At 67.0% G+C, this 55,565-nt stretch carries 53 protein-coding genes, 1 tRNA gene and 2 pseudogenes (2 of these 56 only partly in view); 22 read left to right on the forward strand and 34 right to left on the reverse strand.

What is annotated here, in order from left to right:
* The 5 genes from ACFPOB_RS07095 to ACFPOB_RS07115 form a co-directional block, all read right to left on the reverse strand.
* Positions 1-736: the beginning of a mechanosensitive ion channel family protein gene (locus ACFPOB_RS07095; RefSeq protein ID WP_377797037.1), read on the reverse strand. It extends 1,526 nt beyond the left edge of the window; only the first 736 of its 2,262 coding nucleotides appear in the window; the start codon lies at positions 734-736; the stop codon falls past the left edge of the window.
* A 59-nt stretch (positions 737-795) separates the two neighbouring features.
* Positions 796-1,986 carry a pyridoxal phosphate-dependent aminotransferase gene (locus ACFPOB_RS07100; protein WP_377797038.1) on the reverse strand — a complete coding sequence of 397 codons (1,191 nt, stop codon included), beginning with the start codon at positions 1,984-1,986 and terminating at the stop codon, positions 796-798.
* A 64-nt stretch (positions 1,987-2,050) separates the two neighbouring features.
* A complete protein-coding gene (locus tag ACFPOB_RS07105) occupies positions 2,051-2,617 on the reverse strand; it encodes an ImmA/IrrE family metallo-endopeptidase (RefSeq protein WP_377797039.1) in 567 nt (188 codons plus the stop codon).
* A gap of 62 nt (positions 2,618-2,679) precedes the next feature.
* Entirely contained in the window at positions 2,680-3,648 is a 969-nt protein-coding gene (locus ACFPOB_RS07110) for a Gfo/Idh/MocA family protein (RefSeq protein ID WP_377797040.1), read from the reverse strand.
* 57 nt (positions 3,649-3,705) lie between these two features.
* Positions 3,706-4,932 carry a GGDEF domain-containing protein gene (locus ACFPOB_RS07115; protein ID WP_377797041.1) on the reverse strand — a complete coding sequence of 409 codons (1,227 nt, stop codon included), beginning with the start codon at positions 4,930-4,932 and terminating at the stop codon, positions 3,706-3,708.
* A 175-nt stretch (positions 4,933-5,107) separates the two neighbouring features.
* Here ACFPOB_RS07115 and ACFPOB_RS07120 point away from each other — a divergent pair.
* A pseudogene (locus ACFPOB_RS07120) lies at positions 5,108-5,317 on the forward strand (MerR family transcriptional regulator); the annotation flags it as partial.
* 130 nt (positions 5,318-5,447) lie between these two features.
* Here ACFPOB_RS07120 and ACFPOB_RS07125 read toward each other — a convergent pair.
* Both ACFPOB_RS07125 and ACFPOB_RS07130 read right to left on the reverse strand, forming a co-directional pair.
* On the reverse strand, positions 5,448-5,915 hold the full coding sequence (locus ACFPOB_RS07125) for a DUF2214 domain-containing protein (protein ID WP_377797042.1): 468 nt from the start codon (positions 5,913-5,915) through the stop codon (positions 5,448-5,450).
* A 6-nt stretch (positions 5,916-5,921) separates the two neighbouring features.
* A complete protein-coding gene (locus ACFPOB_RS07130; RefSeq protein WP_377797043.1) occupies positions 5,922-6,311 on the reverse strand; it encodes a DUF6152 family protein in 390 nt (129 codons plus the stop codon).
* 161 nt (positions 6,312-6,472) lie between these two features.
* Between ACFPOB_RS07130 and ACFPOB_RS07135 the strand changes: the two genes are divergently transcribed.
* From ACFPOB_RS07135 to selD, 6 genes are all read left to right on the forward strand, one after another.
* Positions 6,473-7,147: a TenA family protein gene (locus ACFPOB_RS07135; RefSeq protein ID WP_377797044.1), complete on the forward strand. Its 675-nt coding sequence runs from the start codon at positions 6,473-6,475 to the stop codon at positions 7,145-7,147.
* 108 nt (positions 7,148-7,255) lie between these two features.
* Positions 7,256-7,522, forward strand: a complete 267-nt coding sequence (locus ACFPOB_RS07140) for a heavy-metal-associated domain-containing protein (protein ID WP_377797045.1) — start codon at positions 7,256-7,258, stop codon at positions 7,520-7,522.
* A 490-nt stretch (positions 7,523-8,012) separates the two neighbouring features.
* Complete coding sequence (locus tag ACFPOB_RS07145; RefSeq protein WP_377797046.1) at positions 8,013-8,516, forward strand: TlpA disulfide reductase family protein; 504 nt, start codon at positions 8,013-8,015, stop codon at positions 8,514-8,516.
* A complete protein-coding gene (locus ACFPOB_RS07150; RefSeq protein WP_377797047.1) occupies positions 8,513-9,610 on the forward strand; it encodes a transglutaminase-like domain-containing protein in 1,098 nt (365 codons plus the stop codon). The genes ACFPOB_RS07145 and ACFPOB_RS07150 overlap by 4 nt, the downstream gene beginning before the upstream one ends.
* A gap of 53 nt (positions 9,611-9,663) precedes the next feature.
* Positions 9,664-10,809 carry a cysteine desulfurase family protein gene (locus ACFPOB_RS07155; protein ID WP_377797049.1) on the forward strand — a complete coding sequence of 382 codons (1,146 nt, stop codon included), beginning with the start codon at positions 9,664-9,666 and terminating at the stop codon, positions 10,807-10,809.
* A gap of 16 nt (positions 10,810-10,825) precedes the next feature.
* Positions 10,826-11,902 carry a selenide, water dikinase SelD gene (selD, locus tag ACFPOB_RS07160; RefSeq protein WP_377797050.1) on the forward strand — a complete coding sequence of 359 codons (1,077 nt, stop codon included), beginning with the start codon at positions 10,826-10,828 and terminating at the stop codon, positions 11,900-11,902.
* A gap of 9 nt (positions 11,903-11,911) precedes the next feature.
* Here selD and ACFPOB_RS07165 read toward each other — a convergent pair whose 3' ends face one another.
* The 10 genes and pseudogenes from ACFPOB_RS07165 to ACFPOB_RS07210 all read right to left on the reverse strand — a co-directional run bounded on the left by ACFPOB_RS07165 (position 11,912) and on the right by ACFPOB_RS07210 (position 26,607).
* Positions 11,912-12,289 (reverse strand): hypothetical protein, encoded by a 378-nt coding sequence (locus tag ACFPOB_RS07165; protein WP_377797051.1) that lies wholly within the window; start codon positions 12,287-12,289, stop codon positions 11,912-11,914.
* Positions 12,290-12,365: 76 nt separating this feature from the next.
* Positions 12,366-12,461, reverse strand: a tRNA-Sec gene (locus ACFPOB_RS07170).
* A gap of 63 nt (positions 12,462-12,524) precedes the next feature.
* Positions 12,525-14,384, reverse strand: a pseudogene (gene selB / locus ACFPOB_RS07175) (selenocysteine-specific translation elongation factor); the annotation flags it as partial.
* Positions 14,385-14,387: 3 nt separating this feature from the next.
* Positions 14,388-15,131, reverse strand: a complete 744-nt coding sequence (locus tag ACFPOB_RS07180) for a tetratricopeptide repeat protein (RefSeq protein ID WP_377797052.1) — start codon at positions 15,129-15,131, stop codon at positions 14,388-14,390.
* The gene (gene selA, locus ACFPOB_RS07185; RefSeq protein WP_377797053.1) at positions 15,118-16,524 is read right to left on the reverse strand and encodes an L-seryl-tRNA(Sec) selenium transferase; all 1,407 of its coding nucleotides are present in this window, start codon (positions 16,522-16,524) and stop codon (positions 15,118-15,120) included. Before selA ends, ACFPOB_RS07180 begins: the two co-directional genes overlap by 14 nt.
* Positions 16,525-16,549: 25 nt before the next feature.
* Entirely contained in the window at positions 16,550-17,470 is a 921-nt protein-coding gene (gene fdhE, locus ACFPOB_RS07190) for a formate dehydrogenase accessory protein FdhE (protein WP_377797054.1), read from the reverse strand.
* A gap of 72 nt (positions 17,471-17,542) precedes the next feature.
* Entirely contained in the window at positions 17,543-18,238 is a 696-nt protein-coding gene (locus ACFPOB_RS07195; protein WP_377797056.1) for a formate dehydrogenase subunit gamma, read from the reverse strand.
* Positions 18,222-19,142, reverse strand: a complete 921-nt coding sequence (gene fdxH, locus ACFPOB_RS07200; RefSeq protein WP_377797057.1) for a formate dehydrogenase subunit beta — start codon at positions 19,140-19,142, stop codon at positions 18,222-18,224. The genes ACFPOB_RS07195 and fdxH overlap by 17 nt, the downstream gene beginning before the upstream one ends.
* Before the next feature lie 10 nt (positions 19,143-19,152).
* Positions 19,153-22,236, reverse strand: coding sequence for a formate dehydrogenase-N subunit alpha (gene fdnG, locus ACFPOB_RS07205; RefSeq protein ID WP_377797059.1), 3,084 nt, complete (start codon positions 22,234-22,236; stop codon positions 19,153-19,155).
* A 645-nt stretch (positions 22,237-22,881) separates the two neighbouring features.
* Positions 22,882-26,607 carry a vitamin B12-dependent ribonucleotide reductase gene (locus tag ACFPOB_RS07210; RefSeq protein WP_377797061.1) on the reverse strand — a complete coding sequence of 1,242 codons (3,726 nt, stop codon included), beginning with the start codon at positions 26,605-26,607 and terminating at the stop codon, positions 22,882-22,884.
* A 705-nt stretch (positions 26,608-27,312) separates the two neighbouring features.
* Between ACFPOB_RS07210 and ACFPOB_RS07215 the strand changes: the two genes are divergently transcribed.
* The 3 genes from ACFPOB_RS07215 to ACFPOB_RS07225 all read left to right on the forward strand — a co-directional run bounded on the left by ACFPOB_RS07215 (position 27,313) and on the right by ACFPOB_RS07225 (position 29,855).
* The gene (locus tag ACFPOB_RS07215; RefSeq protein WP_377797063.1) at positions 27,313-28,008 is read left to right on the forward strand and encodes an NIPSNAP family protein; all 696 of its coding nucleotides are present in this window, start codon (positions 27,313-27,315) and stop codon (positions 28,006-28,008) included.
* Between the two features lie 73 nt (positions 28,009-28,081).
* The gene (locus tag ACFPOB_RS07220; RefSeq protein WP_377797064.1) at positions 28,082-28,492 is read left to right on the forward strand and encodes an NADH:ubiquinone oxidoreductase subunit NDUFA12; all 411 of its coding nucleotides are present in this window, start codon (positions 28,082-28,084) and stop codon (positions 28,490-28,492) included.
* Between the two features lie 127 nt (positions 28,493-28,619).
* On the forward strand, positions 28,620-29,855 hold the full coding sequence (locus ACFPOB_RS07225) for an MFS transporter (RefSeq protein WP_377797066.1): 1,236 nt from the start codon (positions 28,620-28,622) through the stop codon (positions 29,853-29,855).
* Here the strand turns inward: ACFPOB_RS07225 and ACFPOB_RS07230 are convergent.
* Positions 29,830-30,723 (reverse strand): alpha/beta fold hydrolase, encoded by an 894-nt coding sequence (locus ACFPOB_RS07230; RefSeq protein ID WP_377797068.1) that lies wholly within the window; start codon positions 30,721-30,723, stop codon positions 29,830-29,832. The genes ACFPOB_RS07225 and ACFPOB_RS07230 overlap by 26 nt on opposite strands.
* Before the next feature lie 166 nt (positions 30,724-30,889).
* Here ACFPOB_RS07230 and ACFPOB_RS07235 point away from each other — a divergent pair, with 166 nt between their 5' ends.
* Positions 30,890-31,474: a CGNR zinc finger domain-containing protein gene (locus ACFPOB_RS07235; protein ID WP_377797070.1), complete on the forward strand. Its 585-nt coding sequence runs from the start codon at positions 30,890-30,892 to the stop codon at positions 31,472-31,474.
* 34 nt (positions 31,475-31,508) lie between these two features.
* Here ACFPOB_RS07235 and ACFPOB_RS07240 read toward each other — a convergent pair whose 3' ends face one another.
* Entirely contained in the window at positions 31,509-32,855 is a 1,347-nt protein-coding gene (locus ACFPOB_RS07240) for an Nramp family divalent metal transporter (protein ID WP_377797071.1), read from the reverse strand.
* A 229-nt stretch (positions 32,856-33,084) separates the two neighbouring features.
* Here ACFPOB_RS07240 and ACFPOB_RS07245 point away from each other — a divergent pair, with 229 nt between their 5' ends.
* Both ACFPOB_RS07245 and ACFPOB_RS07250 read left to right on the forward strand, forming a co-directional pair.
* Positions 33,085-33,690 carry a DUF2155 domain-containing protein gene (locus tag ACFPOB_RS07245; RefSeq protein ID WP_377797072.1) on the forward strand — a complete coding sequence of 202 codons (606 nt, stop codon included), beginning with the start codon at positions 33,085-33,087 and terminating at the stop codon, positions 33,688-33,690.
* A gap of 2 nt (positions 33,691-33,692) precedes the next feature.
* The gene (locus tag ACFPOB_RS07250; protein ID WP_377797073.1) at positions 33,693-34,073 is read left to right on the forward strand and encodes a VOC family protein; all 381 of its coding nucleotides are present in this window, start codon (positions 33,693-33,695) and stop codon (positions 34,071-34,073) included.
* Positions 34,074-34,078: 5 nt separating this feature from the next.
* Here ACFPOB_RS07250 and aat read toward each other — a convergent pair whose 3' ends face one another.
* The 5 genes from aat to ACFPOB_RS07275 form a co-directional block, all read right to left on the reverse strand.
* Positions 34,079-34,756, reverse strand: coding sequence for a leucyl/phenylalanyl-tRNA--protein transferase (gene aat / locus ACFPOB_RS07255; protein ID WP_377797074.1), 678 nt, complete (start codon positions 34,754-34,756; stop codon positions 34,079-34,081).
* A 158-nt stretch (positions 34,757-34,914) separates the two neighbouring features.
* The gene (gene accC / locus ACFPOB_RS07260) at positions 34,915-36,279 is read right to left on the reverse strand and encodes an acetyl-CoA carboxylase biotin carboxylase subunit (protein ID WP_377797076.1); all 1,365 of its coding nucleotides are present in this window, start codon (positions 36,277-36,279) and stop codon (positions 34,915-34,917) included.
* A gap of 29 nt (positions 36,280-36,308) precedes the next feature.
* Positions 36,309-36,779 (reverse strand): acetyl-CoA carboxylase biotin carboxyl carrier protein, encoded by a 471-nt coding sequence (gene accB / locus ACFPOB_RS07265; protein WP_377797077.1) that lies wholly within the window; start codon positions 36,777-36,779, stop codon positions 36,309-36,311.
* Between the two features lie 270 nt (positions 36,780-37,049).
* The gene (locus ACFPOB_RS07270) at positions 37,050-37,832 is read right to left on the reverse strand and encodes a DsbA family protein (protein WP_377797079.1); all 783 of its coding nucleotides are present in this window, start codon (positions 37,830-37,832) and stop codon (positions 37,050-37,052) included.
* Positions 37,833-37,988: 156 nt separating this feature from the next.
* The gene (locus ACFPOB_RS07275) at positions 37,989-39,398 is read right to left on the reverse strand and encodes a M48 family metalloprotease (protein ID WP_377797081.1); all 1,410 of its coding nucleotides are present in this window, start codon (positions 39,396-39,398) and stop codon (positions 37,989-37,991) included.
* Positions 39,399-39,571: 173 nt separating this feature from the next.
* Here ACFPOB_RS07275 and ACFPOB_RS07280 point away from each other — a divergent pair, with 173 nt between their 5' ends.
* The 3 genes from ACFPOB_RS07280 (at position 39,572) to ACFPOB_RS07290 (ending at position 40,781) form a co-directional block, all read left to right on the forward strand.
* On the forward strand, positions 39,572-39,853 hold the full coding sequence (locus tag ACFPOB_RS07280; RefSeq protein WP_377797082.1) for a YARHG domain-containing protein: 282 nt from the start codon (positions 39,572-39,574) through the stop codon (positions 39,851-39,853).
* 188 nt (positions 39,854-40,041) lie between these two features.
* A complete protein-coding gene (locus ACFPOB_RS07285; protein WP_377797084.1) occupies positions 40,042-40,593 on the forward strand; it encodes a bestrophin-like domain in 552 nt (183 codons plus the stop codon).
* A 53-nt stretch (positions 40,594-40,646) separates the two neighbouring features.
* Entirely contained in the window at positions 40,647-40,781 is a 135-nt protein-coding gene (locus tag ACFPOB_RS07290; RefSeq protein ID WP_377797085.1) for a hypothetical protein, read from the forward strand.
* A gap of 16 nt (positions 40,782-40,797) precedes the next feature.
* On the opposite strand, the gene ppx is transcribed toward ACFPOB_RS07290, so the two are convergent.
* The 3 genes from ppx to ACFPOB_RS07305 all read right to left on the reverse strand — a co-directional run bounded on the left by ppx (position 40,798) and on the right by ACFPOB_RS07305 (position 45,344).
* Positions 40,798-42,360, reverse strand: a complete 1,563-nt coding sequence (ppx, locus tag ACFPOB_RS07295) for an exopolyphosphatase (protein ID WP_377797087.1) — start codon at positions 42,358-42,360, stop codon at positions 40,798-40,800.
* Positions 42,296-44,512 (reverse strand): RNA degradosome polyphosphate kinase, encoded by a 2,217-nt coding sequence (locus ACFPOB_RS07300; protein ID WP_377797089.1) that lies wholly within the window; start codon positions 44,510-44,512, stop codon positions 42,296-42,298. Before ACFPOB_RS07300 ends, ppx begins: the two co-directional genes overlap by 65 nt.
* Positions 44,513-44,657: 145 nt before the next feature.
* On the reverse strand, positions 44,658-45,344 hold the full coding sequence (locus ACFPOB_RS07305; protein ID WP_377797091.1) for a TetR/AcrR family transcriptional regulator: 687 nt from the start codon (positions 45,342-45,344) through the stop codon (positions 44,658-44,660).
* A gap of 156 nt (positions 45,345-45,500) precedes the next feature.
* On the opposite strand from ACFPOB_RS07305, the gene ACFPOB_RS07310 reads away from it, so the two are divergent.
* Positions 45,501-46,130, forward strand: coding sequence for a hypothetical protein (locus tag ACFPOB_RS07310; protein ID WP_377797093.1), 630 nt, complete (start codon positions 45,501-45,503; stop codon positions 46,128-46,130).
* Between the two features lie 82 nt (positions 46,131-46,212).
* Positions 46,213-47,442 (forward strand): acyl-CoA desaturase, encoded by a 1,230-nt coding sequence (locus ACFPOB_RS07315; protein ID WP_377797095.1) that lies wholly within the window; start codon positions 46,213-46,215, stop codon positions 47,440-47,442.
* A 194-nt stretch (positions 47,443-47,636) separates the two neighbouring features.
* Here ACFPOB_RS07315 and ACFPOB_RS07320 read toward each other — a convergent pair whose 3' ends face one another.
* The 3 genes from ACFPOB_RS07320 to ACFPOB_RS07330 form a co-directional block, all read right to left on the reverse strand.
* Positions 47,637-48,335, reverse strand: a complete 699-nt coding sequence (locus ACFPOB_RS07320) for a P-loop NTPase family protein (protein ID WP_377797096.1) — start codon at positions 48,333-48,335, stop codon at positions 47,637-47,639.
* Positions 48,322-49,416: an AI-2E family transporter gene (locus ACFPOB_RS07325; RefSeq protein WP_377797098.1), complete on the reverse strand. Its 1,095-nt coding sequence runs from the start codon at positions 49,414-49,416 to the stop codon at positions 48,322-48,324. The genes ACFPOB_RS07320 and ACFPOB_RS07325 overlap by 14 nt, the downstream gene beginning before the upstream one ends.
* 69 nt (positions 49,417-49,485) lie before the next feature.
* Entirely contained in the window at positions 49,486-50,016 is a 531-nt protein-coding gene (locus tag ACFPOB_RS07330) for a CDP-alcohol phosphatidyltransferase family protein (protein ID WP_377797100.1), read from the reverse strand.
* Positions 50,017-50,151: 135 nt separating this feature from the next.
* On the opposite strand from ACFPOB_RS07330, the gene purM reads away from it, so the two are divergent.
* A complete protein-coding gene (gene purM / locus ACFPOB_RS07335; RefSeq protein ID WP_377797102.1) occupies positions 50,152-51,222 on the forward strand; it encodes a phosphoribosylformylglycinamidine cyclo-ligase in 1,071 nt (356 codons plus the stop codon).
* 14 nt (positions 51,223-51,236) lie between these two features.
* Positions 51,237-51,839, forward strand: a complete 603-nt coding sequence (gene purN, locus ACFPOB_RS07340; RefSeq protein ID WP_377797104.1) for a phosphoribosylglycinamide formyltransferase — start codon at positions 51,237-51,239, stop codon at positions 51,837-51,839.
* Positions 51,840-52,217: 378 nt separating this feature from the next.
* Here purN and ACFPOB_RS07345 read toward each other — a convergent pair whose 3' ends face one another.
* Positions 52,218-52,376: a hypothetical protein gene (locus tag ACFPOB_RS07345; RefSeq protein ID WP_377797106.1), complete on the reverse strand. Its 159-nt coding sequence runs from the start codon at positions 52,374-52,376 to the stop codon at positions 52,218-52,220.
* 9 nt (positions 52,377-52,385) lie between these two features.
* Here ACFPOB_RS07345 and ACFPOB_RS07350 point away from each other — a divergent pair, with 9 nt between their 5' ends.
* Positions 52,386-53,393, forward strand: a complete 1,008-nt coding sequence (locus ACFPOB_RS07350; RefSeq protein ID WP_377797108.1) for a tetratricopeptide repeat protein — start codon at positions 52,386-52,388, stop codon at positions 53,391-53,393.
* Between the two features lie 26 nt (positions 53,394-53,419).
* Here the strand turns inward: ACFPOB_RS07350 and ACFPOB_RS07355 are convergent, their stop codons facing one another.
* Positions 53,420-54,166 carry a helix-turn-helix transcriptional regulator gene (locus ACFPOB_RS07355; protein WP_377797110.1) on the reverse strand — a complete coding sequence of 249 codons (747 nt, stop codon included), beginning with the start codon at positions 54,164-54,166 and terminating at the stop codon, positions 53,420-53,422.
* A 120-nt stretch (positions 54,167-54,286) separates the two neighbouring features.
* On the opposite strand from ACFPOB_RS07355, the gene ACFPOB_RS07360 reads away from it, so the two are divergent.
* Positions 54,287-55,003 carry a glutathione S-transferase family protein gene (locus ACFPOB_RS07360; RefSeq protein WP_377797111.1) on the forward strand — a complete coding sequence of 239 codons (717 nt, stop codon included), beginning with the start codon at positions 54,287-54,289 and terminating at the stop codon, positions 55,001-55,003.
* Positions 55,004-55,015: 12 nt separating this feature from the next.
* On the opposite strand, the gene ACFPOB_RS07365 is transcribed toward ACFPOB_RS07360, so the two are convergent.
* Together ACFPOB_RS07365 and ACFPOB_RS07370 are read right to left on the reverse strand one after the other, a co-directional pair.
* Entirely contained in the window at positions 55,016-55,327 is a 312-nt protein-coding gene (locus ACFPOB_RS07365) for a hypothetical protein (RefSeq protein WP_377797113.1), read from the reverse strand.
* Positions 55,328-55,498: 171 nt separating this feature from the next.
* Positions 55,499-55,565, reverse strand: partial view of a molybdopterin-containing oxidoreductase family protein gene (locus ACFPOB_RS07370; protein WP_377797115.1) — the final stretch only. Its footprint extends 2,024 nt past the window's final position; the window shows 67 of its 2,091 coding nt (coding positions 2,025-2,091); its start codon lies beyond the right edge, outside the window; the stop codon is at positions 55,499-55,501.

The raw sequence follows: 55,565 nt of genomic DNA on the forward strand, positions 1-55,565 counted from the left end.
TCAGGTAGCCGGCGCCGATGGTCAGGCCGTTGGCGACGGTGCGCAGCACCATATGCGCGAGATCCGGCTCGGGCAGCCAGAATTTGCGGGCCGCATGCAGCACCGCGAAGCCGAGCCCGAGAGTCGCGAGATCCTGAAGCAGGCCCCAGGACGAGGCGATCAGGCGCGGCGTGAACTCCGGCCCCTCCGGGCGCAGTCGGCGTGCGAACCAGCCATGGGTCGCGAAGCGGAACAGCCCGGCCACGGCGAGGGCGAGCAAAACACCGATTGCGAGCCGCCAGCCGGCTGAAATCCCGCCTGCGCCATTGCGGTTCTGCGCCCAGGCGATGCGCCAGGCGTCCGGTATCTGGGCAAGGCGCGGCACGGCCCCGAAACCATGCGACAGCCCGGCGACGAAATGATCCCAGAAGGCCTCGGCCGGGGTGTCGTTCTCCGCCGCAGCGCTGCCCGGCGATGGCGGCGAGCCTGCACCAGCTGCGGTGGACGCCGGCGCCGCGGGAACGGCGGCCTCGTCCTTCCCGGCGATCCGGATCTCGACCTTCCGCCCACCGGCAGAAAGCGCGTCGACGAGCTTGCGCACCGTCTCGGGCGTCTCGTCGCCACGCAAGGTCAGGACGGGCGACGCATCCGTCTTGGCCTGCTGCGCCACGGCCGGCGCCGGGCCCGCGGCGATGCCGGCCAAGAGCACCGCCCCGCACAACGCCACGGCTTTCAGCCAGCTCCGCATCGCGACCATGTCCTGCCCCCAAGCCGGATCAGATTGAGTCTACCACTTCGCCTTGGCAAGCGCTCGCCTCAGCGCGCCTTCAGCCAGCGCCCGAGGCGCGCCACCGCCTCCTCGCATTCCGCCAGCGAGCCGGCGAAGGAGAGCCTGACGGTCCGTGCGCCGCGCCCTTCGTCGAAATCGAGCCCGGGCGTGATCGCGACGCCGGCATTTTCGAGAGCATCGCGGCAGAAAGCCATGGAATCGTTCGAATATCGGCCGATGTCGAGATAGATGTAGAAGGCGCCGTCGACTGGCAGGAAATCGCCGAGCCCGATTTCGGGCAGCGCTTTCAGCAGATAGGCGCGATTTGCCGCATAGCCGGCCTTGATCGCCTCGCATTCCTCGATCGCGTCGAAGGCCGCTTCGCCTGCGACCTGACTGAGCATCGGCACCGAGATCGAAAAATTCTGCTGCAGCCGCTCGATCACCCGCACCAGCCGCTCCGGCACCACCAGCCAGCCGACGCGCCAGCCAGTCATGCAGTAGTATTTGGAGAAGGAGTTGACGATGATCGCGTCGGGGTCGGCGGCAAGCGCCGTCGTCGCCGGCCGATCATAGGTCAGGCCGTGATAGATCTCGTCCGAGATGTACCAGAGCCCGAGCCGCCGGCACTCGGCCGCCACCGCGGCGATCGCCTCTGGCGTCATCACCACGCCGGTCGGATTGGCCGGGCTCATCGTCAGCACGCCGGCAAGCGGCTTTTCGGCATGGGCTTTGGCGATCAGCTCCGGCGTCAGCGCATAGCGCGTTTCCGGTCCAACGGGGATAGCCACCGGCTCCAGTCCTAACGCGATCAGGATGTTGCGATAGGCCGGGTAGCCCGGGGCTGTGATCGCGATCCGCGCACCCGGCTCGAAGCAGGCGAGGAAGCTGAGGATGAACCCGCCGGAGGAGCCGGTCGTCACGACGACACGCTCGGCCGGCACCTCGACACCGTAGGTGTCGCGATAATGTCGCGCGATCCGCGCCCGAAGCGATCCGATGCCGAGCGCCTGGGTATAGCCGATGCGACCGTCCTCCAGCGCCTGCGCCGCAGACGCCCGGATACTGGCCGGCGTCGCCGCCGAAGGCTGGCCGACTTCCATGTGCACGACCGAGCCGCCGCGCCGCTCGATCGCCTCGGCGGCGTTCATCACGTCCATGACGATGAAGGGCGAGACGCCTTGCGCCCGCTGGGCGGGCTTCGGCGCCGGCGGCAGGCCGGGAACGGCGATGGTCATGGCAGCCTCGATGATCGTCACGTTGCCCGAGCCATGCCCTGCGGGCGCGCCGACCGCAAGGCGTTCAGAGGTCGAGCATGGCCTGTCGCAAGGACAGGGCCCGTGCGCTCTCGCCGGAACGAAGCTCGCTATGGCGCACGATCGCAGCACTCATGCTGACGCGGTAGCGCTGGCTCAGCGCGCTGGCGTCGAGCTGGCGTACGGCCGGGGTATCCGGGATCAGGAAGGCGGCCGCATAGCGCCGCGCCTGATACTCCATCGAGCGCAGCTTGGCCGACACCCGCTCGGCCCGACTACCGGCCGGACCGCGGTTGAGATTGCCCTCGTGGCCGAGCAGCGCGTGGCCGACCTCGTGCGCCACCGTCATCAGCGCCCTGCCCTCGCCGCGGTTGGCGGCCTGGAACACAGCCTCCGACATGAGCAGGCGCTTGCCTTGCGAATCCCACTGCGCCTCGGCCTCCGCAAGCTCGCCATCGGGCAGGCATTCGTAAGAGAGTTCCGGATAACGCGCTTTGAGCCTGGCCAGCAGCGTCGTAACATCAACCGCTTCGTCGTCGCTGAAGCCGAGCCCGCGCCGATGTGCCAGCGCGCGGGCATCGATCTGCGCATCGGTGAGGAAGGCATGGCGCATCGGCAGGCCTCCTGAGCTCGATCGACCATAAACCTCTCGCCATGTCGCCTCAATGAAGGCGTCTAGCTGGCGAGAATCGCCTCGACGATCTCCTGGACGTTCAAAGCCTCCTCCAGCGTCGCCAGCTGATGCGGCTCGCCGCGGGCCAGCTTGGCGACGCCTTCGAGCTGCCGTCTTAGCGCGACGGGCCGCGCCTCAAGCTGCGTCAGGGCATCGGGAGCACGCTGCCAGGAGCCGTCCGGCTGGCGCTGCTCGGCCAGCGACCAGTCGCAGAGCCGGATCGCGCCGCCCTCGCCTTCCAGCATCCAGATATTGTGGTCGTCCTTCTGTGTCGTGCCGACGCTGCCGGTCAGTGTCACCGGGATGTCGCCGGCCAGCAGACGCGCCTCGATCCGGCGCTCCGACCTGTCCGCCTCCGGGAACGAGACGCTCGCTTGCAGGCCATGCAGCGTCCCGCCGAGGCGGCGGCTCAGGAACAGGAAATGCGAGACGACCTCGCGGGTGAAGCCGCCTTGCTCGCGTCGATCGAGCCAACCTGCCGCATCGGCCTGCCAGGAGCGCGGCCAGGTGGCGAAGGCGACCTCGATCACGATCCGTCGGCTGCCGCCGATCGTCCCGGCCGCAACCCAGTCCTGCAATTGCGAGACGGCAGGCGAGGAGGCGAAGGGAAAGTTGACCGCGCCGCGCCTGCCCGCCTCGGTGACGAAGGCGCGGGAATCGGCGACGTCGATCGCGAGCGGTTTCTCGCAGAACACGCTTTTCCCGGCCGCAAGCGCCTCGCGGGCATGGCCGAGATGGGAGGCCGGCGGCGAGGCGACGTAGACGCAATCGCTCGCCGCGATCACCGCAGCGGGATCCCGCATCCGGGCGACCTGCGGCAGCTCGCCGGCGATGCGCGCCATTGCCTCGGCGGACGGGTCCCAGATCCCGGCGGCACGCACGAGCTCCGGCGATTGCGCCAGGATCGCGCGCAGCATGCGCTCGCCCATGATGCCGGCGCCGATCAGGCCGATGGAAACGGGTTCGGGCATGAGATCCTCTCGCAAGCAGACGATGCGAGCCGCATAGCAGTCCCGCAGCGTCCAGCGCTACCCCGCGAGGCGTTCGCTGCCCTTGCCGAGCTCGATCCGGTTCCGGCCCGAGGCCTTGCCCGAATAGAGCGCTGCATCGGCGCGCCGATAGAGCTCGGCCGCCGTCTCCTGGCCGTCGAAGCCAGCCGCCCCCATGCTCACCGTGATGTATTGCGCCGTCGGCGAGGCGGCGTGCTCGATCTTGAGCTCGGCGATCGCTTGCACGACCCGCTGCAGCCGCTCCTGCGCCTTCTCCGGCGTGGTGTCGTAGAGCAGGAGGCCGAACTCCTCGCCGCCGAGCCGCCCGACCATGTCCATGGGCGGGCGCAGCTTGCTGTCGATGGCGCGGGCGATCAGCGTCAGCGCGATGTCGCCGGCCTGGTGGCCGTAGCGGTCGTTGTAGCGCTTGAAATGGTCGACATCGAGCACGGCGAACACGACCGGCGCCCGGTCGCGCCGCGCCTGGAGCAGCACCATGGCGACATGCTCCTCGAAGCCGCGCCGATTGGCGATGCCGGTCAACGCGTCCGACATCGCCCGGCTGTGCAGCATGCGCCGCAGCAGGAACTGATCGCGCTCGGCCCGCTCGCGCAGCCAGGCACCGACTGCGCTGACGAAGACGGCGAAGAACAACAGAACCGAGAGCCGGCCGTGCTCGGCCAGCTGCGCCGGCGCGAGCATGGCGAAGCCGAGCACCGTGGTGAACACCGCGATCAGCAGGGCGATGCCGAGACTCTGGAAGAAGGTCAGGCCGACCGGCAGGAACACGGCAGCGATGATCACCAATTGCGCGATGTCCGCCTGCGGCAGGCCGCGCAGTTTGTACATGTTGGCGATGAAGGCGCAGGTCACGCCGATCAGCGCCAGCGCCAGCATGGTGAGGCGGTGATAGGCGTGGGCCTGCCGGTTGCGGCGCACGACCCAGACCAGCCGCAGGATCACCGCGAGCGTCCCCAGTCTCAGCGCGATGGCGAGCTCGACCGAGACATCGCCGACGCCGATCGTGGCGAGATTCTCGAGCCGGGAGAGGTCGAGCCCGATGAAGGTCAGCCAGATGCCGAGCGCCGTGACGAGGCAGACCAGCGTGCTGCGGCGCTGATCGGCGCGCATATGCTGGCGGAATTCGCGTTCCAGCTCCGGTTCGAAACCGAGTCCGTCGACCTGGCGCGGCCCCGCGGCCGCGCTTGGCGCGTCGCTCGCCGATTCGGCGTGCCTGGAGATCGGGTCGTGGCGTGGGGCGTGCACGCGCAGGAGAATGGCCGCGACTGGCTAACGCCGCTTTGACGCGTTGCCACAGACACACAGTTTTTATCGGACAGGGTTTCGTTGTCCTTTTCGAGGTCTCCCGCATTCGAACGATCGCAAGATCTGGCCTCGGGCGGCTTGACCCTCCATCTGGTGGAGGCGCTACCAGACCGCCATGACCGACCAGCGCTACACCATCGGCGAACTGTCCCGCCTCTGCGGCGTGCCTGTACGTCGCATCCGCTTCTATCCCGACAAGGGGCTGCTGCCACCGGCGACCCGCACCATGGCGAACTACCGCGTTTACTCCGACGCCGATGCGGCGCGCCTCGACCTGATCCAGGCGCTGCGCGCCATGGGTGTGGGCCTCGCCGCGATTCAGGGCATCCTCGCCCGCAAGGGCTCGCTCGCCGAGCTCCTGCAACTGCGCCTCTCGGCCCTCGAAGCCGGATGCGCTCGGCCGCGAATGATGGTGGACCAACCAGGCTATGACGGCTCTCGTGGTCTGAAGGCCTTCACAGGAAGCCGATCCAGCGCCCGGCGACTAGAACACAGAGCCAGAGGGAGGCGGAGAGCACGGCCAGGACGCGACCGCACATGCCGATCTCTCCGCCCGCCAGCGCCGGCTTCAGCCCTCGATGCTGGAGCGCGATATTGCCCAGCGCCAAGGCAAGCAGGCCAAGCTTGATCAGGAAGGCGGTGTTGCCGAGATACTCGGCCGGCTTCACGGTGAACAGCCAGAAGCCCGTCGCTGATGCGAGCGCCAGCCCGCAGGCGGCCGTGCGGATCAGGATCGGGCCGACCAGCGGCAGCGCCGAGGCGCGCAGCACGCCCGCCAACCTCAGATCCAGCGGCAGGATCGCGCCGAGCAGCAGGCCGATGCCGAGGATGTGCGCGGCGTTGACGAAAAGGTAAGCCGTACCGGAGCGCTGCAGCAGTACCGCTCCTGGCCAGCCGCCGAGCCAGTCGACGAGAGCAGACACCGGTGCTCAGTTGGTTTTGATCCGCTCCGGATACATGTCGTAATTCTTGCCGCCGATGGTGATGCGCACCGCCTTCATCTGCTTCTTGCTGGCATCCTGATGGCGATTGCCGAGCACGGTGACGGCATCGCCGACCTTTGCGGTGTCGCCGGTGAAATTGGCCCGCGCCGTCTGGCTGGGATTGCCGAGGTCGATCTGCCAGAGAACGCCGTCTGTGGCCGCGACCTGCAGCGTCGGATGCGGCGGCGCCATCGAGATCGCGCGGATCGTGCCCTTGAGTTCGCTCTGCTCGTCGACGGCCCAGCCCCAGCCATGATGCGCCAGGGCCGGCAAAGCGAGAATGGACACAGCCACGCCACAGAGCAGAACCCGTCGGCCGATCGCGGAATTGGTCATCGTCGAATACTCCCGGTTGCGCGAACGAGCGCAGGCTAGCCCGGCTCATCGCCCCTGTCGCGGCCGCAACGGATCAAACCTGCGTCATCCGCGACGCGCCAAATGGGGATGGTTTGCGCTATGACTGCCGCGCGAATCCGATCCGGAGGGAGGCTCAGGCCGTGGACATCTTCGACAGGTTGAAGGCCGCCGCGGCAGCCGATTGGACGTCCTATGTCGAACACGATTTCGTGCGCCAGATGGGTGACGGCTCGCTGCCCGAGGCCGCCTTCCGGACCTATCTCGTCCAGGATTATCTCTTCCTGATCCAATTCGCCCGCGCCTATGCGCTGGCGACCTACAAGAGCCGCACTCTCGCCGACATGCGCGCCGCCAAGGCCGGGCTCGCAACGATCCTCGACGTCGAGATGGAGCTCCATGTCCGACTCTGTGAGCGTTGGGGTCTCTCGGCGGCACAGCTGGAAGCCACGCCCGAGCATCGGGCGACGGTCGCCTATACCCGCTTCGTGCTCGACTGCGGCGTCTCCGGCGACCTGCTCGATCTGCATGTCGCGCTCGCGCCCTGCGTCGTTGGCTATGCCGAGATCGCCGATCGTCTTGCCCGCGTACTCGGGCCGGCGCTCGCGAATCATCCCTATCGCGACTGGATCGGCGAGTATGCCGGAGGCCCCTATCAGAAGGTCGCCCACGATGCCCGCCACCATCTCGACGCTCTAGCAAGCCGCGCCATGACGGAAGCGCGCTTTTCCGAGCTTGCCGCCCTGTTCGGACAGGCTGCGCGATTGGAGGCCGATTTCTGGCAGATGGGATTGGAGGGCGCGCAAGCCCGACGCTGAAGCCGTCCAATCCGAGCTGAAAGAACGCACGCAGAAAAAAGCCGCTTGACCTTACCACGGTGGGAAGGAGCACGCTCCTGCCATCGCCTTCGAAAGGACCAAGCCGACATGACCTCTTGCCACCCGCATTCGACCTCGACCGCAGAGACGGCTGTTCCGAGCTCCGACGCCCTGAGCTTTCAGGTCGAGGACATGACTTGCGGCCATTGCGCCGGCACGGTCAAAAGCGCGATCGAGACGAAACTGCCCGGAACCAGCGTGACCGCCGATCCCGGCTCCAAGCAGGTGAGTGTGCGAGGCTCGTCCGACTTCGCCGCGATCCAGTCGGCCGTCATCGCAGCCGGCTACACGCCGGGCCCGCAGCGGATCGGCTGAGGCCCATGCCGGACTGCATGACCCGGCGGCGTTGCCGAGCTCGGGCAGACCAGAGATCGCGAAGGGCTTATTCGGCTGCTCCAGCCTGACCCAGCCGGATAGGCTAACGCGAACGCAGGCCGGGAGGATCGCCAGTCATCTCGACCATCGCGCCCAAATCGAGCTCCGCCGGAGGGAGCCCGATCCTGCTGGAGATTGCGGAACGGCGCCTCGGCGACCTCTGGCCAGCGCCCTTCGCTCATGCCAGCCAAACAGCGGCGCAACAACTCTCGTTCCTAGCATTGAGAGACGATCGATCCTCGCTGTAACGAAGCCAGAGCGCCCGCCTCGCGCTGCCCCTTCTTTCTAAAAAGTAGAAATTGACGCCTCACCGCCCTTGCCCGCATGATGCGGCGTGATCGCCGTAACGGCTCCCGAGTTTCGGGGCGCTCATCGACTGAATTGCGGGCTTGCGCTGTTTCGGCGGACCCTGTCGGCCGCATTTTGGCTTGTGGTCGTCAGCGGTCCCGCCGCCGCCGATGCATTCAGGCGATGGGGCGCCGAGGCGCCACCGGTGCTTGCGCTCGATCAACTCGACGGCCCCGGAATCGATCTGGCCGACTTGCGCGGCAATCCTGTCATCGTCCACTTCTTCGCGACCTGGTGCGCCCCCTGCATCGAGGAGATGGCCTCGCTCAACGCCCTCGCTGGGACGGCAAAGGGCAACCCGGCCATCCTCGCCGTCAATGTCGGCGAGGTCGACGCGCGCGTGCGCAGTTTCTTCCGCCAGCGCCCCGTCAGCTTTCCAATCCTGCTCGATCGCGATCGCGGCGCGATGAAGGCCTGGAAGGTCGAGGGTCTGCCGACCAGCTTCGTGCTCGACCGCGATCTCAAGCCTGCGTTGAAGACCGAAGAACCGCTCGACTGGGCGAGCCCGCCCGTCGCGGCAGCACTCGCGATCTTGTCGTCCTCACAGCCAAAAAACGACCAAAGGGAAAAGGAGACGCCGCAATGATCAATCGTCGCGACATGTTGAAGACCGGCGCCGCCGCAGCGGCAGCCCTCGCCGTCCCGCGCCTCGCCGCCGCGCAGGATGCTCCCTTTGCGCCGAAGCCCGGCGCCTGGCGCGATTTTTCGGTGGCGACCCGCCTCGATCTGTCAGCGAACGGCAAGGCCCAGGCCTGGATTCCGCTGCCTTCTGTGCGCGAGGACGAGTGGATCAAGCCCGGCAAGAACAGCTGGGAGACCAATGCGGTCTCGGCCGAGGTGGTGCGCGATCCGAAATACGGCGCCGAGCTGCTGCACGTCGTCTTCAAGGATGGCGAGACCGCGCCGAGCGTCGAGGTCCGTAGCCAGTTCTCGCTGCGCGATCGCGCCGAGGATCTCGGCACGAAGAGTGCCGTGCCGGCCTTGAGCGCCGCCGATCGCAAGCTCTATCTCGAGGCGACCGAGCTGATGCCGACCGACGGCATCGTCAAGGAGACCGCCGAGAAGGCCGCCACCGGCAAGGCTGGTGATCTCGACCGGGCCCGGGCGATCTATGAATGGGTCGTCGCCAACACCTTCCGCGACGCCAGGACGCGCGGCTGCGGCACCGGCGACGTCGCCTCGATGCTGCGGACCGGCAATCTCGGCGGCAAATGCGCTGATCTCAACGCGCTCTATGTCGCCTTGGTCCGCAGCATCGGCATCCCGGCCCGCGACATCTACGGCATCCGCGTCGCGCCCTCAAAGTTTGGCTACAAGAGCCTGGGCGCGGGGTCGGAGGTCGTCACCAAGGCGCAGCACTGCCGCGCCGAGATCTGGCTCGACGGCTTTGGCTGGGTCGCCACCGACCCGGCCGATGTCCGCAAGGTCGTGCTGGAGGAGCCGCCGGGCAACAACGCGGCCGACAATCCCAGGGTCATGGCGGCGCGGCAGGCGCTGTTCGGGGCCTGGGAGGGCAACTGGCTCGGCTACAATGTAGCGCACGACCTCGTCCTGCCGGGCTCGAAGCACAAGGTCGGCTTCCTGATGTATCCGCAGGCGGAGGTCGCCGGCGCGCTGCTCGACTGCCTTGATCCCGACACGTTCAAATACGCGATCAAATCGACCGAGCTGACGGCCTGAATGCGATCTCGGGGCGAAGGCGTCGCCTCGCCCCGTTCTTGAGAGGATTTTCGATGCGGCCGGTCTATCTCGACTACAACGCCACGACACCGGTCGCGCCCGAGGTCCTCGCGGCGATGATGCCGTTCCTGACCGGCGGCTTCGGAAATCCCTCCTCCAGCCATGCGCTTGGCCGCCAGGCGCATGCGGCGGTCGAGCGCGCGCGGGCCGAGGTCGCCGGGCTGATCGGCGCGGAGGCGGACGAAATCCTGTTCACCGGCGGCGGGACGGAGGCCAACAATCTTGCGATCCGCGGTACGCTCGCCTCCGGCGACAACCGCGCCGTCGTCACCACCGCGATCGAACACCCGGCGACAGAGGAGTGTTGCCGCCTGCATGAGGCCGCCGGGCGCCTCGTTCGCCGCGTTGCTGCCGGGCCCGACGGCATCGTCCGCACCGCCGACATGGCGAGGGCGATCGACCAGGGCGCGGGGCTGGTCACGGTCATCCTCGCGCAGAACGAGATCGGTACCTTGCAGCCGGTCGCCGACATCGCCGCCCTCGCCCGCTCCGCCGGAGCCCTGGTCCATACCGATGCGGCACAGGCCGTCGGCAAGATGCCCGTCGACGTGCGGGAGCTGGGCGTCGATCTCCTGTCGATCGCCGGCCACAAGCTCAACGCCCCGAAAGGCATCGGCGCCTTGTTCATCCGCCGTGGCGTCACCGTCGGGCCGTTGCTCGTCGGCGGCGGGCAGGAGCGCGGCATCCGGCCCGGCACCGAGAATGTCCCCTATATCGCCGGCCTGGGCGCCGCCTGCGCCTTGGCCGGCGAGCGCCTGACGCATCGGCGCGGCACGCTCGCGGCCTTGAGCCAAAGGCTGCTGACCGGCCTGCGCGAGGCGGTGCCCGGGCTGCTGCTCGTCGGCGATCTCGAGCGCCGGCTGCCGAACACGCTGAACGTCCTCTTCCCCGGCGTGTCCGGCCGGCGCCTGCTCGAAGCCTGCCCCGCGGTGATGGCCTCGGTCGGCTCGGCCTGCCATGCCGACAGCGAGGAACCCTCCGCCATCCTCACCGCGCTCGGCTTCGAGCGGGCGGTGGCGCTGGGCGCGGTCAGGCTTTCGCTCGGCTGGGACAGCACCTCAAACGATGTCGACACCGCGATTACCGAATTTGCCGGCGCCTGGCGCTCGCTCGCACCAGAGCAGCAGAGCGCCGCTTGATATGGAGACCTGAGAGATGAGCGACACAATGGAGCTCGACGCAGCACCGCGCACCGCCGCGCCACGCCTGACCAGCCTGGCCCATGGCGGCGGCTGCGGCTGCAAGCTCGCGCCCTCGGTGCTGCAGCAATTGCTCGCCGACCATCCGGCCGCCGGCCCCTACAAGCAGCTTCTCGTCGGCACCGAGACCGGCGACGACGCCGCCGTTTGGCAGGTCGACGACGAGACCTGCGTGGTCGCGACCACGGACTTCTTCATGCCGATGGTCGACGATCCCCATGATTTCGGCCGAATCGCCGCGACCAATGCGATCTCCGACGTCTATGCCATGGGCGGCACGCCGATCATGGCGCTCGCCATCCTCGGCATGCCGCTCGACAAGCTGCCGATCGAGGTCACCCGCGAGATCCTGAAGGGCGGCGCCTCGATCTGCGCCGAGGCGGGCATTCCCGTCGCCGGCGGCCATTCCATCGACGCGCCCGAGCCGATCTACGGCCTTGCCGTCATCGGCCTCGTGAAGCCGAAGAACCTGCGCCGCAACAGCGGGGCGAAGCCGGGCGATGCGCTGATCCTGACCAAGGCGCTCGGCGTCGGCATCTATTCGGCTGCCTTCAAGAAGGAGCAACTGTCCCCCGAAGCCTATGACGAGATGATCGCGTCGGTGACCCTGCTCAACCGGGTCGGCGCCGAGCTCGCCAAGGATGCCGACGTGCACGCGATCACCGACGTCACCGGCTTCGGCATCCTTGGCCACGGGCTCGAAATGGCGCGCGGCTCCGATGCAACACTGAAACTGCGACTGGCCGATCTGCCATTCCTGTCGCAGGCCGAGCGATTGGCTCGCGAGCGCCGCGTCACCGGCGCCTCGCATCGCAACTGGGCGAGCTATGGCGAAGGCGTCGATCTGCCGGCCGGCCTGCCGGACTGGCAGCGCCATCTTCTGACCGATCCGCAGACCTCTGGCGGGCTGCTTGTCTCCTGCGCACAGGAGCGGGCAGCCGAGCTGCTCGCGCGCATCCAGGCAGCCGGCTACCCGTCGGCGCGGATCATCGGCTCGGTCGAAGCCGGCGCTGGGCGTGTGGTCGTGGGATGACGGGACGCCTCAAGCTTCCGCGACCTCCAGGCGCCGACCCCAGACGTCGAAGAACTCGCCCTTGTTGAGCACGAGCCGGTCCTGATCCAGCGCCGCCTCGAGCTCGCGCAGCCGGGTACGCGCGAGCTCGTCCGGCACCAGCCCGCCATCCTCGCGTGTCGGGAAGAAGGCTGCGCCATCCCAGCTGACGCCGGCGCTGCGCAGCAGCAGCACGATGTCGCCCCAGTCGAGCTCGTCGCCGACGACATGGACGAAGGTCGAGCGCAGCGGCTCCACCCTCGGCTCGGCGATCCGGACCAGTACGATCAGCGCGGTGAAGTGCCCCTTGCGGAGCATCTTCCCGAGCCAGCGCTCGAAATCCGTGCCCAGCCCCTTAGGCTTCGACACGCAGGCTCTCCGGGATGGAGCGCTCGAACTGGGCGCAGGATTCGCTGCCGGTCTGCGTCATGGCCCCTCAGTGAACTGGCGGAAGAGAATGGGAGTCGAACCCACCAGAGACCGTTTGACGGCCCCTCCCGGATTTGAAGTCCGGACGCCCCACCGGGGACGCTTCTCCTCCAGCTGGCGCTTCCGGCCACGGCCCGAACAGGTCGAGCCGCTGCCGGTTGATGCGCCTGAGATCGCCGCGGCGGATGGTGACGCCATGGCGATCGAAGAATTCCAGGACCTGGATCGCGACCTTGCGGCCATTGTCCAGCCTGTCGCGGAACTGCGCGGCGTTGAAGCCGGCGGCATCGGCGGCTGCAAGCTCGGCCGCGATCCCGACCATCTCGGAAACCGTATCGCGCAGGAAGAAGTGGTCAAGCGCCACCTCGTGCACGTCGCCGCGCCGGCCGGCGAGGCGAAAGAGCCGGCGGATGTCCTCCTCGCGCCGGCCGAGCAGTTGGCCGATATCGCGCACGCGCGGCGGCCGGAAACGCTCGCCGTCTCCGATCAACGGCGCGATGCGGCTCCAGAGCGCCTCGTCCTCCGGCGTCAGCCTGATCTCGTGCTCGGGCCGCCTGATCCAGGAGCCGATGACGGTGAGATCGCCGGCCGCGGCCAGTTGCGCCAGCGCCGCGCGGAACAGCGCGGCCGGCAGGCGCGGCTGGAGCGAGAGCCGCAAGCGCTCCAGCCCCATCCCCTGCTGGTCGGGGTTTTCGAGGTGATAGGCCTTCAGCGTTTCGACCAGCGCCAAGGAGAAGCGTTGCCAGACGTCCGGCAGCATCGTCGCGGCGCCGATCCGCACCAGCCCGAGCCGCGCTGTCAGCGCCTCGGCCTGTGCCGGGCCGAGCGCGCGGTCGCGGGCGAAGGCATCGAGATCGGCATGATGCGGCGGCGCATCGAGCAGACCGCGCAGCGCCTCGGCGTGGTCGCTCCTGCCGAGTGCGAGAAGCTGAGCCTGCCGCTCCGGGCTGCGACGCTTTCGTTCCGGCGCGCGCAGATCAAGGAAGCGGCCGCCGCCCAGCGTGCGCGAGGCGCTGGTGTCGCGCAGCACGAACCGGTCGAGCGCGGCAGCCGCGATCGGCGTCTCCAGAGCGAGCTGGACCAGCCCGGTCGTGCCGGGCGCGACCTCGTCGCCGAGCAGGACGATGCGCGCGCCGGTTTCGCTGGCGCCATGGTGCAGTCGCACCGGTTGCCACATCGCAAGCGGCTTCCTCTCAGAGGCGAGGACCGTCAGCTCAGCGTCGATCCGTGTCGCCGGCGCGTGCAGAGCGGGCGAGACGATCATGTGCCCGCGCAGGATCGCATCCTTCGAGACGTCGGGACCAGCGAGGTTCAGCGCGCAGCGATCGCCCGCCGCACCGCGTTCGGCCGGACGGTTCTGCGCATGGATCGAGCGCACGCGCGCGGCGATGCCGGAGGGCGAGATCGTGACGCTATCGCCAACCGAGGCGCTGCCGGAGAGCACGGTGCCGGTGACGACCGTGCCGGCGCCGGGCAGCGTGAAGCAGCGGTCGACGGCGAGCCGGAAGGCGCCGTCGCTGCGGCGCAGCTGCGCCGCCCGGGCATGCTCGCGCAGCAACTGCGCGAGATCATCGATTCCGTCGCCCGTGACCGTCGAAACCGGCAGGATCGGCGCATCGGCAAAGGGCGTTCCCGCCAGGAGCGTCTCGACCTCTCCCTGCGCCGCGATCAGACGCTCGTCCTCGACCAGGTCCGCCTTGGTCAACGCCACCACCGCCCGCTCGATCCCGAGCAGGCGGGCGATGTCGAGATGCTCGCGCGTCTGCGGCATCACCCCGTCATCGGCCGCGACCACCAGCAGCAGCAGGTCGATCCCGGAGGCGCCGGCGAGCATGGTGTGGACGAGCTTCTCATGGCCGGGCACGTCGATGAAGCCGACGATGCGGCCATCGGCCAGCGGCCAATAGGCGAAGCCGAGCGCGATGGTGATGCCGCGCTCCTTCTCCTCCTTCAGACGGTCGGTGTCGACGCCGGTCAGCCGCCGCACCAGCGAGGTCTTGCCGTGGTCGATATGGCCAGCCGTGCCGACGATCATCGCCTAGGCCTCCGCCTGGGCGACGGCAGCGCGCGCGGCTTTGACGAAGGGCGCGGCGAGCAGGCTGCCATTGCTTTCGGCTTCGAGCAGCAGCGCGAGCGCGCGGGCCGGATCCTTGTCGACCCCCTGTCCCAGCAAGGTGGCGGCGCCGAGCATCGCCACCGCGTCGGCATCTCCGGCCTCGCTGCCGCGTCGCCACCATTGCGCCGCCAGCGTCGCATCGCGTTCCACGCCGAGCGCATCGTGATGGATCATACCGAGCCGGGTCATGCTGGTGGCGATGCCGGCCTCGGCCGCCGCTTGCGCCCAGCGCAGCGCCTCCGGCCGATCGGCCTCCAGCCCGGTTTCGAGCAGCATCCAGGACAGCATGTCCTGCGCCGGCGCGTCGCCCTGCTCAGCCGCGAGGCGATAGAGCCGCATCGCCTCGCCATTGTCCTGCTCAACGCCCTCGCCCTTGAAATGCAGCGTCGCGAGATTGCGCTGGCCAACCGGGTCGCCGTGCTCAGCCGAGAGCGTCAGCCAGCGCAGAGCGAGCGCCGGATCACGCTCGACCCCGAGACCTTCGGCGAAGCAGGCGCCGACATTGTTCTGGGCGCGGGCGACGCCGGCATGGGCGAGCGGTCCCCAGATCGCCAGCGCGGCCGCATGATCGCCGTGCTCGACCGCCGCGGCCGCCTCGGCCATCGCGACGCCGATATCGGCGGGCACCGCTTCATCCTTGCCGAGCAGGCGGTCAAGCCAGCGCATGATGCGTTCCAGGCTTCAACTGACCCAACTGACTGGCGAAGACCGCCTCGTCCTCCAGGCAGCGCAGATCGAACAGCAGCGCTCCTTGCGAGATGCGGCCGATCACCGGCAGAGGCAGGGCGCGGAAGGCTGCGGCCAGCCCTTCGACGGCGGAGCCGGAGGCCTTGCCGGAAGGCTTCAGCGATAGCCCCGCGCTCGGCAGCGTCTCCAGCGGCAGCGCGCCGGAGCCGATCTGGCTGGAGCAGTCGACAATCGCGGCGGTCCAGTCGGTCCCTACGGCTGCCGAGAGCGCCGGCAGCAGGCGCTCGGCCAAGGCGCGCAGCTCGGCAGCCGAACGGGTGAACAGGCGCAGCGTCGGCAGGCGCTGCGCCAGCCGATCAGGATCGCGATAGAGCTTCAGGGTCGCTTCGAGTGCCGCCAATCTCAGCTTGTCGAGCCTGAGCGCCCGCTTCAGCGGGTTCCTGGCGAGCTTTGCTATGAGATCCTTCCGGCCGGCGACGATGCCGGCCTGGGGACCGCCGAGCAGCTTGTCGCCGGAGAAGGTGACGAGATCGGCGCCGCCCTTCAACGCGTCCTGTACCGTCTTCTCATGGCGCAGTCCCCAGCGGGCGAAGTCGACCAATGTGCCGGAGCCGAGATCGTCGAGGAAGGGAAGCCCATGTTCGCGCGCGAGCTTGGCGAGCTCGACCGGCTCGACCTCGGCGGTGAAGCCCTGGACGAGATAGTTGGAGGTATGGACCTTCATCAGCAGGCCGGTCTGCGGGCCGATCGCCTCGGCATAATCGCGCAGATGGGTGCGGTTGGTGGTGCCGACCTCGCGCAGCACCGCCCCGGCGCGCGCCATGATGTCGGGCATGCGGAAGGCGCCGCCGATCTCGATCAGCTCGCCGCGCGAGACGATAGCCTCGCGCTCCCTGGCGAAGCTGTTGAGCACGAGCAGCACGGCCGCGGCGTTGTTGTTGACGAGGACGGCATCCTCGGCCCCGGTCAGCTCGCGGATCAGGCCGCGCACATGCGCGTCGCGCTCACCGCGCTGGCCGGCCGCGATCTCGTATTCGAGATTGCTCGGCGCCCGCATCACCGCGACGACGGCCTCGATCGCCTCCTCGGCCAGGAGCGCACGGCCGAGATTGGTGTGCAGCACGGTGCCGGTGAGGTTGATGACCGGGCGCTGCGACGGCCGCTCCCGCTCCTCCAGGCTCGCGAGGGCCCGCTCGGCGATGGAGTCGATCGGAACAGCCGCCACGCCCTGATCGCGGCGCAGGCGCTCCAGCACCTGCCGCACCGCGCCGGTCGCGGCCTGGCGGCCATGGCGGGCGATCGCCAGCTCGCAATGCGGGCTGCGCAGTACCTCGTCGACCGATGGCGGGTGGAAGCGTTCGGGTCGGTTCATCAGCTCCCTCCGGGAGACAGGATGGTCAATAGCCCAGCAGGAACGGGTTCACGCCGGCGCGCCGCCAGCCCGCCTCGGACACGAGGATGTCGAGACCCAGGCTCGCGACATCGTCGGCCACCGGCTCGAGTTCGGGATCCTTTCGCTGGTTCAGGATCTTCACATAGGTTCGGCACTCGTCGCAGGTCTCGGCCTTGATCGTGTCGGCGATGCCCTCGATCGCCTGATAGTGGATGCCCTTGGTCGAGCCGCAGGAGACGCATTTCACCCGGACATGGTTCCATTGCGCGGCGCAGAGCGAGCACTGGACGTAGCGCACCCCATCGATGTCGACCGTGGCGATGACCGCACTCGTCACCGGCGGGCCGCCGCAGCAGGGGCAGACGCCGTCGGCGACGGGTTGCGGCAGCAGCGCATCGAGCCCTGCCGTCCGCTTGGCCGCGACGACCTGAAGCGCCGCCGCCGCGAAGATGTGGTCGGCGACGGTCTCGGCCGGCACCGCATCGCTGAGCACGGCCGCGAACATAACGCGCCGGGCCTCCTCGTCCGAAGCCCTGGCGCGGCCGAGCGCCTCGCGCGCCAGCTCGGGCATCGCGACCTCGTCCATCAGTTCCATCAGCCGCACGAAGCAGGCGGCGGCAGACTCGTCCTCGGCCAGCTCTTCGCGCGGCAAGACAGGCATTGCCTTCGCGGCTCGGCGCCGCTGCTCGTCGAGCGAAGGCAGCGACGGCGGATCGACCTCGCCCGCCAGCTTGTCCTGCGCCTGCGACAGCGCCGCGAGCAAGCGCAGATAGGGTTCGAGCTGGTGGCCGGACGCGAGCGCATTGAAGCGCATGGCACGCAGGCCGAAGAGCGATCGCGGCTCGGGCAAACGCAGGAAGGGCGGCTTGTCACGCTCGGCGATGCCGACATCCTCGAACGTCGCAAAGCCCTGGTCTTCACTCATCAGGCACAGACTTTCCGAACCACACGGGTCACGTCGTGAAGCAAGGCGGTCTTGGCCGCCTTGCAGTTTGCTCTACTCGGCCGGGCGCGCGTTGTGCCCACGGGGCGGTGTCTGGCGCTCGTCGATGACGCCCTCGCGCGCTTCGCCGCGCAGCCAGAGCCGATGATGACGATAGGCCCAGCCGCCGGTGACCTTGCCCTCGGTCATAGCGCTCATCGTGCCGCGCACATAGAAGCCGGCATAGATGTGGACGATCACGACGAGCAGCATCGCGATAGCCGCCAGCGCGTGAACGATATGGCCGAGGCGCTGCTGCTCGATGGTGAAGCTGGCGCCGAAATGCTCGTACCAGATCACGATCCCGCTCGCGAACAGGACGATGATCAGCAAGGTCATCGACCAGAAGACGATCTTCTGCCCGCCATTGTACTTGCCGACCTCGGGCAGATTCTCCTCGTGCCCGGCCATCACCTCGCCGATATGGCCCATCCATTTCGTATCGGCCTTGGTCCAGAAATTGTGGCGCACCATCTGAACGAACAGGATGGTGAAGCTCGCCAGCAAGACAATGCCGAGCCAGGGATGCAGCCAGCGTGTGTTCGAGCCGCCACCGAAGAAGCTGCTCATGAAAAACAGCGAGGGGTGGAACAGCGCCGCCCCGCTGATCGTGAGCAGGATCAGCGAGATCGCGGTGAGCCAATGATTCACACGGACCCGGCCGGGATAGCGGTCGACGGTCGTGCGCGCTTCTTCACGCCTTACGGCCACGGGCGGCCTCCTCGTCGATCAGATGCTCGGCCTCGCGGTCTTCGGCGCGGCTGACATCGTTGCGCCTCGCCACGGTCGCATGGACGAAGGCGAAGGCGGCGGCGAAGCCGACCGCAGCCATGCCGGCATATTTGGTCAGCCCCTTCCACAGCTCGACCACCTGGCTGATCCGCGGGTTCTGCGGCAGGCCGGCATAGAGCTGCGGCTGGTCGGCATGATGCAGCACATACATCACATGGGTGCCGCCGACGCCGGGCGGATCGTAGATGCCGGCGTTCTTGAAGCCACGCGACCTAAGATCGGTGAGCCGCGTCTGGGCGTGATCGAGCATCGCCTTCTTGGTGCCGAACACGATCGCGCCGGTCGGGCAGGCCTTGGCGCAGGCCGGGGCCTGGCCGACCGAGACACGGTCGGAGCAGAGCGTGCACTTATAGGCCTTGTGGTCGGCCTGGCTGATGCGCGGGATGTTGAAGGGGCAGCCCTTCACGCAATAGCCGCAGCCGATGCAGTTCTCCGAGACGAAATCGACGATGCCGTTGTTGTATTGGACGATCGCGCCGGGCGAGGGGCAGGCCTTCAGGCAGCCCGGATCGGCGCAATGCATGCAGCCATCCTTGCGGATCAGCCATTCGAGATTGCCGCTCTGCGGGTTCTCCCATTCGGTGAACCGCATCAGCGTCCAGGTGTTGGGCGTCAGATCGTGCGGGTTGTCGTAGACGCCCCGGTTGACGCCGACCTCCTCGCGCAGATTGTTCCACTCAAGGCAAGCCGACTGGCAGGCCTTGCAGCCGATGCATTTCGAGACGTCGATGAGCTTCGCCACCTCGAAATCGTGGCGAACGTCCGGCGGCCGGAAATTGGTGGCCGAGATGCGGGCGAAGTCCTGACTTTGCAATCCTGCCATCGCCGCCTCCCTAGCTGACCGCCGGTCCGTTGGACGGCTCGACATTCACCAGAAACGCCTTGAACTCGGGCGTATCGGTGTTGGCGTCGCCGACGAACGGGGTGAGGCTGTTCGGGCCGAAGCCCTTCTTGGCCGCACCGGTGAAGCCCCAGTGGAGCGGGATGCCGACGACATGCACGGTCTTGCCGTCGCAGATCAGCGGTTTGATGCGCTTGGTCACCACCGCCTTGGCATGGACCCAGCCGCGGTTGGAGGAGACCTTCACCCAGCCTCCCTTCTGGATGTTCTTCTCCTTCGCGAGCTGCTCGCTGATCTCGACGAAGAACTCCGGCTGCAGCACCGCATTGACCCAGACATGCTTCGTCCAGAAATGGAAATGCTCGGTCAGGCGGTAGGACGTCGCCGCATAGGGGAACTTGTCGGACGTTCCGAGCGCGGCGAGGTCCTCCTTGAAGATGCGCGCGGCAGGATTGCCGCGGATCTTCGGCGCCAGCACATTGGCCACCGGACTTTCGAACGGCTCGTAATGCGCCGGGAACGGCCCATCCCGCATCAATCCGCGGGCGAACAGGCGCGCCGAGCCTTCCGGGTTCATGATGAACGGGCCGACATCCCTCGGCTTGGCGGTCACCGCGATGTCCGGCACGTCGTATCCGGTCCAGGCCGTGCCGTTCCACTCGATCAGCTTGCGCTTGGGATCCCAGGCCTTGCCGTCGAGATCGGCGGAGGCGCGGTTGTAGAGGATGCGCCGGTTGGCCGGCCAGGAGAAGGCCCAGTTCGAATAGGCCCCGGTATTGCCGGGATCGTTGGTGTCGCGGCGGGCCATCATGTTGCCGCGTTCGGTCCAGCAGCCGGAATAGATCCAGCAGCCGCAGGCGGTCGAGCCGTCGTCGCGCAGCTGGCCGAAAGTGTCGACCTGCTTGCCCTTCTCCAGGACCACCTTGGTCGGATCGGCCGGATCGGTGACGGTCGAGACGACGTAGCCGTTGAGCTCCTTGGCGACTTCGTCCGGCTGCGGGTCCTGCGGATCGCGATAGGGCCAGTGCAGGTTGACGATCGGGTCGGGGAAGGCGCCGCCCTCCTTCTTGTAGAGCTCGCGCAGCCGCATGTGCAGCTGTGCCATGATCCAGGCATCGGTCTTCGCCTCGCCCGGAGGCTCCTGCCCCGGCCAGTGCCATTGCAGCCAGCGGCCGGAATTGACCAGCGAGCCCTCGTCCTCGGCGAAGCAGGTCGTCGGCAGCTCGAACACCTCGGTCTGGATCGACTCCGGCTTGACGTCGTTGTGGACGCCTTCGTCCTTCCAGAAGCGCGACGTCTCCGTCTGCAGCGGATCCATCACCACCAGGAACTTCAGCTTCGACAGCGCCGCCGTGATCTTGCCGCGGTTCGGCGCGGACAGCAGCGGGTTGAAGCCCTGGCAGAAATAGCCGTTGACCTTGCCCTGGTGCATCAGGTCGAAGGTGCGCAGCATGTCGTAGCCGGACACGTCGAGCTTCGGCAGCCATTGATAGGCGAAGTCGTTTTCCGCCGTCGCAGCCGGACCCCACATCGCCTTCAGGAAGCTCACCATGAACTTCCTGTAGTTCTGCCAGTAACTCATCTGGTTCGGCCGCAACGGCTTGAAGCCGCGCGTCGACATATAGGCCGCGAAATCCGGCTCCCTGTCCTTCGGGATCGCCAGATAGCCCGGGATCAGGTCCGACATCAGGCCGATATCGGTCAGCCCCTGGATGTTGGAGTGGCCGCGCAAGGCGTTCATGCCGCCGCCGCGCATGCCGATATTGCCGAGCAGCAGCTGCACCATCGCCATGGTGCGGATGTTCTGCGCGCCCTTCGAGTGCTGCGTCCAGCCGAGCGCGTACATCGAGGTCATGACCTTGTCGCGCGCCGAGCACTCCGAGATCATCTTGCAGATCGCCAGGTACTTGTCCTTCGGCGTGCCGCAGATGCGCTCAACCATCTCCGGCGTATAGACGGAGACGTGCTTCTTCAGGAGCTGGTAGACCGTGCGCGGATGCTGCAGGGTCTCGTCGACCTGCACATAGCCGTCCGGCCCGAGCTCGTATTCCCAGGTCGAGCGGTCATAGTCGCGCTTGGCCTCGTCATAGCCGGTGAACAGGCCGTCCTGATAACCGAAGCCCTCCTTCACGAGATAGGGCGCGTTGGTGAAGGCGCGCACATAGTCGTGCTGGATCTTGTCGTTCTCGATGCAGTACCGGATCACGCCGAGCAGGAAGGCGATGTCGGTGCCCTGCCGGATCGGCGCATAGAAATCGGCGACCGAAGCCGTGCGCGTGAAGCGCGGATCGACGACGATCAACTTGGCGCCGCGCTGGGCCTTCGCCTCAGTGACCCATTTGAAGCCGCACGGATGCGCCTCGGCGGCGTTGCCGCCCATGACGATGACGAGGTCGGTGTTCTTGATGTCCGTCCAGGAGTTGGTCATCGCACCGCGACCGAATGTTGGGGCCAGACTGGCCACCGTCGGTCCGTGTCAAACGCGCGCCTGGTTGTCGAACGCCAATATCCCGAGACTTCGAACCGTTTTATAGGTCAGGAAAGCGGTCTCGTTGGTCGTGGCCGAGGCCGCCAGGAAGCCCGTGGTCAGCCAGCGATTGACCGTCACCCCGTCCTGATTCGTCGTGACGAAGTTCTTGTCGCGATCGTCCTTCATCAGCCTGGCGATGCGATCGAGCGCCTCGCCCCAGCCGATCTGCTTGAACTCGCGCTGGCCCGGCCCGCGATATTGCGGATGCTTGGTGCGCGTCTCGGAATGGACGAAATCGAGCAGCGCCGCGCCCTTGGGGCAAAGCGTGCCGCGATTGGTCGGGTGATCCGGGTCGCCCTCGATATGGACGACGGCGGAATGGGCGTTCTTGGACTTGTCGCCCAGGCTGTACATGATCACGCCGCAGGCGACGGAGCAGTACGGGCAGGTGTTGCGTGTCTCGGTGGTCTGCGCCAGCCTGAACGGGCGCACAGCCTGGGCAAGCGCCTCCTCCGGCCCGCCGAAGCCGAGTGCAGCAATGGCCGAGCCGGCTAGTCCGGCCCCTCCCCCTGCTAAAAATTGGCGGCGTGATAGCTCCTTCAGCATCTCATACCTCCCAGAGGGCGCACATCGCCGGTCTCTTAGTTTGGAATAGTGTAACTCTGCGAGTCCGGCGTCAAGGCGACACTTTGGTATGGACCCCTGATCCATGTATGTGGTGCGGCGCAACGCCGCGTCCGCAATATTGCGCTGCAACAAAACTGTATTTCTGGCCTCGCGGCTTTGGCGGACTGGCTGCGCAGTCTTGGCGTGCCGTGAACAGTGCTGAAGATCACGCTCCGAATATTCCGCTGGGGGTGGAGTTATGACCAAGAAGAGCCCGCAGGGATGTCGGCTTCGAATGGTTGAGTCGATGTTAGCTCAGATTCCAGCACAAGCCGCAGTTGTGGCGAGCATGCCCCTTCAGGCCGACCTGTTCTCCTCGCTCGACACCCACATGATCGCGCCGCCGAGCTGCTGCCGGCGATCAAGCGGTTGACGATCGATGGCGCCAACGGCGTTCTGGTGCCGATGGAAATCGTCGCGATCCGTCCCGGCCTATCGGGGCCACTGGTCGCGTCATTGTCGAAGGACGATTCGCCATCACGGCGGCGCTCAACCTGGTGCTGACCGGCACCTGACCTGATGGTCCAAGCAAAACGGCCGGAGGAAGCTCCGGCCGTCATCGCATCTATCGGCTGAGATCGAGCCTCACGAACACCCGGTCGTCGAGCCACAGGTGTTGCACTTCAAGCAGGTGCCGTTGCGCACCAGCGTGAAGTTGCCGCATTCGCCGCACGAGTCGCCGACATAGCCTTTCATGATCGCCTCGGCCCGGCGCTCTGAAGTCGTCGGCTGGGCGGCCGGCGCGGCGAAGCCGAGCTTGCTCATCTCAGCCTCGCCGAACTCCTCCGGCTCCTCCTTCAGCGCGGTCGCGCCGGCGGTGGCGAGGCCGGTGACATTGCTGACCGAGCGGGCGACCGCGTCATTGGCCGCCGCCCCGCCTTGGATGGCGAGCAGGTTGATCGGCTTGCCGCGGCGGAAGCCCGAGGAGGCCAGCGGGGTCGAGGTGATCGGCCCGGCCGCATCCGGCGCCCTTCCCTGCTCGACGCCGCCGCCCATCACGTCATGGCCGATCTCGCTGGGATCGACATGGGCGAGGTCGTGCCGGCCGAGATAGGAGATCGCCAGCTCGCGGAAGACATAGTCGAGGATCGAGGTCGCGTTCTTGATCGACTGATTGCCCTGCACGAAGCCCGAGGGCTCGAAGCGGGTGAAGGTGAAGGCCTCGACATACTCCTCCAGCGGCACGCCGTATTGCAGGCCGAGCGAGACCGCGATGGCGAAGTTGTTCATCATCGCCCGGAAGGCCGCGCCCTCCTTGTGCATGTCGATGAAGATCTCGCCGAGGCGGCCATCGGCATATTCGCCGGTGTGGACATAGACCTTGTGGCCGCCGACCACCGCCTTCTGGATGTAGCCGGTGCGACGCGCCGGCAGCTTCTCACGGTCTCGAATGCGCTCGACCCGTTCGACCACGCGCTCGACGATCTTCTCGGCTATCTGGGTGGCGCGCGCCGCCATGGGCTGCTGGTGCAGCGTCTCGACTGCGTCGTCGGCGTCGTCGTCCTCGTCGGCGATCAGCGCGGAGTTCAGCGGCTGCGACAGCTTCGAGCCGTCGCGGTAGAGAGCGTTCGCCTTCAGCGCCAGCTTCCAAGAAAGCAAATAGGCGCTCTTGCAGTCCTCGACGGTGGCGTCGTTCGGCATGTTGATGGTCTTGGAGATCGCGCCCGAGATGAAGGGCTGCGCCGCCGCCATCATGCGGATATGGCTCTCGACCGAGAGATAGCGCTTGCCGATGCGCCCGCAGGGATTGGCGCAGTCGAAGACGTTGTAGTGCTCCTTCCTGAGGTGCGGCGCGCCTTCCAGCGTCATCGCCCCGCAGACATGAACATTGGCGGCCTCGATCTCGGCCTTGCTGAAGCCGAGGAAGGGCAGGAGCTCGAACGACATGTCGTTCAGCTTCTCAGCCGGCACCTTCAGCGTGCCGGTGAGGAAGTCCTCGCCCAGCGTCCATTTGTTGAAGACGAACTTGATGTCGAAGGCGCTTTTCAGCCCCTTCTCGACCGCCTCGATCTTCTCGTCGCTGAAGCCCTTGGCCCGCAGCGAGCCGGGGTTGATGCCAGGCGCCTGCTTCATCGAGCCATGGCCGACGGCATAGGCCTCGATCTCGGCGATATCCGCCTCGCGATAGCCGAGGGCGCGCAGCGCGTCGGGAACCGCACCGTTGATGATCTTGAAGTAGCCGCCGCCGGCGAGCTTCTTGAACTTCACCAGTGCGAAATCGGGCTCGATGCCGGTGGTGTCGCAATCCATGACCAGGCCGATCGTGCCGGTCGGCGCGATCACGGTCGACTGGGCGTTGCGGTAGCCGTGCTTCTCGCCGAGGGCCAGCGCCTCGTCCCAGCTCGCCTTGGCCCGCTCCGACACCGTCACCGAGGAGCCGCCGAGGCGCTCCAGCGTGGCATGGTCGAGCGGCACCGGCGTGACCTGCAGGCCCTCATAGCCCGAGGCCTGGCCATGGGCGGCGGTGCGGTGGTTGCGGATGACGCGCAGCATGTGCTGGGCGTTCTTCTTGTAGCCCGGGAACGGGCCGAGCTCGCCCGCCATCTCGGCCGAGGTCGCATAGGCGACGCCGGTCATGATCGCGGTCAGGCCGCCGGCGAGCGCCCTGCCCTCGTCGGAGTCGTAGCCGAGCCCCATGGTCATCAGGAGGCCGCCGATATTGGCGTAGCCGAGGCCGAGCGTGCGGTACTCATAGGAGAGCTCGGCGATCTCGCGGCTCGGGAACTGCGCCATCGTCACCGAGATCTCGAGCACGATGGTCCAGAGCCGGCAGAGATGCTCATAAGCAGCGACGTCGAAAGCCTTGCTCTGCCGGTCGTAGAACTGCAGCAGGTTGGCCGAGGCCAGGTTGCAGGCGGTGTCGTCGAGGAACATGTACTCCGAGCACGGATTCGAGGCGCGGATGCGTCCCGAGGCCGGGCTGGTGTGCCAGTCGTTCATCGTGGTGTTGAAGTGCAGGCCGGGATCGGCCGAGGCCCAGGCGGCGTAGCCAATCTTCTCCCAGAGGTCGCGCGCCTTCAGGGTCTTGGTGACCTTGCCCGTGGTGCGGCCGATCAGGTTCCAGTCGCCGTCATTCTCGACCGCGCGCAGGAAGTCGTCGGTCAGCGAGACCGAATTGTTCGAGTTCTGGCCGGAAACGGTGAGATAGGCCTCCGAATCCCAGTCGGTGTCATAGGTGTCGAACTGGATCTCGGTGTAGCCCTGCCTGGCGAACTGGATGACGCGCTTGATGTAGTTGTCGGGCACCATCGCCTTGCGGGCGAGCTTGATCTCGCGCTTCAGCGCCGGGTTCTTCTCGGGATCGAAGCAGGCATCATCAGCGGCCTCGCAATTGACGCAGGCCTTCATCACCGCCTTCATCGCCTTCTGGACGATCTTGGAGCCGGCGACCAAGGCCGCGACCTTCTGCTCCTCCTTCACCTTCCAGTCGATATAGGCCTCGATATCCGGATGGTCGGCGTCGACCACGACCATCTTGGCGGCGCGGCGGGTGGTGCCGCCCGACTTGATCGCGCCCGCGGCGCGATCACCGATCTTGAGGAAGGACATCAGGCCGGAGGAGCGGCCGCCGCCGGCGAGCTTCTCGCCCTCGCCACGCAGCATCGAGAAGTTCGAGCCGGTGCCGGAGCCATATTTGAACAGGCGGGCCTCGCGCACCCACAGGTCCATGATGCCGCCCTCGTTGACGAGGTCGTCCTGGACGCCCTGGATGAAGCAGGCATGCGGCTGGGGGTGCTCATAGCTCGACTTCGACTTGACGAGCTTGCCGGTCTTGAAGTCGACGTAGAAGTGGCCCTGGCTCGGCCCGTCGATGCCATAGGCCCAATGCAGGCCGGTGTTGAACCATTGCGGCGAGTTCGGCGCGACCATCTGCGAGGCCAGCATGAAGCGCAGCTCGTCATGGAAGGCGTGGGCATCCTCCTCCGAGGAGAAGTAGCCGCCCTTCCAGCCCCAATAGGTCCAGCAGCCGGCGAGCCGGTCGAAGACCTGCTTGGACGAGATCTCGGAGCCGAAACGCTCAGCCTCCGGCAACTTCGCCAGCGCCGCCTCGTCCGGGACCGAACGCCAGAGGAAGGACGGGACGTCGTTCTCCTCGACTCGCCTTAGGACAGCCGGCACGCCCGCCTTGCGGAAGTACTTCTGCGCGAGCACGTCGCTCGCCACCTGCGACCAGGCCTCCGGCACCTCGATGCCTTCGAGGCGGAAGACGATCGAACCATCGGGATTGCGGATCTCGCTTACCGCCGAGCGGAACGGGATCGCCGCATAGGGCGACTGGCCGGCGGTGGTATGGCGGCGCTCGATGCGCATAAGCTTCGTCCCCAATGCTTGCCGCGGACGCATCATGGCGCCACGCGCGGCCGGTTGCTCACCGGCTCCTGATGTCAGACCAACTCGGTTTGATGCCCCTGGATCCCGCGACGGTGTGCCCCGCCATCGGCTTCCTGATGCGGCCAGCCGGAGCACGCACGTCGCCGTTCGCCGTCGCCATCTCTGGCGCGCCGCGGTGATCGCCTCGACCCGTCTGGGAACTCGTTTCGCGGGTCGAAAAAGGCGTCTCCGCCAGCCGTCACGCGACCGTCAAAATTTAGTCCCGATTGGGTCGCGCCGTCAAGGATTAGTGCGAGGCGATAGGTGTGGATACGACATCTTGTAGGAAGATGTGGATCGCGGGGATAAGTTTCAAGGCACCCGCTAAGCCCAAGGAATCACATGCGGAATCGCGACGCCGTTGCCAGCTTGCAACGATCCTTGTCGGTGTGAAACCACTAAAATCCGCCGGACCATGGTTAAAGAGCCGTCACCAGGAAGCCGCAAGTGCTCCTAGCGGAAGCGCTCTCTGCAGCGGCAGCCACAAGTGCTTGAATCCGTGCGATGCTTGGCCGGCTGGCGCGATATCGACGCCGATCGCCCCCGCTCCGAATCATGACCGAATCGTGGCGAGGGCCGCGGCGAGGCTGCTGACTCCATCGGGCAGGCCTCTTGCCTAGCTGCAAGGCCAGCCGGAGGACCGCCATGACCGACACTGTCTTCGAACTGCGCCGCTACACGCTGAAGCCTGGCGCGCGCGAGACCCTGATCGCAGTCTTCGACACCCATTTGGTCGAGACGCAGGAGGCGGCCGGGATGAGCGTCATCTGCCAGTTCCGCGACCCCGCAGCGCCCGACCAGTTCGTCTGGTTCCGCGGCTTTGCCGATCAGGCAGCGCGGACCCGCGCCCTCCCCGCCTTCTATGGCGGTCCGGTCTGGGCTCAACATGGCCCCGCCGCCAACGAGACGATGCTGGAATGGCACGATGTGCTGATGCTGAAGCCGGCGGCACCCGGCTCTGGCTTCGAGATGAACGGACTCGAACGCTTGCCGTCGGGAACTGCCGATCTGGAAGATGGTCATCCCTATCTGGTCGCCATCCACCATCTCGCACCGGCCACGCCCGACGACAAAGCCTCGCTTGCGGCTGATGTGATCGCCGACGCCGTACGGGCCGCCGGCTGCAACATAGTCGCCAGCCTGATCAGCGATCGCAGCGAGAACGGATTCGCGCGCCTGCCCGTGCGCGAGGGCGAATGTGTCGTCGTCACGCTCACACGGCCGACCGCCCCGCAGGCGATACCAGCGCTCGAAGCCGCCTTGCGCGAGATGGCCGTGGGGACGGGGCGCGAACCGGACATCGCTCGCCTCATCCCGACGGCGCGCTCACTGCTGCGCTGAGCCGCACTGGACATCAAGCGCCAGCCTCTTCATAAGTCGCGCGACGGCCTATGGCCTGCGCGGACGCGAAGCGATGACCAAGACCCTGCTCCAGCTCTTCACCTGGTGGAACGGCCAGACGATCGGCACGCGGTTCCACACCTGGCGCTTCGGCGAGAAGGTCGGCGAGGACGAGTTCGGCAACGTCTACTACCGCACCAAGGGCGGCGTGAAGGACAAGGCGCTCGGCATCCAGCGCCGCTGGGTGATCTATAACGGCCCGATCGAAGCCTCGATCATCCCGCCCGGCTGGAATGGCTGGCTGCACCACACCGTCGACGTCGCTCCCTCCGAGGAAAAGTATACCCCGCGCGAATGGCAGAAGCCGCACCAGCCGAACCATACCGGGACGGCCCTGGCCTATCACCCGCCTGGCTCGACCCTCGGCGAGAACAAGACCCCGGCCGCGACCGGCGACTATCAGGCCTGGACGCCCGGCCGCTGACAGGCGGACGAAGATGCGAGATCACGCCGGCGGTGCCACGCATCGCCGGTTTTTTATGCCTGGACGCAACGGAACCAGGCTCGTCCTCGCCCGTTGATCCGCGCGCCTTTCTCGCCGAGAGATCGATATGGCCCCTGATCGCACCTCCTCGGCTCGCGGGCCGCTCGACGCGCTGAACTTCTTCCTCGCCGATGTCCGCGACGGCCTCGGCCCTTATCTCGCGATCTACCTGCTGACGGTTCAGCACTGGGACGAGGCCTCGATCGGCTTCACGCTCTCAGCGGCGGGAATCGCCGGGATCGTCGCGCAGACGCCCGCGGGTGCGCTGATCGATGTCGTGCGGGCGAAACGCGCCATTCTCGTCCTCGCCGCGCTCGCGATCACGGCCGCCTCGCTCGCCATTCCGCTCTTTCCCGGCCTGGTGCCGGTCACGATCCTGCAGGCGATCTCGGGGGTCGCCGGCGCGGTGTTCCCACCGGCGATCGCCGCGATCACGCTCGGCATCGTCGGGCCGAAGGCCTTCGCGGCGCGCATCGGCCGCAACGAGGCCTTCAACCATGCCGGCAACGCTGTCGCCGCACTGCTCGCCGGGGCCCTCGCCTACTGGCTCGGTCCCGTCGCCGTCTTCTGGCTGATGGCGGCGATGGCCGCTGCCAGCATCGTCGCCACGCTGAGCGTGCCCGCCGCCGCGATCGACCACGACGTCGCGCGCGGCCTCGACAGTGCGTCCACCGGCTCGGGCGAGGCGCGCCCGTCGGGCTTCAGCGTGCTTCTCGCCAATCCGCCATTGCTGGTCTTCGCCGCGTCGACGACGCTCTTCCATTTCGCCAATGCCGCGATGCTGCCGCTCGTCGGCCAGAAGCTGGCGCTGGCCAATCCGGAGCTCGCCACCACCTTGATGTCGGCCTGCATCGTCGCAGCCCAATTGGTGATGGTCCCGGTCGCCCTCGTCGTGGGCGCCAAGGCCGATCGCTGGGGCCGCAAGCGGATCTTCGCGGGGGCGCTGGCGGTCCTGTGCCTGCGCGGCCTGCTCTATCCGCTCTCTGACGCCGCGCCCTGGCTGATCGGCGTGCAACTGCTGGATGGCGTCGGCGCCGGCATCTTCGGCGCACTCTTTCCGCTCATCGTCGCGGATCTCACGGCCGGCACCGGCCATTTCAACGTCGCCCAGGGCGCCATCGCGACTGCACAAGGCATCGGCGCCGCCTTGAGCACCTCCGTCGCCGGGGCGATCGTCGTCGGCTACGGCTATGGCGCGGCCTTCATCACGCTCGGCATCGCGGCTGGCGTCGCATTGGTGCTGCTGCTGATGATGATGCCGGAGCCCAGCACCCGGACTACCGCGCAGGCAACCGCGCCATGAACGCCAGGATGCGTTCGGCGATCTCGCCGGCATGCGTCTCCAGTGCGAAATGGCCGGCGTCGAACAGGTGCACCTCGGCGCCCGGCACCTGCTGCTTCAGATAGTCGACGCCCTTGAGCGTGAAGAACGGGTCGTTCTTCCCCCAGACGATCAGCATGGGCGGCTGGCGCTCCGCGAGATAGCGCTGCCAGGCCGGATACGCGGCGAAATTGCTCTGGTAATCGTGCAGCAGCCGCAGCTGGATCTCGCGATTGCCCGGCCGGTCCAGCCCGGCCTGATCCATCGTCCAGGCATCGGGCGAAAGCCGTTCGGCCCGCGCGGCACCGTGGGTGTACTGGAAGCGCGTCGTCTCGGGCTTCAGCAGATCGGCGAAGGGCTTCTCGGTCTCGGCGTTGCGCTCGCGCCAGAACGGCCCCATAGACGCGGTGATCTCGGGGTTCCAGCCCTCGGCATTGGCGACGGCGTTCTGCACGATCAGGCCGCGCACCCGCTCCGGCCGGCGTAGCGCCAGGCGGAAGCCGACCGGCCCACCGTAGTCCTGCAGATAAAGTACATAGCTCTTCAGCCCGAGCCGATCGACCAGCGCTTCCACCACGTCGGCGAGGCGGTCGAAGCGATAATCGAACGCGGCCGGCGATGGCGCACCGCTATGGCCGAAACCGGGATAGTCCGGCGCGATCACGCGGTACTGACCGGCCAGACGCGGAATCAGGTCGCGGAACATGTGCGACGAGGACGGAAAACCGTGCAGCAGCAGGAGCGACGGCGCGTCCTGCGGCCCGGCCTCGCGATAAAAGATCTCGGTGCCGGCGATCTCGGCTGTGCGGAACTGAGTTGGGCCGGGCTCGGCGGCGGCGACGGACGTCATGGCAAGGACTCCTGCGGCGAGAGTGATGGCGGCAAAGCGGCTGAGGGAACGGGGCATCGCGAGTGATGTAACCTCTGTTCTTCTTCTTCAACGGTGTCACTTGATTTGACACCTGTCAATCGATAAATAAGCGGTTACAGTTCGACCTATCCGTCCGAGATCCGAGATGACGTCTGCGACAGAAGCTTCCAGCGAATTCCGCGACGGCTTTCCATTCGTCGGCGGTTCGACTTGGCTGGATCTGCTCAACACCACGCCCGCCAGCGAAACCGGCCCCCAGGAGCTGATCGATGGTCCCGAGCGGGCTTTGGCCTGGCTGAGAGCGGCCGGGCTCGGCGACGCTGCCGGAGATGGAAGCGACGCAATGACCGATCTGCGCACAGTGCGCGCGGAGCTGCGGCCGGTCTTTGAGACGCTTGAGGCAGGCCAGCCGCTGCCCGATGCGGTTCTGGCGTCGGTCAACCGGCGCCTGGCCGGCCTCAAAGGCCACTATGTCCTGCAGCGCGGGGACGATGGACCCGCGCTTGGCTTCGCTTTCGATCCCGCTGGCCCGGCCGCACAGATCGCGCTCGATCTCGCCCGCTTCGTCTGCGAGGCCGAGCCGGCGCGATTGAAGCGCTGCGCTGCCGATCACTGCACGCTCGTCTTCTATGATCGCGGGCGCAACAACACAAGGCGCTGGTGCACGATGAGTCTCTGCGGCAACCGCGACAAGGTCGCGCGCTTCCGCGCCAAGCGCGCGGTACGCTAAGGCGATGCAGCCGGAAAGGCCGCGCCCCCATTTCTCAGCCTGCCCCGCCGACGAAATCGACCAGCAGCTTGATGTTCAGCGCTGCGATCACCGCTGCGATCAGATAGGCCAAGGCGATGAGCCAGCGCGGCGCGACGAGCTCGCCCATCTTGGCCTTGTCGGCGGTGAACATCACCAGCGGGAAGACGGCGAAGGAGAGCTGTAGCGACAGCACGACCTGGGTCAGGATCAATAGCCGCGCCGTGCCGGCATCGCCGTACCAGATCGTCACCGCAGCCGCCGGCACGATCGCGATCGCCCGCGTGATCAGCCGGCGCAGCCAGGGCGGCAATCTGATCTTGAGGAAGCCCTCCATCACGATCTGGCCGGCGAGCGTCGCCGTCACCGTCGAATTGATGCCGCAGCAGAGCAAGGCGATGCCGAACAGCGTCGGCGCGATGGCGAGCCCGAGCAGCGGGCCGAGCAGCTTGTGCGCGTCGGCGAGTTCGGCGACCCCGGTCTGCCCGGTCTTATGGAAGGTCGCGGCGGCCAGGATCAGGATCGAGGCGTTGATCAGCAGGGCGAACATCAGCGCGACCGTCGAATCAATCGTGGCGTAGGTCAGCGCCTGGCGCTTCTCCGGCAAAGTCTGCCCGTAAGCGCGCGTCTGCACGATGCCCGAATGCAGATAGAGATTATGCGGCATCACGGTCGCGCCGAGGATACCGAGCGCCAGATAGAGCATCTCAGGATTGCGCACGATCTCGGTGGTCGGCGTGAAGCCGCGGATCACCTGCCCCCAGTCCGGGTCGGCCAGCGCGATCTGGATCGCGAAGCAGACCGCGATGACGCCGAGCAGCGTGATGATCAGCGCCTCGACCCAGCGGAAGCCGAGCCGCTGCAGATAGAGGATCAGGAAGACGTCGAGCGCCGTGATGACGACGCCGATCTCGAGCGGGATGCCGAAGATCAGGTTGAGGCCGATCGCGGTGCCGATCACCTCGGCGATGTCGGTCGCGATGATCGCGACCTCGGCGAGGACCCAGAGCCCATAGGCGATGGGCTTGGGGAAGGCGTCGCGGCAGGCCTGGGCGAGATCACGGCCAGACGCGATGGCCAGCCGGGCGCAGAGCGACTGCAGCACGATCGCCATGATGTTGGAGACCAACGCGACGACGAGCAGCGTGTGGCCGAACTTCGAGCCGCCGGCGAGCGAGGTCGCCCAATTGCCCGGGTCCATATATCCGACAGCGACGAGATAGCCCGGGCCCAGAAAGGCGGCGGCGCGGCGCCAGCCCGGCCCGGAGCCGCGCACCACGATCGAGCGATGGACGTCGGCCAGCGAGGCGTCGCCGCGCTCCGTGCGCCAGCCGGATGACATTCCGTCGACGCGCGCTTCCATGGATATCCCCGATTCCGCACTTGCAAGGCAGTGGCAGGATATAAATTTGCAAATGGATTGCAACTGCATGACCTGCCCTGGCGAGCATACCGGCCATGGCGAGCATGCAAGGCCTCCCGCTCCCTTAGCCCGCTGGCCAGGATCGTGATCTGCCCTTTTTCCGCTGCGATTGCCGTGCTACTGCGCCCCGTCGCGGCCCGGCCCCGCTCGAAGAGAATCGCAAGCCAGCATGCCTTCGTTCCGCAGAGCCTTTGCCTTCCTCGCGCTCGCCGGCAGCGCGCTCGCGCTGGCCGTCCCCGCCAAGGCCGACCGCATCCGCAATCCCACCGCGGTCTTCGCCGGACTCGACAAGATCACCGGCCGGATCATCTCCTTCGAGGTGGCGATCGACGAGACCGTGCAGTTCGGCGCGCTGCAGATCACACCGCGAGTCTGCTGGACGCGCCCGCCGACCGAGGCGCCGCAGACGACCTCCTTCACCGAGGTCGACGAGGTCACCTTCAACAACGAGTACCGGCGCATCTTCACCGGCTGGATGTACGCGGCGAGCCCCGGCCTGCATGGTGTCGAGCACGCGATCTATGATGTCTGGCTGACCGACTGCAAAGGCGGCACCGAGCTGGTGGTCGATCCGAAGGAGCCGGAGGCGGCGCCGCCACCGCTCACTCCCGAGCAGCGGCGCCCTGCCCGTCCCGCCCAGCAGAACCCGCCGCCCAACCAGCGCATCGATGTCGCCCCGCCGCAAGGCGTGCCGGTGCAGCCGCGCCAGACGCCGTCGCAGCGCTTCTTCCCGACCAATCCCGCCCCTGGGCGCGACCCGGCGGGGGGCAACTGACGATGGCGCGGGTCACCGGCATCGGCGGCCTGTTCTTTCGCGGCCGTGACCCGCAGGCCCTCGCCGCCTGGTACGAGCGCCATCTCGGCATCGCCGACATGAACAGAGCGGTCTGGAGTCAGGATGCCGGGCCGACCATCTTTGGTCCGTTCGCCGCAACGACCGAGTATTTCGGCCGGCCCGAGCAGCAGTGGATGGTCAATTTCCGCGTCGACGACCTCGACGCGATGATGGCTTCGTTGCGCGCCGCCGGGATTGCCGTCGAGACCCGGCCGGACTGGGATTCGGAGGTCGGCCGCTTCTGCCGCATCCACGATCCCGAGGGCAATCCGATCGAGCTCTGGGAGCCGTCGCAGATGGCGGGCGGCGAACCCGCCGCCTGATCGGATCAGCCCGGCAACTCGGCCAGCGCCTCGTGGCCCCGGACGTCCTGCCCCGGCGGCCAGCCCCACCAGTCGCCATCGCTCGCGATCGCCGCGTCGAGCAGGACGCGATAGGCCTCGCGCGGGATCTCTCGCGTACCGAACTGCGAGAGATGCGCGGTCTGGAACTGCGTATCGAGCAACCGATAGCCGCCGCGCCTCAGCCGGGCGACCAGGTGGACCAGCGCGACCTTCGAGGCGTCGGTCTCGCGATGGAACATGCTCTCGCCGAAAAAGGCCCCGCCAAGCGACAGGCCATAGAGACCACCGACCAGCTTTCCCTCGCGCCAGCATTCGACGGTGTGGACATAGCCGAGATGGAAGAGCTCGCCATAGAGCCCGCGAATGCGGCCATTGATCCAGGTCTCGGCGCGGTCCGGCCGGCTTTCGGCGCAGGCCGCTATCACGCTGGCGAAGTCGTGGTCGATCCGGATTTCGAACCGATCCGAGCGGACGGTGCGGGCCAGCCGGCCCGGCAGATGGAAGGCGTCGAGCGGAATGATGCCGCGGATGTCCGGCTCCACCCAGAAAAGGCTGGGATCGTCGGCGCTCTCCGCCATCGGGAAGACGCCGGCTGCGTAGGCGCGCAAAAGGATTTCCGGCGTGATCGCCGGCGCGCGCGCGGGTGTGGAGCGGGCCTTCATGCGCCGATGGGAGCGCGAGCGGGCGGCTGAGTCAAACCCGAAGCGTCATTCTCGGGCGGAACGAAGCGCAGACCCGAGAATCTCGTGACGAGAAGGCGTTATCGAGCCCGGCCTGAGAGGCTCGGGTCAAGCCCGAGCATGACTGCATGCGCCGGACCTCACCCCTCGCCCGACTGATCCATGCCGCCATTGGCGAGGAATTTCTCCAGCCAGTGGATGTTGTAGTCGCCGTTGAGCATGTCCTGGTTGCGTACCAGCGTCCGGAACAGCGGCAGCGTGGTGTCCACGCCGTCGACGACGAACTCGTCGAGCGAGCGGCGCAGGCGCATCAGGCATTCGGCCCGGTTGCGGCCATGCACGATCAGCTTGCCGACCAGCGAATCGTAGTGTGGCGGGATGACATAGCCCTGATAGGCCGCCGAATCGACGCGCACGCCGAGCCCGCCCGGCGTGTGGAATGACGCGATCTTGCCGGGCGAGGGCCGGAACGTCGCGGGATGCTCGGCGTTGACGCGGCATTCGATGGCGTGGCCCTCGATGACGACGTCCTTCTGGCTGATCGAGAGCGGCGCGCCGGCGGCGATCCTGATCTGCTCGTTGACCAGATCGATCCCGGTGATCATCTCGGTGACAGGATGCTCGACCTGGATGCGCGTGTTCATCTCGATGAAGTAGAACTCGCCGTCCTCGTAGAGGAACTCGATTGTGCCGGCGCCGAGATAGCCCATATCGGCCATCGCCTTGGCGCAGATCGCGCCGATCCGGTCGCGCTCGCCGGCGTTGAGGGCCGGGGACGGCCCCTCCTCCCAGACCTTCTGGTGGCGGCGCTGCAGGGAGCAGTCGCGCTCGCCGAGATGGATCGCCCGGCCCTTGCCGTCGCCGAGCACCTGGATCTCGATATGGCGCGGCTTTTCGAGGTATTTCTCGATGTACACGGCATCGTCGCCGAAATTGGCCTTGGCCTCGCTCCGGGCCGTAGCGAGCATGACGGACACCTCGTCCTCGCTGCGCACCACCTTCATGCCCTTGCCGCCGCCGCCGGACGCCGCCTTGATGATGACGGGCAGGCCGATCTCGCGAATGATCCGCATCGCCTCCTCGTCGTCGGCGACGCCGCCTTCCGAGCCGGGCACGCAAGGGATGCCGAGGCGCTTGGCGGTGCGCTTGGCCTCGATCTTGTCGCCCATGCTGCGGATGTGCTCGGCCTTGGGGCCGATGAAGGCGATGTTGTGCCGCTCCAGGATCTCGGCGAAGCGGGCGTTCTCGGAGAGGAAGCCGTAGCCGGGATGGACCGCGTCGGCCCCGGTGATCTCGCAGGCGGCAATCAGCGCGGGGATGTTGAGATAGCTCTCGCGCGCCGGCGGCGGGCCGATGCAGACGCTCTCGTCGGCGAGGCGCACATGCATGGCGTTGGCGTCGGCGGTCGAATGCACCGCGACCGTGGCGATGCCGAGCTCCTTGGCGGCCCGCAGCACCCGCAGCGCGATCTCGCCGCGATTGGCGATCAGGATCTTGTCGAACATCTTCAGCCCGCTCCCGTCCGGCGCCGGCCTCACTCGATCACCAGCAGCGGCTCGCCGTATTCGACCGGCTGGCCATCTTCCACCAGGATGGCGGTGACCTTGCCGGCTCGCGGGGCGACGATGTCGTTGAAGGTCTTCATCGCTTCGACCAGCAGCACGCGCTCGCCGGCCTTCACCTCCTGGCCGACCTCGATGAAGGGCTTGGCCTCGGGCGACGGCCGGCGATAGGCGGTCCCGACCATAGGCGAGTTGACCGTGCCCGGATGGGCCGCGGCCGCCTTGGCGTCGACCGGAGCGGCGGCAGGGGCCGCGACTGCGGCGGGCGCCGGGGCGAAGGCCGGCGCGGCCGCGACCGGCGCCATCACGGTGGCGCTGATGGTGCGGGCGACGCGGATGCGCAGGTCGCCCTTCTGCACCTCGATCTCGGTCAGATCGGTCTCGTTGATCAGTTGCGCCATCTCGCGCACGAGTTCGGGATCGATGGGGCTCTTGGTCGCCATGGCGGATTTCACCGTCTTCGTGAGCTCGATGGGCGGGACGGCAGGTCCCGAAGAGGATGCGCATATGCGATGGCACTGCGGCCGGATCAAGCCGGCGGCCTCGCGATGTCGCGCGTCTTTACCCGGAACAGTGGGTCAGGAAAAGGGCGAAGGCGCCCTGTGGGCACCTTGCCTATGCAAATCGCCGCCGTTCCGGGAGTTGTTCCACAGAAACCGGCGACGTCAGGCAGCAGTCGGGCCATGCGTCAAGGTAGCTCAGCCCCGATCCGCTCACCCGCTGCAGGTCGCCTTGCCGCATTTGCGGACGGCTTCGATTTTCTGCTTCAGCGCCGCCTGGCCGACCGCGCCGAACACCACCTCGTCGCCGACGATGAAAGCGGGCGTGCCGGTGAGGCCGAGACGGTCGCCGAGCGCGACGGTCTGCTCGATCACGGCGCGCGTCGCCGGCGCGTCCATCTCCTTCTTGACGCGCTCGATGTCGGCGCCGGCCTCCTTGGCGATCTCGAGTGCTTTGGCGCCGTTGATGCGGCCCTTGGTGGCCATTAGTTTGAGATGGAAATCCCAGTATTTCTGGCCCTGGAGCTGGTTCTTCACTGCGATGGCGACGCGGCTGGCCTCGACCGAATCGGGGCCGAGGATCGGGAAGTCCTTGATCACGACCTTGAGCTTGGCATCGTCCTTGGAGAGAGCGCGAACGTCTTCCATCGCCCTTTTGCAGAAGCCGCAATTGTAATCCATGAACTCGACCAGGGTGACGTCACCCTGCGGGTTGCCGGCGATCACCGAGGTCGCGGGATCGGTCAAGCTGGCCTTCTCGGCGGCGAGCGCATTGCGCTGCGCCTCGACCTGGGCGACCTGGTTGCGCTTCTCAAGCTCGACCAGCGCTTCCTGGATCAACTCGGGATTCTTCAGCAGCGTCTCCTTGATCAACTCCACCACGGCCTTGCGCTGGTCTGGCGAGAGCGCCTGCGCCTGCGCCGGTGCGACAGCTCCGGCGAGCGCGCAGGCCGCGATGCCGGCGAGCGCCAGACGGCGCAGCGAATAGAAGATCATGACGATGGTCCTTTCCAAGGGCGCGACTCGGGCGCCATTAGATCACGTCTTATGATTTTGGATCGCGTCGATCGAAAATCATAAGACGTGATCGATTCTAAAGGTTTAGAGCAGGATTCCTACCAAAAATCGGTCCCCACTTTTTCGCACCCTGCTCTATTGTTGTTTGTCGGGAGGAACATACTCGACAATGTCGCGCGCGCGCAGCGCCGCAGGCGAGCCCTGCGGCAATTTGGCCAGAGCCCGGCTCGCCTGGGTGTGAGCGACCGTCCAATCGCCCTTGGCAAAAGCGTGCCGCGCGGCCGAGAGCTCGGCCATGGCGATGTTGCCCTTGGCGGCATAGGCATTCGAGAGATGCTGATGCACCTCGGCCGAGTCGGGCTCGCGCGCCGCGGCGTTCGACAGCTCGCGGATCGCTTCGTCGAGCAGAGCCTTGTCGCCGGTCTGCTGCAGCGCATGGCCGAGCATCTGCCGGATCAGCCCTGCCTGCGGCGCCAGCGCAACCGCCTGGCGCAACACCGGCACGGCCTCACGTGCCCGCCCGGCCTCCAGCAAGGCCTGGCCCTTGAGCTCGAGGAAATATGCATTTTTGGGCTGCTCGCCGATCAGCCTGTCCATGGCCGCCAGCGCCTGCGCCATCCTGCCGGAGCGGTAGTCGCTGATGGCGCGGGCATAGCGCGCCGCCATCGACTGGTCCGCCATGCCGTAGCGGCGGGCGACGCCGGCGTCGCGCTCGACGAAACCCATCAGCTTGGCGCGCATCAGCTCGTGACGCGCCTGCAGAGCCGGCGGATCGAGCTTGTCGAAATGGGGGCTCTGCTTCGCCAGCGTCTCGAGCTGGGCGATGCGCTCGCTCGGCATCGGGTGGCTCAGCGTGTAGGGATCGATCGCCTTTGACAGGAAGGCGCTGTTCTCGGCGAAGCGCCGGAAGACGGTGAGCATGCCCTTGGCCGACATGCCGGCAACCGAAAGGAAGCGCACCGCCGCGCGATCGGCCGCCTGCTCCTCGGAGCGCTGATAGGCGAGCAGCGAGCGGCGCACCAGCTCCTGCGGTCCCGCGATAGCCCCCATCGCGCCGACGCCGGCATTGCCGATCGCGGAACCGCCACTGCGGGCGCCGGCGACGACGCCGCCGACGCCGACGAGCAGACCGGCGATCGAGAGGATCTGTGCGTTCTGCATCTCCTGCCGCAGCCGCGCCAAATGCCCGCCGGCGAGATGGCCGCTTTCATGAGCGAGCACGCCGATCACCTCGTTCGGCGTCGCTGCATCCATCAGCACTCCGATATTGACGAAGATCGACTTGCCGTCTGCGACGAAGGCGTTGAAGGCGCGATCGTTGATCAGGATAATCTTGGTTCCGCCGGCATTGATCCCGGCCGCCCTGAAGATCGGCGCCGCATAGTCGCGCAGCAACTGCTCGATCTCGGCATCTCGGATCAGCGAGACCGAGCGCTGTTGCGACTGCGCCATGACGGGCGCGGCCGCCGCGACCAAGGTGAGCCCGACGGCGATCGAACGCCGCAGGCGGGCGAGATTCGGGCGAAGAAGGCGAAACGGCTGCATGACCTTGCGGTTCTTCTCCCCCGCGAGCGCGGCAGCGTCAATTCACAGCTTTGCCAGCGGAGCCATCACGCGTTCCTGCAACAGGATCGTGATCCTGCCATGGCAGAACGCGAAAAGGCTTGTCCTGTCCGCAAGGACCGGCAGAGATGGTCGCGCAACCGCAAGAGGTCGTCATGTCGAAGCTGCTCCTTCCTGCCCTCTCCCTCACAATCGCCCTGCCTTTCTTCGTGGCCGCCACGCCGGCGGCGGCGCAGAGCTGCGAGGACCTCTGGTATCAGCGCAATGAAATCTACAAGGCGCAAGGCTATTGCTTCCGCACGCAGCGTGGCATCAGCGCCTTCGGCAATGCCGGCTGCCAGTACGACAATGTCGAGGACGTGCCGCTTTCAGCGACCCAGCGCCGCGTCATCGCCGATATCCAGCGCGCCGAGCGCACGCAGCGCTGCCCGCGCTGACGGTCATCCACGATCCGCCCCTCATCCCGGCTCGTGAGCATCCGATCGTCACCGCCACGATTGTCGTCGGCTTTCCGAAGAAGAGACTTGTCGGCCGAGACCGAGCTGGGCTCTGCTGTCGCCGTCTGAGTGCAGGCGGGTCCGAGGGCGACGTGTTCATCCTGTTGCATCAATTGCCGCTGGCGGCGATGTTCCTCGCCGTGCTGGCGCTGAGCCTCGCGGTCTGCTGGCTCCTGATCGGCCTCGTGCGCTTCGCCATCCCGCGGCTCGGCTATCGGTTGGACGAGCCGCTGCCGATCCGCGATTCGATCATCAACGCCTGCGGAGCGCTGTTCGCGCTGATCGTCGCATTCTCCGCGGTAGGGATCTGGAACGATGCCGTCTCTGCCCGGACAGCCGTGCAGCGCGAGGCGGATGCCGTGGAGACGGCGCTCGCCCTGTCGGCGGGGCTGCCGGAGGAGACGCGATCCGAGCTGAGCAAAGGGCTTCAGGACTATCTGCGCGACGTGGTTGCGATCGACTGGCCGGCCATGGCCAGGAGCACGCCGCTCACCGATGCGGTGTTCGACCAGTCGGAAAAGCACCTGCTCGGCGCGATCCATCTGGTGTCGCGACTGAACACCGCCGCAGCGTACTCCCCCTGCTCAACCAGCTCCTGGAGGTCCGTCACGCAAGGCTGGCCCGGCTGGCCGCCTCCGTGGCAGGCGTCACCTGGGCGCAATGGTTCGCGATGTGACTGATCTCGACGACGACCCTGCTCGCGATCATCGTCTGCAACAGCCACGCCTTCCGCATGCAGATCGTCGCCGCCCATCTTTATGTTCTGGTCGTCTCGGCCGCCTATTTCGTCATCCTGGCGCATGACCGGCCGTTCATCGGCCGGATATCGATCCAGCCGACGGCCTTCCAGCAGCTTATGCCGCGCTAGGTCAGGTCTTTCCGCCCTATCGGATGTCGATCTCGCGCCCGAGCAGCTTGGCGAGCTGTTTCAGCCGTCCGGTGACACGCTCGCTCGCCAACGACTTCAGGTCGTCGGGCAGGCGCATGACGAGCCGGCTGTCAATGCAGGTCAGCGATGCTCGCGACAGGATGCCGGGCATGCCTGCCGAAATCAGATAGGCGACCCGGAAAGCCGCGGCGAGGATGTGGACGCGTTCGAGCGTGCGCGTCGTCAGCAGGCGCCGCAGCCCTTCGACCGCCGGGGCGGAGGCCTTCAGGCCGGCATAGCGGTAGAACGCCGTCAGCGCGAGAAAGGCGCGGCCGACATGGTCGACGCCGCTGAACGAGGCATGGGCGATGACGTTCAGTGTCTGCTCGCCGCGATAGTCTGGATGGGCGCGCCAGCCGATGTCGGAGAGCAGGCAGGCGGCGAGCTGCAGCCGCTGCAGCGCCGGGTCGTCGTGCGGATAGGCGCTGGCGACGAGCTTCTCGGTCCAGGCGATCAGGTCGGCGGCATGACGCGGATCGCGGGCGCGCAGCTTGTTGTAATCCTCGGCGCCGCGCAGCAGCGCGTCGGCGGAGCGCTCGCTCTCGTCGAGCTGCTCGTGCAGCAGACCTTCGCGCACGCCATTGGCGGAGATCACGACATTGCGCGGCCGGCCGCGCTTGATGATCTGGTCGAGCACCAGCGCGCCATAGGCGAGCAGCGGACGGCGGGCCGAGGAAACCGACTCGATCGCCTCCAGCATCGAGGCATCGGCACGTTCGACCAGGCGGACGAAGTCGCTCGCCTCTCGGGCCGGCACGATATAGCCGTGCATGACGTTGAGCGGATAGCCGGACTGGCGCTGGTGCAGCGTCGCGAGCGCGCGCCAGGTGCCGCCGACGGCATAGAAATCACGCCCGCGCATCGCGGCGAGCTGCGGATGGTGGTCGAGATCGTCGCGGACGATCTTCTCGGCCGCCTTCATCGAATTGCCGGAGCGGTCGATCAGGGCGAGGCCACCGAGCGGCAGGCTGATACCCTCGCCCACCTTGCCGCCATCGACAGAGATCAGCTCGAGCGAGCCGCCGCCGAGATCGCCGACGACGCCATGCGGCTGGTCGAAGCCGGAGATCACGCCGAGCGCCGAGAGATAGGCCTCGCGATCGCCGGAGATCAGCTCGATCGGCTGGCCGACGGCCGCTTCGGCGCGGGCGATGAAATCGGGGCCGTTCGAAGCATAGCGGGCCGCAGCCGTGGCGATGACCCGAAGCTGCCCGACATGCATCGCCTCGCAGAGGATGCGGAAGCGCACCAGCGCCGAGAGCGCCTTGTCGATCGCGTCCTGCGCCAGCATGCCGGTCGAGGCGACCTGCCGGCCGAGGCCCGCCATCTCCTTTTCGTTGAAGACCTGCGCGGGCGCCCGCGACAGGTTCTCATAGACGACGAGGCGGACCGAGTTCGAGCCGATGTCGATGATCGCGATGGTGTTGCCGACGCTCAGCCGGCCTGCAGCCTGCTCAGGCCTTCTTGCCGGCGCGGCGGGAGAGGCTGCGCGGGCTTGAGCTCGAGAGAGATTTTCCACGACCTGACAGGCTCGGATTCGTCATGAAATACTTGTGGGCGTTGAACGACTCTTCGGCCGATGGCGGGACAATGCGTCGCGAGCCGCCATCGGGCAAGATGGTCCAGCTCTGTTCGTTGTCGAGAAAGTTCGCCAGCATGATCTGCTCGAGCATCTGCTGGTGGACTGTCGCGTTCAGGATCGGCGTCAGCGCCTCGACGCGGCGGTCGAGATTGCGCGGCATCAGATCGGCCGAGGAAATGTAGAGCTTGGCCTTGGCCGAGGGCATGCCGTGGCCGGCGCCGAAGGCATAGACGCGGGTGTGCTCCAGGAACCGCCCGACGATCGACTTGACGCGGATATTGTCGGAGAGGCCGGGCACGCCGGGCCTGAGGCAGCAGATGCCGCGCACGACGAAATCGATCTGCACGCCAGCCTGGCTGGCATCGTAGAGCGCGTCGATGATCTCGGGGTCGACCAGCGAGTTGCACTTGCCCCAGATCGCCCCCTTGCGGCCCGCCTTCACATGGGCGACCTCCTCGGCGATGTCGTCGAGCAGCCGCTTCTTGAGGTTGACCGGCGAGACCGCCATGCGTTCCAGCTCGGCCGGCTCGGCATAGCCGGTGATGAAGTTGAAGATGCGGGCGACGTCCTGCGCCATCACCGGATCGGCGGTGAAGAAGGACACGTCGGTATAGATGCGCGCCGTGATCGGATGATAGTTGCCGGTGGCGATATGGCAGTAGGTCGTGAACTGCCCGGCCTCGCGGCGCACCACCATCGAGAGCTTGGCGTGGGTCTTGAGCTCGATGAAGCCGTAGACGACCTGGACGCCGGCGCGCTCCAGATCCTTGGCCCAGCGGATGTTCGCTTCTTCGTCGAAGCGGGCCTTGAGCTCGACCAGCGCCGTCACCGACTTGCCGGCCTCGGCCGCCTCGGCCAGGGCCTGGACGATCGGCGAGTTCGAAGAAGTGCGATAAAGCGTCTGCTTGATCGCGACGACATTGGGATCGCGCGCCGCCTGCTGCAGGAACTGCACGACGACGTCGAAGCTCTCATAGGGGTGGTGGACGATCAGGTCCTTCTGGCGGATGGCGGCGAAACAGTCGCCGCCATGCTCGCGGATGCGCTCGGGGAAGCGGGCATTATAGGGCTTGAACTTCAGGTCCGGGCTATCGACGCCGACGAGCTGCGAGAGTTCGTTGAGACCGATCATGCCATCGACGACGACGATCTCATCCGGATCGACCCTGAGCTCGCGGATGATCATGTCGCGCAGATGCGCCGGCATGTCGGCATGGAGCTCCAGCCGGATCACGACGCCGCGGCGGCGCTGCTTCAGCATGGTCTCAAAGACGCGGACCAGATCCTCCGCCTCCTCCTCGATGTCGAGATCGGAGTCGCGGATGATGCGGAAGGAGCCGGTGCCCTTGACCTCGTAGCCGGGAAAGAGCTTGCCGATGAACAGCGCGACCAGATCCTCCAGCATGATGAAGCGCTGGACGCCCTCGCGGGCGAGATCGGGCAATTCGATGAAGCGGTCCATCTTCACCGGCACGCGGATCAGCGCGTCGAGGGCGCGTCCGTCGCTGACGCGCTCCAGCGCCAGCGCAAGGGTGAAGCCGAGATTGGGGATGAACGGGAAGGGATGGGCCGGGTCGATCGCCAGCGGCGTCAGCACCGGGAAGACATAGTGCAGGAAGCGGTCTTCCAGCCAGATGCGGTCCTGCGCGCCGATATCAGCCGGCCGCAGCAGCACGATCCGATTCGCCTCCAGGTCGTGCTTGAGCTCGGTCCAGCGGGTCTGCTGATCGCTGGTCAGAGCGTGAACGCCCTCGCCCAGCGCAGCGAGTTGCTCGGCCGGGCTGAGCCCGTCCTGGCTCGGGGTCACCACGCCGGCCTTGAGCTGCTCGCGCAGGCCGGAAACGCGGACCATGAAGAACTCGTCGAGGTTATTCGCCGAGATCGAGAGGAAGCGCAGCTGCTCGAGCAGCGGATGGTTGCGGTTGGAGGCCTCCTCCATCACGCGGCGGTTGAACTGCAGCCAGGACAATTCTCGGTTCATGAACCGCTTCGGCGACTGCCGCAGCGCCTCGTCGAGATGAAGGTCGCCGCCGGCCGGCGCCTGGGCCGCAGCCTTCGCAACCGATGCTTCCGCCACATCCTGGGTCATGCGCTTTGCTCTCGCTGTCGACGCTGCTCGTGCCACTGCCGGTCCTGTAGCTCTGCTCTGTGTCGTTTTGCTTGCAGCCGCAGCGGCCGCCTTCGCTTTGAAGCCACCGTAGCGTGACGGTTCGATGACAGGCGAGGCGCAAACGTCATGAACGACCCGCGCCAGCGGATGCTGGGGCCTTGAGCAGGCCGGCAAGGAAAAGATCGAGCGAGCGCTCCATCACACCCTCGGCTTCGTCCTCCGTGACGCCCCAGCTCGGAAACTGCCCGTCGATCAACATGCGCGCCAGGCCATAGACCAACGCGCGACCGGTGATCTGGATCAGAGCGGGATCGTCGACGCGCAGAAGCCCGCGCCGCGCCGCTTCGTCGAGCAAACTCACCATCTGCGCCTGGATTTCGGCGTTGCTCGCGCCGAGCGAGGCCGACCCGGCAAAATCGATCGCCCGGCGCGAGGAGATGATCTCGAAATGCGTCGGATTGCGCCGGGCCCAGTCGAGGAAGGCCTTGCCGATGGCGCGGATGCGCCGGATCGGGTCGTCGCTGGTCTCGCGTTGAAGCGAGACAACGATCTCGGCCCGGAAGCGTGCCATAGCCTCCTCGGCGACGGCGGTCATCAGGGCCACCTTGTCGGGGAAGTGCCGGAACGGGGCAGCCGGCGAGACGCCGGCTCGGCGCGCCACCTCCCGGATGCTGACGGCGTCGAGGCCGCCTTCTGCCGCCAGCGCCAAGCCCTCCGCGATCAGCACCTCGCGCAGATTACCGTGATGATAGGTCGAGGCGCTGGCTGCGCTCCCTCTCCACCCCGTCCGACTCGCTTTCGTCGTGCTCATCGCCGCGAGCCTAGACCAGTTTCCCGCCCGGCAGCAGCCGGGCTGAACCCTATGCCAGCCATCACGATCATGTAATCATCGATTACATCTCATTGCCGCACAGGCCGTGACATGTAATCATTGATTACATGTCACGGTCACTCAGGGGAAAGCGCGATGTCGAACGAGAACAGGCGCAGTCCGGCCCTTCCGGCCGGCCTGGAGGGCTGGCCCCTTCTGGGCGCTCTCGCAGCGATCCTGACTGTCGCAAGCGTCGCCGCCTTCGCCTCCATCGGCGGCAGCGATAGCATCCGCATGGCGATCCGGCTGACGGCGCGGACCTCGCTCGCCCTCTTCCTGCTCGCCTTCACCGCCTCCGCCCTGTTCCGCATTTGCCAGAATCCGTGGACGCGCTGGCAATTGCGCAACCGGCGGCAGCTTGGGCTCGGCTTCGCCGTCTCGCATCTACTACACGCCATCGCCATCATAGCGCTCGCCGTCACCGACCCGCAGCTCTTCGCGGCATTGGGCGGATCGAGCATGCTGATCGCCGGCGGCAGCGCCTATCTCGTGATCGCAGCGATGGCGGCGACCTCCTTCGATCGGACAGCCGCATTGATCGGCGCGGTCGCCTGGCGCCGGCTGCATCTGTTCGGCGCCTGGTACATCTGGCTGAGCTTCATGGTCACCTTCGGCAAGCGCGCCCAGCTCGACATGGCGTACTGGCCTTTCATCGCAGCGCTACTCAGCGCCGCCGCGCTGCGCTTGATCGTCAACGTCCTGCCATTTCCTGTGCTGCGGCGCTGAGGGCGCTTGCGCCCGCCCCGCCCCTGCTGTTTGGTCGGCATGCGAATCCCGCATGCCTTCAAATGCAGTCCAGAGAACGACCTTGTCAGAGCAGCAGCACGCCGACGATCACGGCGATATCGTCTACCCCTCGGCCATTCCCTTCGTGCTGGCGCATCTGGCCTGCCTCGGCGCGCTCTGGAGCGGCGTCAGCGCGACCTCGCTCTGGCTCGCCTTCGGCCTCTACTGGCTGCGCATGTTCGCGGTGACCGGCGGCTATCACCGCTACTTCTCGCACCGGACCTACAAGACCAGCCGGCTCGGCCAGTTCGTGCTCGCTTTGCTCGCCCAGTCGACGGCGCAGAAGAGCGTGATCTGGTGGGCTTCGAAGCACCGGCACCACCACCGCTTCTCCGACACCGAGCACGACGTGCATTCGCCGGTGCTGACCTCGTTCTTCTATTCCCATGTCGGCTGGATCTTCAGCAACGGCCATGACCGCTGCGACACCTCGACCGTCACCGATCTGACGCGCTTCCCCGAACTCAATTTCCTGCATCGCTTCGAATTGCTGCCGGCCTTCGCGCTGGCGCTGATCTGCTTTGCCATCGACGGCTGGAGCGGCCTGTTCGTCGGCTTCTTCTGGTCGACGGTCGCGGTCTATCACGGCACCTTCTGCATCAACTCGCTGGCGCATGTGCATGGCGACAAGGACTATGTCACGGGCGACGAAAGCCGGAACAACTGGTGGCTCGCGATCATCACCATGGGCGAAGGCTGGCACAACAACCACCACGCCTATCAATACAGCGTCCGCCAGGGTTTTCGCTGGTGGCAGTGGGACCCGACCTATTACCTGATCCTCGGCCTGTCGAAGCTGCGCCTGGTCTGGGACCTGAGGGCTCCGCCGCAGGCGGTGGTCGAGCGCTCGCAGGCGCTGCCGCCGCGCGTGATCGAGCGCTCGGCCGAGCGGCTCGCCGCCTCCGTCCCGGTCGAGCGCATCGTCCAATCCGTGCGCGACGCCTATGCCAACGTGCCCGGCCTGCCCGAGCTGCATCTGCCGACGCTGACTTTGCCCGAGTTCCGCGAGGCGCTCGCCGCGCTGCAGGCGCGGGCCAGCGAGCAACTGCATGCGATGCAGGCGCAGGCGCAGGACGCGATCGCGCAATGGCACATGCCGACCCTGCCGAGCCGCGAGGAGTTGGCCGAGAAGGCCGCCGCCATGTTCGTCAAGACGCCGTCGCTCGACGCGATCGCGGCGCGGGCGCACGACCTCCTGATCGAGACGATCCATGCCCGCCTGACCGGGACGGCGGTCACAGTGAAGGCTTAGGAGAAGCCCTCTCGGCATATCCTCATCGCGAGTCGTCCCGGGCGAACGGAGGGAGACCCGGGACCCATTCCGGAACCTTATTCGGAGAGGCTCAGGAATGCATCCCGGATCGGCGCCGCTTCGCGGCTGGTCCGGGATGACCAGGGTTTGGTGCGAAAGGCCGAAACCAAGATCGGCCAATGCGACCGTTCCCGTTACTCGTCCGGGAAAAGCGAGGCGACGACCTCGGTGGCCATGGCGCGGGTGACGCGCCGGCCGCGCTCGAGCGATAGCTTGTCGATAGCATCGACAAGATCGCGCGCCGCGGCGAAGGAGCGTTCCATCCGCAGCGCCAGCGCCTCGATCGTGCCGGTGTCGACGATGAGCTGGCGGTCGACGAAGAGCTTGACCAGAAGCGCGCGCAGCAGCGCATCGTCGGGCGGCGCGATCTCGGCCTGCGGCGCCAGGCGCAGGCGCGAAAGCAGGTCCGGCACCTTCAGGCCCCATTGTCCCGGCTCGGTCCGCGCCGTCAGCAGGACGGAGGCGCCGCGCGCCTTGGTGGCGTTGAGCAGATGGAACAGGGCCGGCTCATCGAGCGGAGCACGGTCGCAATCCTCGATCACCAGCGCGCCACCTGAAGCCAGATGCGGCACCTTGGCTTCGTCGAGCTCTTCCGCCGACAGCGTCCAGGCATGGGCGCGCGCCGCCCAGATCGCGGCGAGATGGGTCTTGCCCGCCCCTTCCGGGCCAACCAGCCGCAGCCAGGAGGCCGGCCAGCCCGGCCAGCTCTCGATCAGCCCATAGGCCTGCTCGTTGGAAGGGCCGACGAGGAAATCCTCGACGCCATGGCGAGCGTCGACCGGGAGGTCGAAGGCGAGCTGGCGAGGCTTCACCGGCGGCTCAAAGCTCGACATGGGTCTTGGTCGCTGGCGCGCTACGGCCGCGATAATATGGGCTGGCAAGGTATTGCCGTAGCAGGAAGCGGGCGAGCACGCCGATGACCGCCGCTAGCGGCACGGCGAGCAGCAGGCCGACGAAGCCGAAGAGCGAGCCGAAGGCCAACAGCGCGAACATCAGCCAGACCGGATGCACGCCGATGGAGTCGCCCACCAGCTTGGGCTGCAGGATGTTGCCTTCGATGAACTGGCCGGCGGCGAAGACGGCGAGCGTCAGTAGCGGCATCGTCCAGTCCGGCCAGAATTGGACGGTGGCGACGCCCACCGAGAGGACGAGCCCGGTCAGCGAGCCGACATAGGGGATGAAGGAGAGAAAACCGCTGATGATGCCGATCAGTGCGCCGAAATTGACACCGACCAGCGACAGGCCGATCGCATAGAAGGTTCCGAGCAGCAGGCAGACCAGCGCCTGACCGCGCAGGAAGCCGGCGATGGCGACGTCCATCTCGTGCAGCAGGCCGCGGATGGTGTCGCGGTGGTCGAGCGGCAGCCAGCCGTCGACGGTCCCGACCATGCGGTCCCAGTCGGCGAGCAGATAGAAGGCGATGACTGGCGTCAGCACCAGCAGAGAGAACACGCCGATGATCGCGGTGCCGCCCGACCAGAGCGATGCCAGCAAGCCGCCGGCCCATTTGGTCGCCTCGCCGACGAGATTGCCGAGCGAGCTTTGCGCATCCTCGGCGAGCTTGGCGCCGCCGAAGCGCTCGATCAGCGGCGCGCCGCGCTCCATGATCAGCGCCTGCAGCTTGGCGGCATCGCCCGGCAGACGCGCCACCAGCCCGGCGAGCTGCTGGCTGAGCAATGGTGCCAGCAGCACCGTTCCGATGATGAAGACGAGCAGGAACAGGCAGAGGATCGCGATCGTCGCGGTGAGCCGGCTGAGGCCCCAGCGCTCCAGCCGGTCGGCCAGCGGATCGAGCAGATAGGCCAGCGCCAGCGCCGCGATGAAGGGCAGCAGCACGTCCCGGAACAGCACCAGCGCGAGCACGAGAACGGCGAGGGCGAGCAGCCAGAAGAGCAGTTGACGCTGAAGACTCATGCACTCGCCTCTACGGAACCTATCGGCCCTGATTATGGTGATCCGCGCCGAACCATCCAAGGACCCGGCTCAGCCCGCCATATGCCGCAGCCAGAGCGCGAGGTAGGCGCCCATGGAGGCAAGCGTCAAGGCCGCAACCACGATCTGCGCCGCCGGCATGATCGCGGCGACGTCGATGCCAAGGGATTTCGAGCCGAGAACCAGCGCGGCGAAGACGAGCTGGGCGGCTGTATTGAGCTTGCTGACGACGATCGGCGCGATCGTCACCGGCTTTTCCATCAGCCAGGACAGGATCACGGCAGTGACGATCATCAGGTCGCGCGAGACGACGACGATGACCAGCCAGACCGGGATGATGCCGATGATGGCCAGGGTGATGTAGATCGAGACGATCAGCGCCTTGTCGGCGAGCGGGTCGAGATAGGCGCCGAGCTCGCTCTTCATGTCGAAACGCTTGGCGATGAAGCCGTCGATCGCATCGGAGATGCCAGCAGCAACGAAGAGGAAGAAGGCCTCGTCCCAGCGGCCGTTGACGATCATGACGATCACCAGGGGCACCAGGATCAGCCGGGCGATGGTGATGAGGTTTGGAAGCGTCATCGCGGGAGGCCTGCCGACGGATTCGCACCTCAGGGTAGAACATGGGTGGAAGAAGTGCGAAACGCTTTCGCGGAAGGGCTTGCCCCCCGCCCTGCCCTTGCCTATTCGCTCGCCTTAGCAAAGGAGCTGAAGCCGATGACGAAACCGGGCGCCAACGGGCTGACCTATGCGCAGGCGGGCGTCGACATCGATGCCGGCAACGCCATGGTCGACGCGATCAAGCCGCTGGTGCGCTCGACGCGCCGGCCGGGCGCCGACGCGGAGATCGGCGGCTTCGGCGGATTGTTCGACCTGAAGGCCGCCGGCTTCAGCGACCCGATCCTGGTCGCGGCCAATGACGGCGTCGGCACCAAGGTCAAGATCGCGATCGAGAGCGGCCGGCATTCGACCATCGGCATCGACCTCGTCGCCATGTGCGTCAACGACCTCGTCGTGCAGGGCGCCGAGCCGCTGCTCTTCCTCGACTATTACGCAACCGGCAAGCTCGACCCGAAGGCCGGCGTCGAGATCGTCCGCGGCATCGCCGAGGGCTGCCGCCAGGCCGGCTGCGCCCTGATCGGTGGCGAGACCGCCGAGATGCCGGGCATGTATGCCGGCAGCGACTACGATCTCGCCGGCTTCGCCGTTGGCGCCGCCGAGCGCGGCACGCTGCTGCCGCGCGCCGATGTCGTCGCGGGCGACGTCGTCCTCGGCCTGCCTTCCTCCGGCGTGCATTCCAACGGCTATTCGCTGGTGCGCCGCATCGTCGCCCTCTCGGGCCTCGGCTGGGAGGGGCCCGCCCCCTTCGCGCCGGAGCAGACGCTGGCCGAAGCGCTGCTGGAGCCGACCCGGATCTATGTGAAGAGCCTGCTGCAGGCGCTGAAGGCCGCGCCCGGCATCAAGGCGCTTGCCCACATCACCGGCGGCGGCTTCCCCGACAACATCCCGCGCGTGCTGCCCGACGATCTCGGCGTCGCGATCGACCTGCCGGCGATCGCCGTGCCGCCGGTGTTCGGCTGGCTCGCAAAGGTCGGCGGCGTCGCCGAGCGCGAGATGCTGCGCACCTTCAACTGCGGTATCGGCATGATCGTCGTCGCCGAAGCCGCCCAGGCCGATGCCGTGATGGCGGCGCTGACCGAGGCCGGCGAGAAGCCGGTGAAGCTCGGCGAAGTCACGGCGCGCGGTGCCGAGGAAGCCGTCACCTATCGCGGGAAGCTCGCCCTGTGAGCACGGCAAGGCGGGTGCGGACCGCGATTCTGATCTCCGGGCGCGGCTCGAACATGGTCGCACTGATCGAGGCGGCCAAGGCTGCCGATTTCCCGGCCGAGATCGTACTGGTCGCCGCCAACCGGCCGGATGCCGGCGGGCTGGAACGGGCGGCGGCGGCCGGCATCGCCACGGCCAGCGTCGATCACCGCCCCTTCGGCAAAGACCGCGAAGCCTTCGAGCGGGCCCTCGAAGCCGAGCTGCAGGCCCATGGGATCGAGCTCGTCGTGCTCGCCGGCTTCATGCGGGTGCTGACCCCCTGGTTCGTGACACGCTGGCAGGGCCGGATGATCAACATCCATCCCTCGCTGCTGCCCGATTTCCGCGGCACGCACACCCATGCCCGCGCGCTCGAAGCTGGCGTCGCCGAGCATGGCTGCACCGTGCATTTCGTCGTGCCCGAGCTCGACGCCGGCCCGACCATCCTGCAAGCCAAGGTGCCGGTCCTGCCCGGCGACGACGAGGCGAGCCTGTCGGCGCGCGTGCTGGAGCAGGAGCACAGGATCTACCCGCAGGCGCTGGCGCTGGTGGCATCGGGAGCGATCAGGCTGGAAGACGGAGTGGCGGTCGGCGCCTAGAGGTCCGTTATCGTCCGATTAATGTGAGCTGGGCGGATAGAGCCCATCTCACCGCTCCGCCGCTAACTATCCCGGCAAAGTCGCCTCGACAGCCGGCATCTGGCGAGGCAATCACCGCAACCGAGCGTTGAATCGGGGGCTGGCTTCGTAATGTTTCGTTGGATTTCCATCGGATTGTTGCTCGGCGGGGTCGGATTCGCACTGTGGGCGCCAGTCTCAAACTATGTCAGCGCGGTGTTGGCGTACGGTTCTCCCGGCGGCTCGGCCTCCGCGGACACTGCGAATGTGCGCAGCTGCGATGCACTCGCCAGTGACCCGGATGACCCTGAGAGAGTTCGCGCGGTCCCGGACATAGCGAGCGCCATAGGCCGAGCATTTTCACATCGCGATGATCACGCCATCGTCGCCTGCCGGGCGGCCGTCGATGAACGGCCGGATCTTCGCCGGCTGCCCTATCAGCTCGGTCGTGCCTATGAGCGCGCGCGGCGCCGTGAAGAGGCACTCGCTGCCTATCGACTGGCGGCTGAAGCAGGTCATGTCGCGGCTATGGTCAAGGCCGGCAAGTCGCTACGGCAGGGCTTCGACGGGCTGGAGGACCGACAGGAGGCTCGGCGCTGGTTCGAGAAGGGCGCACAGGCCGGCAATCCGGAGGCGATGTATTTCTTCGCCCTCATGCTCGACAGGAGCCAGGGAGGTCCGCGAGACCTGCCGCAGGCGCGGCAATGGTACGAGCAGGCCGCGAAAGCCGGGTATGCCTGGGCGATGTACGACTTCGCCCGGATGCTGGAGGGTGGACTCGGCTGCCCTTCAAGCTTGCCGGATGCACGGCATTGGTATGACGCCGCAGCGAAGGCCGGTAACGACGACGCGATGTATCATTCGGCCCGACTGCTCGAGAGCGGACTGGGCGGGCCGCAGAGCGAAGTGGAAGCCCGGCGCTGGCTCGAAAAGGCCGCGCAGGAGGGCGAACGAAGCGTGATGCTTCAGTTCGACCGCATCAAAAGCCCGGACATGCCCCGCGACCTGCCAAGTGCCCGGCGCTGGCTTGCCGAACTCTTCAAGGATACCGCTCCCGAGGCCATGAACAACTTTGCCGTCATGCTGGCCCAAGGGCGCGGCGGGCCGCAGGACCGGCCCCAAGCCCGGCTCTGGTTCGAGCGCAGCGCCCAGGCCGGCCATTCGGGCGCGATGAACAATCTGGCCGACATGCTGCGCATGGGCGCCGGCGGGCCCGAGGACCTGCCGCAGGCGCGGCGCTGGTACGAAGCGGGCGCGCTGGCCGGCGAGGTCCGGGCGATGAGTAATTTCGGCGCCATGCTGGAAGGCGGCCTGGGCGGACCGACGGACCTGCCGGAAGCGCGGCGCTGGTTCGAGAAGGCTGCGCAAGGCGGCGAAAGGACCGCGATGTACAATCTCGGCATCATGCTGGAGAAGGGCCATGGCGGCGCTCAGGACCTGCCGCAGGCCCGGCGCTGGTACGAACAGGCTGCGCAGGCCGGCGTTGTACAGGCGGCGGAAAGCCTGCGCGCCTTGAACGAACGGAAAGACCCATAAGGCACGTGTTGACGGGTGTCTGCCCGCTATTGCACCGTCACCGCCTCTCCCTGCAGCGTCTGCTGCTCCATCGCCCGCCTCGCCGCAGCCTCCTGCTCCTCCTTCTGCCAGCGCCGGAACAGATCGGCGCGGCGGGCCGGGTAGCGCTCCTCGCGGGCGGTGAGCTCGGCGATCCGGTCGGTGCGGAAATGCCGGAAGGCCTGCCGAAGCTCGCACCAGGCGATGACGACGCGGACCCGGTCGAAGAAGGTCATGCCGATCGGCCAGATCATCCGCCGCGATTCGGCCCCGGCCTCGTCGCGATAGGCGATGTCGAGCTTGCGGCCATTGCGGATCGCGGCGCGGATGGCAGCAGCGTCGACCTGGTCGACAACAGCCGAATCCTTGCAATAGGCCGGCGCGAACAGGGCGCCGTCGAGCAGGATCGGGCGTAAGTGCGGGGGCAGCACCGCCGCAACCTTGGCGACGACGTCCTCGGCGGCGCGCGCCAGTGTCGGATCGGCACGCTCGGCGAGCCAGCGCATGCCGACCAGCACCGCCTCGATCTCGTCGGGCGAGAACATCAGCGGCGGCAGGTCGAAGCCGGCATCGAGGACATAGCCGATGCCGGCCTCGCCGCGCACCGGCACGCCCTGGCGCAGCAAGGCGGCGATGTCGCGATAGACGGTGCGGACGGAGACATCGAGCTCGGAGGCGAGCGTCTCGGCCGTGACGGGGCGACGCCGGCGGCGCAACCCCTGAATCAGATCGAGCAAGCGTTCAGCGCGCTGCATGGCGTAGTTCCGCTGATAGGAAGATGGCGTAAGCTTATCCTGCTCTACTCGCACTGACATTAATTGTCAGGAGCGTGGCAGCAGCATGCTGCATACTGAAGGCATCGTCCGGGAGGAAACATGCTGGAGCTTCACGTCTTCGGTCCGGCCTTCGGTCAGCCCGACCCCAGTCCGTTCTGCATGAAGGGCATCATCCTGATGGAGATGTCCGGCCTGCCCTATCGACCTGTGCGCGGCAATCTGCAGAAGGCACCGAAGGGCAAATTCCCGGTGTTGCGCGACGGCGACAAGACCATTCCCGACACCACCTTCATCCGCATGCATCTGGAGCAGGCGCACGGGATCGACTTCGACAAGGGCCTGTCGGCCGAGCAGCGTGGCATCGCCTGGGCCGTCGAAAAAATGCTCGAGGACCACATGTACTGGCTGGTGGTGCAGGAGCGCTGGGTCAATCCTGCCAATTTCGACCGCGGACCGCGCCGCTTCTTCGACGCCGTGCCGGCCCCGTTGCGGCCGCTGGTGGTCGCGATGATCAAACGCCGGATCAGCCGCAATCTGCACGGCCACGGCATCGGTCGCCACAGCGACGCCGAGCGGCTGGAGCTGGCGCGCCGGGCCTTGGATGCGCTCGCCGGAATCCTGGGCGGCAAACCCTACCTGACCGGGCCCGATCCATCCGGGGCCGATGCGACGCTCGGCGCCTTCATGATCGCCGGGCTCTGCGAGGTCTTCGACTCGCCGCTACGCGAGGCGCTGCAGGAGCACCCCAACCTCGTCGCCTATGCCGGCCGGATGCGCGAGCGCTATTTCAAGGACGAGAAAGCTAAGGCGGCCTGAGCCGCCTTCCCGTCAGGGCCGCTTCAACTTGCAGCGGTCGATGAAGTCGTAGCCCTTCTCGCGGGCCGAGTCGTTGAAGTAGCCGGTGTCGCGGAAGGCCTGGAGCTCGTCCTTGGTCATGGCGTTGACCGTACCCTTGGCGTAGCAGCTGCACGGGCTGTGCACTGCCTCGCGGGTCGTGTTCATCAGGCGCGACTGGGTGACCAGGCAAGCGTCGAAGGCGCGCAGCTGGATCATGTAGGGGGTCAGGTTCTTCGCCGTCGGATCGGGGGGCGGCAGTGCGCTCGTGCTGCCAGCGGCGAGCGCCGCACCGGCCGAAACCAACAGGGACAATCCAGCGGCCCACACGACCGCACCAACCCGCCGCTTGATCATTGTTCGCACTGTCCGTTTCCGCGGCTTCAGCCCGGGAGATCCGAATCTCCCCTGACAGGCCATGCCGTCGCCCGGGCGCGGATGGTCCATAGCGCCAGCGAAAAAGCAATGACGCAAAGGTCACACCGCCTTGCGAATCCAGACCTTATTGTCGTGGAAAGCGGCACCGCCATAAGGCGCGGGCGAA

Origin of the sequence: Allobosea eneae (assembly GCF_042657265.1) — a bacterium.
GTDB lineage: Bacteria > Pseudomonadota > Alphaproteobacteria > Rhizobiales > Beijerinckiaceae > Allobosea > Allobosea eneae.

Excerpts from the sequence above, each read along its gene's own strand:
- ACFPOB_RS07100 (WP_377797038.1), bottom strand. The coding sequence starts at position 1,986 with ATGACCATCGCCGTTCCCGGCCTGCCGCCGGCGCCGAAGCCCGCCCAG.
- ACFPOB_RS07105 (WP_377797039.1), bottom strand. The coding sequence starts at position 2,617 with ATGCGCCATGCCTTCCTCACCGATGCGCAGATCGATGCCCGCGCGCTG.
- ACFPOB_RS07110 (WP_377797040.1), bottom strand. The coding sequence starts at position 3,648 with ATGCCCGAACCCGTTTCCATCGGCCTGATCGGCGCCGGCATCATGGGC.
- ACFPOB_RS07130 (WP_377797043.1), bottom strand. The coding sequence starts at position 6,311 with ATGACCAATTCCGCGATCGGCCGACGGGTTCTGCTCTGTGGCGTGGCT.
- ACFPOB_RS07140 (WP_377797045.1), top strand. The coding sequence starts at position 7,256 with ATGACCTCTTGCCACCCGCATTCGACCTCGACCGCAGAGACGGCTGTT.
- ACFPOB_RS07150 (WP_377797047.1), top strand. The coding sequence starts at position 8,513 with ATGATCAATCGTCGCGACATGTTGAAGACCGGCGCCGCCGCAGCGGCA.
- ACFPOB_RS07155 (WP_377797049.1), top strand. The coding sequence starts at position 9,664 with ATGCGGCCGGTCTATCTCGACTACAACGCCACGACACCGGTCGCGCCC.
- selD (WP_377797050.1), top strand. The coding sequence starts at position 10,826 with ATGAGCGACACAATGGAGCTCGACGCAGCACCGCGCACCGCCGCGCCA.
- ACFPOB_RS07180 (WP_377797052.1), bottom strand. The coding sequence starts at position 15,131 with ATGCGCTGGCTTGACCGCCTGCTCGGCAAGGATGAAGCGGTGCCCGCC.
- selA (WP_377797053.1), bottom strand. The coding sequence starts at position 16,524 with ATGAACCGACCCGAACGCTTCCACCCGCCATCGGTCGACGAGGTACTG.
- fdhE (WP_377797054.1), bottom strand. The coding sequence starts at position 17,470 with ATGAGTGAAGACCAGGGCTTTGCGACGTTCGAGGATGTCGGCATCGCC.
- fdxH (WP_377797057.1), bottom strand. The coding sequence starts at position 19,142 with ATGGCAGGATTGCAAAGTCAGGACTTCGCCCGCATCTCGGCCACCAAT.
- ACFPOB_RS07210 (WP_377797061.1), bottom strand. The coding sequence starts at position 26,607 with ATGCGCATCGAGCGCCGCCATACCACCGCCGGCCAGTCGCCCTATGCG.
- ACFPOB_RS07215 (WP_377797063.1), top strand. The coding sequence starts at position 27,313 with ATGACCGACACTGTCTTCGAACTGCGCCGCTACACGCTGAAGCCTGGC.
- ACFPOB_RS07220 (WP_377797064.1), top strand. The coding sequence starts at position 28,082 with ATGACCAAGACCCTGCTCCAGCTCTTCACCTGGTGGAACGGCCAGACG.
- ACFPOB_RS07225 (WP_377797066.1), top strand. The coding sequence starts at position 28,620 with ATGGCCCCTGATCGCACCTCCTCGGCTCGCGGGCCGCTCGACGCGCTG.
- ACFPOB_RS07230 (WP_377797068.1), bottom strand. The coding sequence starts at position 30,723 with ATGACGTCCGTCGCCGCCGCCGAGCCCGGCCCAACTCAGTTCCGCACA.
- ACFPOB_RS07235 (WP_377797070.1), top strand. The coding sequence starts at position 30,890 with ATGACGTCTGCGACAGAAGCTTCCAGCGAATTCCGCGACGGCTTTCCA.
- ACFPOB_RS07240 (WP_377797071.1), bottom strand. The coding sequence starts at position 32,855 with ATGGAAGCGCGCGTCGACGGAATGTCATCCGGCTGGCGCACGGAGCGC.
- ACFPOB_RS07245 (WP_377797072.1), top strand. The coding sequence starts at position 33,085 with ATGCCTTCGTTCCGCAGAGCCTTTGCCTTCCTCGCGCTCGCCGGCAGC.
- ACFPOB_RS07250 (WP_377797073.1), top strand. The coding sequence starts at position 33,693 with ATGGCGCGGGTCACCGGCATCGGCGGCCTGTTCTTTCGCGGCCGTGAC.
- aat (WP_377797074.1), bottom strand. The coding sequence starts at position 34,756 with ATGAAGGCCCGCTCCACACCCGCGCGCGCGCCGGCGATCACGCCGGAA.
- accC (WP_377797076.1), bottom strand. The coding sequence starts at position 36,279 with ATGTTCGACAAGATCCTGATCGCCAATCGCGGCGAGATCGCGCTGCGG.
- accB (WP_377797077.1), bottom strand. The coding sequence starts at position 36,779 with ATGGCGACCAAGAGCCCCATCGATCCCGAACTCGTGCGCGAGATGGCG.
- ACFPOB_RS07270 (WP_377797079.1), bottom strand. The coding sequence starts at position 37,832 with ATGATCTTCTATTCGCTGCGCCGTCTGGCGCTCGCCGGCATCGCGGCC.
- ACFPOB_RS07275 (WP_377797081.1), bottom strand. The coding sequence starts at position 39,398 with ATGCAGCCGTTTCGCCTTCTTCGCCCGAATCTCGCCCGCCTGCGGCGT.
- ACFPOB_RS07280 (WP_377797082.1), top strand. The coding sequence starts at position 39,572 with ATGTCGAAGCTGCTCCTTCCTGCCCTCTCCCTCACAATCGCCCTGCCT.
- ACFPOB_RS07285 (WP_377797084.1), top strand. The coding sequence starts at position 40,042 with ATGTTCCTCGCCGTGCTGGCGCTGAGCCTCGCGGTCTGCTGGCTCCTG.
- ACFPOB_RS07290 (WP_377797085.1), top strand. The coding sequence starts at position 40,647 with ATGCAGATCGTCGCCGCCCATCTTTATGTTCTGGTCGTCTCGGCCGCC.
- ACFPOB_RS07300 (WP_377797089.1), bottom strand. The coding sequence starts at position 44,512 with ATGACCCAGGATGTGGCGGAAGCATCGGTTGCGAAGGCTGCGGCCCAG.
- ACFPOB_RS07305 (WP_377797091.1), bottom strand. The coding sequence starts at position 45,344 with ATGAGCACGACGAAAGCGAGTCGGACGGGGTGGAGAGGGAGCGCAGCC.
- ACFPOB_RS07310 (WP_377797093.1), top strand. The coding sequence starts at position 45,501 with ATGTCGAACGAGAACAGGCGCAGTCCGGCCCTTCCGGCCGGCCTGGAG.
- ACFPOB_RS07320 (WP_377797096.1), bottom strand. The coding sequence starts at position 48,335 with ATGTCGAGCTTTGAGCCGCCGGTGAAGCCTCGCCAGCTCGCCTTCGAC.
- ACFPOB_RS07325 (WP_377797098.1), bottom strand. The coding sequence starts at position 49,416 with ATGAGTCTTCAGCGTCAACTGCTCTTCTGGCTGCTCGCCCTCGCCGTT.
- ACFPOB_RS07330 (WP_377797100.1), bottom strand. The coding sequence starts at position 50,016 with ATGACGCTTCCAAACCTCATCACCATCGCCCGGCTGATCCTGGTGCCC.
- purM (WP_377797102.1), top strand. The coding sequence starts at position 50,152 with ATGACGAAACCGGGCGCCAACGGGCTGACCTATGCGCAGGCGGGCGTC.
- ACFPOB_RS07345 (WP_377797106.1), bottom strand. The coding sequence starts at position 52,376 with ATGACCTGCTTCAGCCGCCAGTCGATAGGCAGCGAGTGCCTCTTCACG.
- ACFPOB_RS07350 (WP_377797108.1), top strand. The coding sequence starts at position 52,386 with ATGGTCAAGGCCGGCAAGTCGCTACGGCAGGGCTTCGACGGGCTGGAG.
- ACFPOB_RS07355 (WP_377797110.1), bottom strand. The coding sequence starts at position 54,166 with ATGCAGCGCGCTGAACGCTTGCTCGATCTGATTCAGGGGTTGCGCCGC.
- ACFPOB_RS07360 (WP_377797111.1), top strand. The coding sequence starts at position 54,287 with ATGCTGGAGCTTCACGTCTTCGGTCCGGCCTTCGGTCAGCCCGACCCC.